Source organism: Streptomyces sp. NPDC029292 (assembly GCF_055569295.1).
In genome coordinates this window covers 121,984-179,254 of the sequence record NZ_JBVHXR010000020.1, presented here as the reverse complement: position 1 = coordinate 179,254, position 57,271 = coordinate 121,984, and the positions used below count along the sequence as shown (strand labels likewise).

Annotated in this window: 51 protein-coding genes and 2 pseudogenes (1 of these 53 cut by a window edge); 40 read left to right on the top strand and 13 right to left on the bottom strand. The window is 69.8% G+C overall.

All coding sequences use genetic code 11. The annotated features are described in order from the left end of the window. Positions 1-22, bottom strand: partial view of a CAP domain-containing protein gene (locus tag ACZ4WS_RS35970; protein WP_467987067.1) — the 5' portion only. The gene continues 929 nt to the left of window position 1, outside the view; only the first 22 of its 951 coding nucleotides appear in the window; its start codon is at positions 20-22; its stop codon lies off the left edge, out of view. 154 nt (positions 23-176) lie between these two features. Between ACZ4WS_RS35970 and ACZ4WS_RS35965 the strand changes: the two genes are divergently transcribed. The 4 genes from ACZ4WS_RS35965 to ACZ4WS_RS35950 all read left to right on the top strand — a co-directional run bounded on the left by ACZ4WS_RS35965 (position 177) and on the right by ACZ4WS_RS35950 (position 6,523). Next, a complete protein-coding gene (locus ACZ4WS_RS35965; RefSeq protein ID WP_467987065.1) occupies positions 177-458 on the top strand; it encodes an acylphosphatase in 282 nt (93 codons plus the stop codon). Between the two features lie 380 nt (positions 459-838). Then, the gene (locus ACZ4WS_RS35960; RefSeq protein WP_389508887.1) at positions 839-1,042 is read left to right on the top strand and encodes a hypothetical protein; all 204 of its coding nucleotides are present in this window, start codon (positions 839-841) and stop codon (positions 1,040-1,042) included. A 209-nt stretch (positions 1,043-1,251) separates the two neighbouring features. Continuing rightward, entirely contained in the window at positions 1,252-4,854 is a 3,603-nt protein-coding gene (gene smc, locus ACZ4WS_RS35955; RefSeq protein ID WP_467987064.1) for a chromosome segregation protein SMC, read from the top strand. A gap of 250 nt (positions 4,855-5,104) precedes the next feature. Then, entirely contained in the window at positions 5,105-6,523 is a 1,419-nt protein-coding gene (locus ACZ4WS_RS35950) for a sugar porter family MFS transporter (protein ID WP_467987063.1), read from the top strand. Positions 6,524-6,617: 94 nt separating this feature from the next. Here ACZ4WS_RS35950 and ACZ4WS_RS35945 read toward each other — a convergent pair whose 3' ends face one another. After that, positions 6,618-7,598, bottom strand: a complete 981-nt coding sequence (locus tag ACZ4WS_RS35945) for an LLM class flavin-dependent oxidoreductase (protein ID WP_467987061.1) — start codon at positions 7,596-7,598, stop codon at positions 6,618-6,620. A 47-nt stretch (positions 7,599-7,645) separates the two neighbouring features. Then, positions 7,646-8,995: pseudogene (locus ACZ4WS_RS35940) on the bottom strand (cytosine permease); the annotation flags it as partial. Between the two features lie 218 nt (positions 8,996-9,213). On the opposite strand from ACZ4WS_RS35940, the gene ftsY reads away from it, so the two are divergent. Then, the gene (gene ftsY, locus ACZ4WS_RS35935) at positions 9,214-10,413 is read left to right on the top strand and encodes a signal recognition particle-docking protein FtsY (protein WP_467987060.1); all 1,200 of its coding nucleotides are present in this window, start codon (positions 9,214-9,216) and stop codon (positions 10,411-10,413) included. 170 nt (positions 10,414-10,583) lie between these two features. On the opposite strand, the gene ACZ4WS_RS35930 is transcribed toward ftsY, so the two are convergent. Continuing rightward, complete coding sequence (locus ACZ4WS_RS35930) at positions 10,584-11,246, bottom strand: bifunctional DNA primase/polymerase (RefSeq protein ID WP_467987059.1); 663 nt, start codon at positions 11,244-11,246, stop codon at positions 10,584-10,586. A 448-nt stretch (positions 11,247-11,694) separates the two neighbouring features. On the opposite strand from ACZ4WS_RS35930, the gene nsdA reads away from it, so the two are divergent. The 6 genes from nsdA (at position 11,695) to ftsH (ending at position 21,496) form a co-directional block, all read left to right on the top strand. Beyond that, positions 11,695-13,170 carry a transcriptional repressor NsdA gene (nsdA, locus tag ACZ4WS_RS35925; protein ID WP_467987058.1) on the top strand — a complete coding sequence of 492 codons (1,476 nt, stop codon included), beginning with the start codon at positions 11,695-11,697 and terminating at the stop codon, positions 13,168-13,170. Between the two features lie 418 nt (positions 13,171-13,588). Beyond that, on the top strand, positions 13,589-14,926 hold the full coding sequence (locus tag ACZ4WS_RS35920; protein ID WP_467987057.1) for an ammonium transporter: 1,338 nt from the start codon (positions 13,589-13,591) through the stop codon (positions 14,924-14,926). Further along, positions 14,923-15,261 carry a P-II family nitrogen regulator gene (locus ACZ4WS_RS35915; RefSeq protein WP_054235369.1) on the top strand — a complete coding sequence of 113 codons (339 nt, stop codon included), beginning with the start codon at positions 14,923-14,925 and terminating at the stop codon, positions 15,259-15,261. The genes ACZ4WS_RS35920 and ACZ4WS_RS35915 overlap by 4 nt, the downstream gene beginning before the upstream one ends. A gap of 41 nt (positions 15,262-15,302) precedes the next feature. Continuing rightward, on the top strand, positions 15,303-17,756 hold the full coding sequence (locus ACZ4WS_RS35910; protein ID WP_467987056.1) for a [protein-PII] uridylyltransferase: 2,454 nt from the start codon (positions 15,303-15,305) through the stop codon (positions 17,754-17,756). Between the two features lie 118 nt (positions 17,757-17,874). Beyond that, positions 17,875-19,425, top strand: a complete 1,551-nt coding sequence (gene ffh, locus ACZ4WS_RS35905; protein WP_467987055.1) for a signal recognition particle protein — start codon at positions 17,875-17,877, stop codon at positions 19,423-19,425. Between the two features lie 142 nt (positions 19,426-19,567). Next, positions 19,568-21,496: an ATP-dependent zinc metalloprotease FtsH gene (gene ftsH / locus ACZ4WS_RS35900; RefSeq protein ID WP_467987054.1), complete on the top strand. Its 1,929-nt coding sequence runs from the start codon at positions 19,568-19,570 to the stop codon at positions 21,494-21,496. Between the two features lie 95 nt (positions 21,497-21,591). Here the strand turns inward: ftsH and ACZ4WS_RS35895 are convergent, their stop codons facing one another. Further along, complete coding sequence (locus ACZ4WS_RS35895; RefSeq protein ID WP_467987053.1) at positions 21,592-22,443, bottom strand: SAM-dependent methyltransferase; 852 nt, start codon at positions 22,441-22,443, stop codon at positions 21,592-21,594. Positions 22,444-22,643: 200 nt separating this feature from the next. Between ACZ4WS_RS35895 and proS the strand changes: the two genes are divergently transcribed. The 18 genes from proS (at position 22,644) to ACZ4WS_RS35805 (ending at position 37,569) form a co-directional block, all read left to right on the top strand. Continuing rightward, complete coding sequence (gene proS, locus ACZ4WS_RS35890; protein ID WP_467987052.1) at positions 22,644-24,059, top strand: proline--tRNA ligase; 1,416 nt, start codon at positions 22,644-22,646, stop codon at positions 24,057-24,059. A gap of 250 nt (positions 24,060-24,309) precedes the next feature. Continuing rightward, positions 24,310-24,906, top strand: a complete 597-nt coding sequence (locus ACZ4WS_RS35885; protein WP_355867905.1) for a hypothetical protein — start codon at positions 24,310-24,312, stop codon at positions 24,904-24,906. 364 nt (positions 24,907-25,270) lie between these two features. Beyond that, positions 25,271-25,690 (top strand): 30S ribosomal protein S16, encoded by a 420-nt coding sequence (gene rpsP, locus ACZ4WS_RS35880; RefSeq protein ID WP_467987051.1) that lies wholly within the window; start codon positions 25,271-25,273, stop codon positions 25,688-25,690. Positions 25,691-25,692: 2 nt separating this feature from the next. Continuing rightward, positions 25,693-25,932 (top strand): RNA-binding protein, encoded by a 240-nt coding sequence (locus tag ACZ4WS_RS35875; RefSeq protein WP_005479813.1) that lies wholly within the window; start codon positions 25,693-25,695, stop codon positions 25,930-25,932. 84 nt (positions 25,933-26,016) lie between these two features. Beyond that, on the top strand, positions 26,017-26,574 hold the full coding sequence (gene rimM, locus ACZ4WS_RS35870; RefSeq protein ID WP_467987050.1) for a ribosome maturation factor RimM: 558 nt from the start codon (positions 26,017-26,019) through the stop codon (positions 26,572-26,574). Next, positions 26,574-27,407 (top strand): tRNA (guanosine(37)-N1)-methyltransferase TrmD, encoded by an 834-nt coding sequence (gene trmD, locus ACZ4WS_RS35865; RefSeq protein WP_467987048.1) that lies wholly within the window; start codon positions 26,574-26,576, stop codon positions 27,405-27,407. The genes rimM and trmD overlap by 1 nt, the downstream gene beginning before the upstream one ends. Before the next feature lie 132 nt (positions 27,408-27,539). Beyond that, a complete protein-coding gene (gene rplS, locus ACZ4WS_RS35860) occupies positions 27,540-27,890 on the top strand; it encodes a 50S ribosomal protein L19 (RefSeq protein WP_467987047.1) in 351 nt (116 codons plus the stop codon). Positions 27,891-27,970: 80 nt separating this feature from the next. Then, positions 27,971-28,687: a signal peptidase I gene (gene lepB / locus ACZ4WS_RS35855; RefSeq protein ID WP_467987045.1), complete on the top strand. Its 717-nt coding sequence runs from the start codon at positions 27,971-27,973 to the stop codon at positions 28,685-28,687. Further along, on the top strand, positions 28,680-29,771 hold the full coding sequence (gene lepB / locus ACZ4WS_RS35850) for a signal peptidase I (RefSeq protein ID WP_467987044.1): 1,092 nt from the start codon (positions 28,680-28,682) through the stop codon (positions 29,769-29,771). Before lepB (ACZ4WS_RS35855) ends, lepB (ACZ4WS_RS35850) begins: the two co-directional genes overlap by 8 nt. After that, positions 29,656-30,594 carry a signal peptidase I gene (gene lepB / locus ACZ4WS_RS35845; RefSeq protein ID WP_467987043.1) on the top strand — a complete coding sequence of 313 codons (939 nt, stop codon included), beginning with the start codon at positions 29,656-29,658 and terminating at the stop codon, positions 30,592-30,594. The genes lepB (ACZ4WS_RS35850) and lepB (ACZ4WS_RS35845) overlap by 116 nt, the downstream gene beginning before the upstream one ends. Positions 30,595-30,775: 181 nt before the next feature. Then, the gene (gene lepB, locus ACZ4WS_RS35840) at positions 30,776-31,549 is read left to right on the top strand and encodes a signal peptidase I (RefSeq protein WP_467987041.1); all 774 of its coding nucleotides are present in this window, start codon (positions 30,776-30,778) and stop codon (positions 31,547-31,549) included. 70 nt (positions 31,550-31,619) lie between these two features. Next, complete coding sequence (locus ACZ4WS_RS35835) at positions 31,620-32,096, top strand: NUDIX hydrolase (protein ID WP_467987114.1); 477 nt, start codon at positions 31,620-31,622, stop codon at positions 32,094-32,096. A 55-nt stretch (positions 32,097-32,151) separates the two neighbouring features. Next, positions 32,152-32,460, top strand: coding sequence for a DUF2469 domain-containing protein (locus tag ACZ4WS_RS35830; RefSeq protein WP_003965949.1), 309 nt, complete (start codon positions 32,152-32,154; stop codon positions 32,458-32,460). Positions 32,461-32,577: 117 nt separating this feature from the next. Next, positions 32,578-32,976 carry a YraN family protein gene (locus ACZ4WS_RS35825; RefSeq protein WP_467987040.1) on the top strand — a complete coding sequence of 133 codons (399 nt, stop codon included), beginning with the start codon at positions 32,578-32,580 and terminating at the stop codon, positions 32,974-32,976. Then, positions 32,976-34,601: a YifB family Mg chelatase-like AAA ATPase gene (locus ACZ4WS_RS35820; RefSeq protein WP_467987039.1), complete on the top strand. Its 1,626-nt coding sequence runs from the start codon at positions 32,976-32,978 to the stop codon at positions 34,599-34,601. The genes ACZ4WS_RS35825 and ACZ4WS_RS35820 overlap by 1 nt, the downstream gene beginning before the upstream one ends. Continuing rightward, complete coding sequence (gene dprA, locus ACZ4WS_RS35815; RefSeq protein ID WP_467987037.1) at positions 34,598-35,743, top strand: DNA-processing protein DprA; 1,146 nt, start codon at positions 34,598-34,600, stop codon at positions 35,741-35,743. The genes ACZ4WS_RS35820 and dprA overlap by 4 nt, the downstream gene beginning before the upstream one ends. A gap of 272 nt (positions 35,744-36,015) precedes the next feature. Next, a complete protein-coding gene (gene whiG, locus ACZ4WS_RS35810; protein WP_467987036.1) occupies positions 36,016-36,858 on the top strand; it encodes an RNA polymerase sigma factor WhiG in 843 nt (280 codons plus the stop codon). Between the two features lie 153 nt (positions 36,859-37,011). Further along, entirely contained in the window at positions 37,012-37,569 is a 558-nt protein-coding gene (locus ACZ4WS_RS35805) for a TetR/AcrR family transcriptional regulator (RefSeq protein WP_467987113.1), read from the top strand. 237 nt (positions 37,570-37,806) lie between these two features. Here the strand turns inward: ACZ4WS_RS35805 and ACZ4WS_RS35800 are convergent, their stop codons facing one another. Beyond that, the gene (locus tag ACZ4WS_RS35800) at positions 37,807-38,481 is read right to left on the bottom strand and encodes a murein hydrolase activator EnvC family protein (RefSeq protein ID WP_467987035.1); all 675 of its coding nucleotides are present in this window, start codon (positions 38,479-38,481) and stop codon (positions 37,807-37,809) included. 263 nt (positions 38,482-38,744) lie between these two features. Between ACZ4WS_RS35800 and rpsB the strand changes: the two genes are divergently transcribed. The 6 genes from rpsB to ACZ4WS_RS35770 all read left to right on the top strand — a co-directional run bounded on the left by rpsB (position 38,745) and on the right by ACZ4WS_RS35770 (position 44,277). Beyond that, positions 38,745-39,680, top strand: coding sequence for a 30S ribosomal protein S2 (gene rpsB, locus ACZ4WS_RS35795; RefSeq protein WP_467987034.1), 936 nt, complete (start codon positions 38,745-38,747; stop codon positions 39,678-39,680). A gap of 96 nt (positions 39,681-39,776) precedes the next feature. Then, positions 39,777-40,613 (top strand): translation elongation factor Ts, encoded by an 837-nt coding sequence (gene tsf, locus ACZ4WS_RS35790; protein ID WP_467987033.1) that lies wholly within the window; start codon positions 39,777-39,779, stop codon positions 40,611-40,613. Positions 40,614-40,793: 180 nt separating this feature from the next. Beyond that, positions 40,794-41,564, top strand: a complete 771-nt coding sequence (gene pyrH, locus ACZ4WS_RS35785) for a UMP kinase (RefSeq protein ID WP_467987032.1) — start codon at positions 40,794-40,796, stop codon at positions 41,562-41,564. A 138-nt stretch (positions 41,565-41,702) separates the two neighbouring features. Continuing rightward, on the top strand, positions 41,703-42,260 hold the full coding sequence (gene frr, locus ACZ4WS_RS35780; RefSeq protein ID WP_467987030.1) for a ribosome recycling factor: 558 nt from the start codon (positions 41,703-41,705) through the stop codon (positions 42,258-42,260). Beyond that, entirely contained in the window at positions 42,260-43,399 is a 1,140-nt protein-coding gene (locus tag ACZ4WS_RS35775; protein ID WP_467987029.1) for a phosphatidate cytidylyltransferase, read from the top strand. The genes frr and ACZ4WS_RS35775 overlap by 1 nt, the downstream gene beginning before the upstream one ends. 590 nt (positions 43,400-43,989) lie before the next feature. Beyond that, positions 43,990-44,277, top strand: coding sequence for a hypothetical protein (locus ACZ4WS_RS35770; protein ID WP_467987028.1), 288 nt, complete (start codon positions 43,990-43,992; stop codon positions 44,275-44,277). Between the two features lie 339 nt (positions 44,278-44,616). On the opposite strand, the gene ACZ4WS_RS35765 is transcribed toward ACZ4WS_RS35770, so the two are convergent. Continuing rightward, positions 44,617-44,856, bottom strand: coding sequence for a hypothetical protein (locus ACZ4WS_RS35765; protein WP_467987026.1), 240 nt, complete (start codon positions 44,854-44,856; stop codon positions 44,617-44,619). 379 nt (positions 44,857-45,235) lie between these two features. On the opposite strand from ACZ4WS_RS35765, the gene rlmN reads away from it, so the two are divergent. From rlmN to ACZ4WS_RS35740, 5 genes and pseudogenes are all read left to right on the top strand, one after another. Further along, entirely contained in the window at positions 45,236-46,342 is a 1,107-nt protein-coding gene (rlmN, locus tag ACZ4WS_RS35760; RefSeq protein ID WP_467987025.1) for a dual-specificity RNA methyltransferase RlmN, read from the top strand. A gap of 230 nt (positions 46,343-46,572) precedes the next feature. Then, positions 46,573-47,694 (top strand): thiamine ABC transporter substrate-binding protein, encoded by a 1,122-nt coding sequence (locus ACZ4WS_RS35755; RefSeq protein ID WP_467987023.1) that lies wholly within the window; start codon positions 46,573-46,575, stop codon positions 47,692-47,694. Positions 47,695-47,702: 8 nt separating this feature from the next. Further along, positions 47,703-49,346: an ABC transporter permease gene (locus ACZ4WS_RS35750; RefSeq protein ID WP_467987022.1), complete on the top strand. Its 1,644-nt coding sequence runs from the start codon at positions 47,703-47,705 to the stop codon at positions 49,344-49,346. Between the two features lie 2 nt (positions 49,347-49,348). Further along, positions 49,349-50,380 (top strand): ABC transporter ATP-binding protein, encoded by a 1,032-nt coding sequence (locus ACZ4WS_RS35745; RefSeq protein ID WP_467987021.1) that lies wholly within the window; start codon positions 49,349-49,351, stop codon positions 50,378-50,380. Positions 50,381-50,390: 10 nt separating this feature from the next. Continuing rightward, a pseudogene (locus tag ACZ4WS_RS35740) lies at positions 50,391-51,238 on the top strand (maleylpyruvate isomerase N-terminal domain-containing protein). Positions 51,239-51,318: 80 nt separating this feature from the next. On the opposite strand, the gene ACZ4WS_RS35735 reads toward ACZ4WS_RS35740, so the two are convergent. From ACZ4WS_RS35735 to ACZ4WS_RS35710, 6 genes are all read right to left on the bottom strand, one after another. Beyond that, entirely contained in the window at positions 51,319-52,002 is a 684-nt protein-coding gene (locus ACZ4WS_RS35735; protein WP_467987020.1) for an LAETG motif-containing sortase-dependent surface protein, read from the bottom strand. A gap of 148 nt (positions 52,003-52,150) precedes the next feature. Then, positions 52,151-53,266: an LOG family protein gene (locus tag ACZ4WS_RS35730; protein ID WP_467987018.1), complete on the bottom strand. Its 1,116-nt coding sequence runs from the start codon at positions 53,264-53,266 to the stop codon at positions 52,151-52,153. Continuing rightward, a complete protein-coding gene (locus ACZ4WS_RS35725; RefSeq protein WP_467987017.1) occupies positions 53,229-54,041 on the bottom strand; it encodes an MFS transporter in 813 nt (270 codons plus the stop codon). Before ACZ4WS_RS35725 ends, ACZ4WS_RS35730 begins: the two co-directional genes overlap by 38 nt. 120 nt (positions 54,042-54,161) lie before the next feature. Then, the gene (locus tag ACZ4WS_RS35720; protein WP_362030450.1) at positions 54,162-54,569 is read right to left on the bottom strand and encodes a VOC family protein; all 408 of its coding nucleotides are present in this window, start codon (positions 54,567-54,569) and stop codon (positions 54,162-54,164) included. Positions 54,570-54,687: 118 nt separating this feature from the next. Further along, positions 54,688-56,373, bottom strand: coding sequence for a hypothetical protein (locus ACZ4WS_RS35715; RefSeq protein ID WP_467987015.1), 1,686 nt, complete (start codon positions 56,371-56,373; stop codon positions 54,688-54,690). Then, positions 56,355-57,092 carry an ABC transporter ATP-binding protein gene (locus tag ACZ4WS_RS35710; protein ID WP_467987013.1) on the bottom strand — a complete coding sequence of 246 codons (738 nt, stop codon included), beginning with the start codon at positions 57,090-57,092 and terminating at the stop codon, positions 56,355-56,357. Before ACZ4WS_RS35710 ends, ACZ4WS_RS35715 begins: the two co-directional genes overlap by 19 nt. Between the last annotated feature and the right edge of the window lie 179 nt (positions 57,093-57,271).

Sequence of the window (57,271 nt, the reverse complement as noted above, 5' to 3'; positions counted from 1 at the left end):
CGGCGCGTCGGTGGCGTCCCATCTCCTGGGCCTTCCTCGATCTCGCGGTCGGCGATTCTCAGTCGAACATCACTCGAAAGAGTGAGTTTCATATGAGACTCATTGGGTCGGGACGGTACCCCATGCCGTAAGGGGAGGAAGTGCTCCGAGAGACATTGTCCGGTTAGCGTGCACCCATGAACGAGGTTGTACGGGTGGTCGTCTGGGTGCGTGGGCGGGTCCAGGGCGTGGGTTTCCGCTGGTTCACGCGGGCCAAGGCATTGGAGATCGGAGGGCTGAGTGGTTTTGCTCTCAATTTGGACGACGGACGGGTCCAGGTGGTCGCGGAGGGCCCTCGGTCCGGATGCCAGACCCTGCTCGACTGGCTCCAGGGGGACGACACACCCGGGCGTGTAGACGGAGTCACTGAGATCTGGGACACGCCTCGCGGGATCTACGACGACTTCGCCATCCGCTGACGGCGACGGCGGCAACGGCCCGGGTGGAAGCGGAATGGCATGCCAATGGCACTTGCCGGAAGCAGAAATGGCCTGGTGGTTGCCAAGAACGGCCAGTCGTGGCAGGCTCGCGAGATAAGGATGATCTCCACGCCCTCAGGGCCCCGCAGGAGTCGCAGCGCCGCCCTCTCAGGGCCGCGCGCCCCCGGGTTGCCTGCCAATACGGGGCGTGATCGTGTTGACCGTCAAACTTTTTGGTGAGACGCTGAAAGCCCCGCGCACCTTAGCTGTTTGGCATGTAGAACGGCAGCAAGAACTTAAGAGTGTCAAGCATTGCGGGTGCGATTCCCTCACGACCCACACCGCTTCGGTCGGTCACTCAGTGTGGAGGACCATCCATCATGGCAAAGGCGCTTCTCGGTTACGTCGGCGGTTCCGACCCGCGACTCATTGCCGAGATGCGACGGCTCCAGCAGCGCGTACAGGACCTCGAATCCGAGCTCGTACGGATTCAGGCCGAGAACGACGCGCTCGCGGCTGCCGCTTCTCACGAATCGCTTCTCGAGAGCATCGACGTACCCCAGGCGGAGCCTGCGCTCACCTGATCACTGCACCGCACTACGACAGCAGTGGTTGGGCTGCCCGTATCAACCGCTAAGTTGTCAGATTTGCAAGGGACGCCTCTCCGGCGTCCCTTCTTTCTTTCCCCCGTGCACTCTTCCACTCTCTTTAACGTCTGGTGTGCCCTGCACGTTCATGGGTGAAACCGCGCGTTCATGGAGTGAGACCGGCCCGAAAGGTAGAGTCCAGCGGCGTGCACCTCAAGGCCCTGACCCTGCGCGGGTTCAAATCGTTCGCCTCGGCGACCACGCTGCGCTTCGAGCCGGGCATCACCTGTGTCGTGGGTCCCAACGGTTCGGGCAAGTCCAATGTCGTGGACGCGCTGAGCTGGGTCATGGGCGAGCAGGGGGCCAAGTCGCTGCGCGGCGGCAAGATGGAGGACGTCATCTTCGCCGGCACCACCGGGCGGCCGCCGCTGGGCCGCGCCGAGGTGTCCCTGACCATCGACAACTCCGACGGGGCGCTGCCCATCGAGTACGCCGAAGTCACCATCACGCGGATCATGTTCCGCAACGGCGGCAGCGAGTACCAGATCAACGGCGATACGTGCCGATTGCTGGATATTCAGGAGTTGTTGTCCGACTCCGGCATCGGCCGTGAGATGCATGTCATCGTCGGCCAGGGCCAGCTCGACTCCGTCCTGCACGCCGATCCGATGGGCCGCCGCGCCTTCATCGAGGAGGCCGCGGGCGTTCTCAAGCACCGCAAGCGCAAGGAGAAGGCGCTGCGGAAGCTGGACGCGATGCAGGCGAACCTGGCCCGCGTCCAGGACCTCACGGACGAACTGCGGCGGCAGTTGAAGCCGCTCGGACGGCAGGCCGCCGTCGCGCGCCGCGCCGCCGTCATCCAGGCCGACCTGCGCGACGCCCGTCTGCGCCTCCTCGCCGACGATCTCGTACGGCTTCGTGGGGCGCTCCAGACCGAGATCGCCGACGAGGCCGCGCTCAAGGAACGCAAGGAGACCGCCGAGGCCGAGCTGAAGAGGGCGCTCCAGCGAGAGGCTCTCCTGGAGGACGAGGTCCGCCGGCTCACCCCCCGGCTTCAGCGCGCCCAGCAGACCTGGTACGAGCTCTCGCAGCTCGCCGAACGGGTGCGCGGCACGGTCTCGCTGGCCGACGCGCGCGTGAAGAGCGCCACCTCGGTGCCCGCCGAGGAACGGCGAGGACGCGAGCCCGAGGACATGGAGCGCGAGGCCGCGCGGATTCGCGAGCAGGAGGCCGAGCTCGAAGCGGCCCTGGAGGCGGCCGAGCACGCCCTTGAGGACACCGTCGCGCACCGCGCCGAGCTGGAGCGCGAGCTCGCCGTCGAGGAGCGCCGGCTCAAGGACGTGGCCCGCGCCATCGCCGACCGCCGCGAGGGCCTGGCCCGGCTCAACGGCCAGGTCAACGCGGCCCGTTCGCGTGCCGCGTCCGCCCAGGCCGAGATCGACCGACTCGCCTCCGCGCGCGACGAGGCGCAGGAGCGGGCGGTCGCGGCCCAGGAGGAGTACGAGGCCCTCAAGGCCGAGGTCGACGGCTTGGACGCCGGAGACGAGGAACTGGGCGAACAGCACGAGGCGGCCAGGCGTGCTCTCGCCGAGGCGGAGGCCGCGCTGACCGCGGCCCGCGAGGCGGCCACCGCGGCGGAGCGCAAGCGCGCCGCCACCCAGGCCCGCCACGAGGCACTCGCTCTCGGGCTGCGCCGCAAGGACGGCACGGGGGCGCTGCTCGGGGCGAAGGACCGGCTGACGGGACTGCTCGGGCCCGCCGCCGAACTGCTGTCGGTCACGCCCGGCTTCGAGGTCCCGCTGGCCGCCGCCTTCGGCGCGGCGGCGGACGCCATCGCCGTGACGACCCCCGCCTCGGCGGCGGACGCGATCCGCCTGCTGCGCAAGCAGGACGCGGGGCGGGCAGCGTTGCTGCTGGCGGGAGCGCCGGAAGAATGGGGAGCGGACGAACCGCCGACCGCCGCCCACCGTGCCTCCGACGTCCTGCCGTCTCAAGCGCGGCACGACGGACCGCCGTACGCCGCCGACCTCGTCCGAGGTCCCGCCGACCTCATGCCCGCCGTACGGCGGCTGCTGCGCGGGATCGTCGTCGTCGGCACCCTGGAGGACGCCGAGGATCTCGTCTACGCGCGGCCGGAGCTGACCGCTGTCACCGCCGAAGGGGACCTGCTGGGCGCCCACTTCGCGCACGGTGGATCCGCCGGAGCGCCGAGTCTGCTCGAAGTGCAGGCGTCGGTCGACGAGGCGGCGGCGGAGCTCGAAGAGCTGGGTGTGCGGTGCGAGGAGCTGGGCGAGGCGCAGCAGGTTGCCGCCGAGCAGAAGAAGGAACGGGCCGCGCTCGTCGAGGAGTTGGGGGAGCGGCGGCGGGCCGCCGAGCGCGAGAAGTCGTCCGTGGCACAGCAGTTGGGGCGGCTGGCCGGGCAGGCGCGAGGGGCAGCCGGGGAGGCCGAGCGGAGTACCGCCGCTGCCGCGCGGGCGCAGGAGGCGCTCGACCGGGCCGTCGAGGAGGCGGAGGAGCTGGCCGAGCGGCTCGCCGTGGCCGAGGAGATGCCCGTCGAGGAGGAGCCCGACACCTCCGTGCGCGACCGGCTCGCCGCCGACGGCGCCAACGCGCGGCAGACCGAGATGGAGGCCCGGCTCCAGGTGCGTACGCACGAGGAGCGGGTCAAGGGGCTCGCCGGGCGGGCCGACGGACTCGACCGGGCCGCGCGGTCCGAACGTGAGGCACGCGCGCGTGCCGAGCAGCGGCGGGCCCGGCTGCGGCACGAAGCGGCGGTCGCCGAGGCCGTCGCCTCCGGCGCGCGGCAGCTGCTCGCGCATGTCGAGGTCTCGCTGGCCAGGGCCGAGGAGGAGCGGGCCGCCGCAGAGAACGCCAAGGCGCACAGGGAGCAGGCCCTCGGCGTCGCGCGCAACGAAGGCCGCGACCTCAAGGCCGAGCTCGACAAACTCACGGACTCGGTGCACCGCGGCGAAGTACTCGGCGCCGAGAAGCGGCTGCGCATCGAGCAGCTGGAGTCGAAGGCGCTGGAAGAGCTGGGTGTGGAACCGGCAGGCCTTGTCGCGGACTACGGGCCCGATCAGCTCGTGCCGCCCTCGCTGCCCGCCGAGGGCGAGGAGCTGCCCGAGGACCCGGAGCACCCGCGCAACCAGCCCCGCCAGTTCCACCGCGCCGAGCAGGAGAAGCGGCTCAGGTCAGCCGAACGGGCGTATCAGCAGCTCGGGAAGGTCAACCCGCTCGCGCTGGAGGAGTTCTCCGCGCTGGAGGAGCGCCACAAGTTCCTCAGTGAGCAGCTGGAGGACCTCAAGAAGACGCGCGCCGACCTCCTTCAGGTGGTGAAGGAGGTCGACGAGCGCGTCGAGCAGGTCTTCACCGAGGCGTACCGGGACACGGCCCGGGAATTCGAGGGGGTCTTCAGCCGGCTGTTCCCGGGTGGTGAGGGGCGGCTGATCCTGACCGATCCCGACAATATGCTCACCACGGGTGTGGATGTCGAGGCGCGGCCCCCCGGCAAGAAGGTCAAGCGGCTGTCCCTGCTCTCCGGCGGCGAGCGGTCGCTGACCGCCGTCGCGCTGCTCGTGTCCATCTTCAAGGCGCGGCCCAGCCCGTTCTATGTGATGGACGAGGTCGAGGCGGCGCTCGACGACACCAACCTGCAGCGGCTGATCCGGATCATGCAGGAGCTGCAGGAGGCCTCGCAGCTGATCGTGATCACGCACCAGAAGCGCACGATGGAGGTCGCCGACGCGTTGTACGGCGTCTCCATGCAGGGCGACGGTGTGTCGAAGGTCATCAGCCAGCGGCTGCGCTAGATGCATGTAGGTCGCACGGGTCTCCACCTGCACTTCCAGGTAGCTTCAACTCTTGAACACAAGCGCGACACTCCTGCGGTCAAAATTCACAGAGAGACGCTATTGACTTCGAAACTTGAAGGCATAGTCTCTGCAACGTTGCTTTTACCTTCAGGTGGTGGGCGGCGTGTAGGTGTGCGCCACTGGAACCATCACTGAAGGGCTTGCCCCCACCCCCCGGCAGCGAGGCCGGTGGCCCGAGGAGTTACACGTGACCAGCACAGCGCAGGCACCTCAATCCGGAGCCCGGGACGCTCATCCCGAGCATCTCGGCCATGTCATCTTCATCGCGGCGGCGGCCGCGATGGGCGGTTTCCTCTTCGGCTACGACAGTGCCGTGATCAACGGCGCCGTCGAAGCCATCCGAAGCCGCTACGACATCGGCTCCGCGACCCTGGCACAGGTCATCGCCATCGCGCTGATCGGCTGTGCCATCGGCGCCGCGACCGCGGGTCGCATAGCCGACCGCATCGGCCGCATCCGCTGCATGCAGATCTCCGCCGTCCTCTTCACGGTCAGCGCCGTCGGTTCGGCACTGCCCTTCGCGCTGTGGGACCTCGCCTTCTGGCGCATCATCGGCGGTTTCGCCATCGGCATGGCCTCCGTCATCGGCCCCGCCTACATCGCCGAGGTCTCCCCGGCCGCGTACCGCGGACGCCTCGGCTCCTTCCAGCAGGCCGCGATCGTCATCGGCATCGCCATCTCGCAGCTGGTCAACTGGGGCATCCTGAACGCCGCCGGCGGCGACCAGCGCGGCAAGCTCCTCGGCCTCGAGGCCTGGCAGGTCATGCTCGGCGTGATGGTCATCCCGGCCATCCTCTACGGTCTGCTCTCGTTCGCGATCCCCGAGTCGCCGCGCTTCCTGATCTCCGTGGGCAAGGACGAGCGGGCCCGTCAGGTGCTCCGGGAGGTCGAGGGAGAGAAGGTCAACCTGGACGCCCGTGTGCTGGAGATCGAGCACGCGATGAAGAGCGAGCACAAGTCGACCTTCAAGGACCTGCTCGGCGGCAGCTTCTTCTTCAAGCCGATCGTCTGGGTCGGTATCGGTCTCTCGGTGTTCCAGCAGTTCGTCGGCATCAACGTCGCGTTCTACTACTCCTCGACGCTGTGGCAGTCGGTCGGTGTCGACCCGACGGACTCGTTCCTCTACTCGTTCACCACGTCGATCATCAACATCATCGGCACAGTGATCGCCATGATCTTCGTCGACCGGATCGGCCGTAAGCCGCTCGCGCTCATCGGTTCCGTGGGCATGGTCATCGGTCTCGGCCTCGAGGCCTGGGCGTTCTCGTTCGACCTCGTCGACGGCAAGCTGCCGGCCGCCCAGGGCTGGACCGCCCTGATCGCCGCGCACGTCTTCGTCCTCTTCTTCGCCCTCTCCTGGGGTGTCGTGGTCTGGGTCTTCCTCGGCGAGATGTTCCCGAACAAGATCCGCGCCGCCGCGCTGGGCGTCGCCGCCTCCGCGCAGTGGATCGCCAACTGGGCCATCACCGCGAGCTTCCCGTCGCTGGCCGACTGGAACCTCTCCGCGACCTACGTGATCTACACGATCTTCGCCGCGCTCTCCATCCCCTTCGTGCTCAAGTTTGTCAAGGAGACGAAGGGCAAGACGCTGGAGGAGATGGGCTAGACCCCCGTAGAAAAGGGTCCCCCGAAACTCGGGGAGAAGGGCCAAGTCCCCGCTGCCCCTCTCCTCGTACTCGTAAGAGACGTACTGCCCCGGCTCAGCCTTCGAGGTCTTCGAGCCGGGGCAGTACGTTTTCGCAGAACAGGTGCAGACTGCGCCAGCCCTCGTCGACGGGCATCCCGCCGGACAGCGGGTGCAGCACGTAGTTGTCCAGGCCCTGCGCCACGCACGCGTCGGGCGTGAGGATCCGGTAGACGCCCTCGGCGCGCAGCTCGTCGACCGTCGTGGCCGCCGACTTCACCGCCGAGCGGATGTCACCGGACTGCCAGGAGGCGTACGTCCGCGCCTCGTGCAGGAAGTGCCCGCCGTACTCGGCCCAGGCCCGGTCCGGGTCCTCGGCGATGTGCAGCAGCGGAGTCTCGGCCGCGGGCATCATGGTCCAGCCCTCGGTGCCGTACTCGATGAGCCGCTCCTTGTAGTACGCCTCCAGCTCCGGCAGATGCGCGCTGGGGAAGAACGGCAGTCCGAGCCGGGCCGCGCGACGGGCCGCGGCCTGGGACGAACCGCCGACCAGCAGCAGGGGGTGCGGATCCGAGAACGGGCGCGGGGTGACCCGTACCGTGCGGCCCCGGTATGCGAACTCCTCGCCGGTCCACGCCTTCAGCACCGTCTCCAGGAGCTCGTCCTGGAGCTTGCCGCGCCGCTTCCAGTCGACGTCGAAGAGGGCGTACTCCTCGGGCCGGTAGCCGATTCCCGCCACGGTCACCAGCCGTCCGCCGCTGAGCAGATCGAGTACGGCGATGTCCTCGGCGAGGCGCAGCGGATCGTGCAGCGGGCCGATCACCGCCGAGACGGTGACCGCGATGCGCCGGGTCGCCCCGAAGACCGCGCCCGCGAAGGCGAACGGCGAGGGCAGCCAGTTGTTGGCGACGCCGTGGTGCTCCTCGGTCTGCACGGTGGTGATCCCGCGGTCGTCGGCGTACGCGGCCATCTCCACCGCCGCCTTGTAGCGGGCACTCAGCGACGCGGGGGTGGCGTCGGGGTCAACGAGGTTGAAGCGTACGACCGTTACGGGCATCGGGAGCCCCCCTTCATGTGTGGAGTGGGACGGTAGCTGACGGTGCGTCAGACGGCCATAGTCGCGGGCTCTTTGAGGGGCTCGGCCTGCTCGGCTTGCTCGGGCGCGACTACCGCGGGCTTCGGCAGGACGACGTACAACACGAAGGAGACCGCGATCGTCGCCACCCAGCCGAGGCCGTACTCGCCGATGGGGTTGCCCGCCGCCAGCGGTCCCGTGAACCAGTCGGACGTCGTGAACAGCAGTCCGCTGCCCAGGCCCGCCGCCCATGCCGCCACCGCGGCCGGGCTGAAACCGCCCCGGTACCAATAGGCGCTGGTGCGCGTGGTGTCGAGCAGGGCCTCGGCGTCGTACTCCGTGCGGCGCAGCATGTCCGCGCCGAAGACGCCCACCCATGCCGAGAAGGCGATGGCGAGCAGCGACAGGAAGGCGATGAACGAGCCCATGAAGGAGGTGGCGACCAGCATCAGGACGCCGCCGAACGCCAGTGAGATCACGGCGTTGACCGAGACCGCCCAGTGGCGCGGCACCTTGAAGCCGAGCGTCTGCGCGGTGAAGCCCGCCGAGTACATCGACATCGAGTTGATCAGCAGCATGCCGACCAGGGCGATGAGCAGGTACGGGACCGCGATCCACAGCGGCAGGATCGCGCCGAGGAAGGAGACCGGGTCAGCGGCCGAGGCGAGGTCCGGCGTGGAGACCGCCATGACCGCGCCCATCATGACCATGGGCAGTACGACGATGCCGGCGCCGCCGACGGAGTTGCGCACGATCGCCGCGGACGACGCCGTACGCGGCAGGTAGCGCGTGAAGTCCGGAGACGACGGCACCCAGCTGATGCCGCCCGCGGCGATCAGTCCGGCGCCCGTGATCATCGAGGACGCCGACCCCGCCGACTGCCCGAAGACCTTGCTCCAGTCCGTGTCCACGATCAGATAGCCGAGGACAAGCACCGAGAAGCCGCCGAAGAGATACGTCGCCCACTTGTTGCACTTCTGGACGGCGTTGATGCCGAGGCCCGAGATCGCGAACGTCGTGATGACGAAGAGCAGCAGCGTCGCGATGATCAGGAACGTGTTGCTTTTGATGCCGAAGAGGATGTTCAGCACGGTGAGCAGCGCGTAGGCGCCGGTCACCGCGTTGATCGTCTCCCAGCCCCAGCGGGCGATCCAGATCAGCGAGCCGGGGAGGAGATTCCCGCGCTGGCCGAAGACCGCGCGGGACAGGGCCATGCCGGGGGCGCCGCCGCGCTTGCCCGCGATGCCTATCAGTCCGACCAGCCCGTACGACACGATCGGCGCCGCGACGCCGACGACCAGGGCCTGCCAGAAGTTGAGTCCGTAGGAGACGGCCAAGGCCGCGCCCATGGTCAGCGAGACGTTGATATTGGCGGCGAGGGCGTGTCACGGTCCACGGTATGGGCCGTGACACGCCCTGGGTACGCTGCGCGCACCCGACGCACCCCTCTGAAGCGATACTGGGGAGCGTTGTGACTCCGCCTTCAAGGCTTCCCGCCGACGCGTGGCCGGGCGGCGGACCAGCCCGGCCCGCGGGGCACGCAGCCCCACACGGACAACGACTGGCCGGGCGCGAGGTCACGCATACTGGACGCGTTATGGAAACCGTCATCCTTGCTGTAGTCATCGCCGTGGTCGTGATCGGCGCGCTCGGCGGGCTCGTCATCGGCAGTCGCAAGCGGAAGCTGCCCCCGCCGCCCCCCGCCGCCCCCGACATCACCGCCCCTCCGGCCGAGCCGCATGTCGGCGACGAGGCCGAGACGCCGCGCGAAGAACCGCGCCGCACGATAGAGGAGGTGGATCTCCCCGAGGGCTCGGCGGCAGCCCCCGTCGCTGTCGAGGAGCCCCCTGCCGCCCCCGAGATCGAGATCCCCGAGCCGACCGCCGGGCGTCTCGTACGCCTGCGCGCCAGGCTCTCCCGCTCACAGAACGCGCTCGGCAAGGGGCTGCTCACGCTGCTCTCGCGCGAGCACCTCGACGAGGACACGTGGGAGGAGATCGAGGACACGCTCCTCACCGCCGACGTGGGCGTGCAGCCCACCCAGGAGCTGGTCGAGCGGCTGCGCGAGCGCGTGAAGGTGCTCGGCACCCGCACCCCGGACGAGCTGCGCACCCTGCTGCGCGAGGAGCTGCTCCAGCTCCTCGTCCCCGAGTTCGACCGTGCGGTCAACACCGACTCGCCTCTCGACACTCCCGGCATCGTGATGGTCGTCGGCGTCAACGGCACCGGCAAGACCACCACCACCGGCAAGCTCGCGCGCGTGCTCGTCGCCGACGGCAAGAACGTGGTGCTCGGTGCCGCCGACACCTTCCGTGCCGCCGCCGCCGACCAGCTGCAGACCTGGGGCGAGCGTGTGGGTGCCCGCACCGTGCGCGGTCCCGAGGGCGGCGACCCCGCCTCGATCGCCTTCGACGCGGTCAAGGAGGGTATCGAGGAGGGCGCCGACGCCGTCCTCATCGACACCGCCGGACGCCTCCACACCAAGACCGGGCTCATGGACGAGCTCGGCAAGGTCAAGCGCGTCGTCGAGAAGCACGCGCCGCTGGACGAGATCCTGCTCGTCCTCGACGCCACGACCGGCCAGAACGGTCTCGTTCAGGCGCGCGTCTTCGCCGAGGTCGTGGACATCACCGGCATCGTGCTGACCAAGCTCGACGGCACCGCCAAGGGCGGCATCGTCATCGCCGTGCAGCGCGAGCTGGGCGTGCCGGTCAAGCTGGTGGGTCTGGGCGAGGGCGCGGACGATCTGGCGCCGTTCGAGCCTGAGGCGTTCGTGGATGCGCTTATCGGCGACTGACGGCTCGTACCGAACGAGCCGTGCGACGCCTGCGTGCCCGAGGGAGAGCGCAAGGAAGAGCGCAAGGAAGAACACGAGGAAGAGCCCCACTCCATGGTGCAGATGGTGTGGGGCTCTTCCGTATCGGAAGGTCTCTGTCGGAAGGTCTCTGCGCGTCCGTATCGGCAGGTCTATGCGCGCGACCTGTGCGCCACGTACGCCAGCGTCCCCAGCAGCAACCGAGCCTGCGGCGGCTTCGTCGCCGAGTCCAGGGCGGGGGAGCGCAGCCAGCGGACCGGGCCGAGGCCGCCGCGATCGGAGGGCGGGGCCGTGATGTACGTACCGGGGCCCAGGCCGTGCAGGTCCAGGGACGCGTCGTCCCAGCCCATGCGGTAGAGCAGCTCGGGGAGCTCGGCCGCGGAGTCGGGAGCCACGAAGAAGTGGGCGCGGGCGTCCGGGGTCGCCGTCACCGGTCCGAGGGGGAGCCCCATGCGTTCGAGGCGGGCGAGTGCGCGGCGCCCGGCGGGCTCGGCCACCTCGATCACGTCGAAGGCGCGGCCCACCGGCAGCATCACCGCGGCACCCGGGAACTCGGCCCAGGCCTCGGTCGCTTCGTCGAGTGTGGCGCCGGCCGGGATCGCCGGAGCGAAGTCCAGCGGATGCGCACCCGGCGCGGGACAGTCGGACCTGCCGCACGAGCACGCCCCCGCGGCGGCCCGGGCGCCGGGGACCACGTCCCAGCCCCACAGCCCGGTGAACTCGGCCACGGCGGTGCACTCCGACGAGCGGCCGCGGCGCCGTGAGCCGGGCCGGATTTCGCGCATCCCCCGACTACTGCCGATCGTGAAGCCCATGCCCCCTCCAACGGGTCCAACGCACCGGTGGTTACGTGAAGGAATCAGAACGTAACCCTGTGTTCCCGACTTCCCCGTGTTGCGCGATCACAGACGGCGCCCTGTAGTGCCCCGGGTGGTGCGCTCGGCTTCGTGCGCCCCCGTGCGCACCGCTCCGCCCACTCCCGGCTGTTCCGTGTCAAGTGAATCGCGCGGAGGTCACCCGCAGTTCATTCGAAGGGGTGGCGAATGGTGGCGTTTCCGGGATCGCCATGGCTGGAGGCGTGATCGTAGGGTTACTTTGAGTACACGAGTCCTGGGGACGTGTGCACTCGTGGGTATGCCAAGGGCAAGTCGGCTTCCCGTTCGAAGGGTGAGAACTGCCGGACGCGCGGCCGTATTTACCGGCATTCTGATAGGGCTTGGGCGCACGCAGCGTGCAAGTGGTCTCAGGGATGGGGGCGTTCCAGTGGGCGGCAACGGCGGAAGCGGGACGAACGCTGACAAGCGCCCCAATGAGCTGTTGGGCTCGTGGTTCGTGCGCAGCGGCTGGTCGAAGGGCGAGCTCGCACGTCAAGTGAACCGCAGGGCCCGCCAGTTGGGGGCCAATCACATCTCCACGGACACCTCGCGGGTGCGCCGCTGGCTGGACGGGGAGAACCCGCGCGAGCCGATCCCGCGGATCCTGTCCGAGCTGTTCTCCGAGCGGTTCGGCTGTGTCGTCGCCGTCGAGGACCTCGGCCTGCGCGCCGCCCATCAGTCACCGTCCGTGTCCGGTGTCGACCTGCCCTGGACGGGCCCGCAGACCGTGGCACTGATCAGCGAGTACTCGCGCAGCGACCTGATGCTGGCCCGGCGCGGCTTCCTCGGCAGCTCGCTGGCCCTCTCCGCGGGCCCCGCCCTCATCGAGCCCATGCAGCGCTGGCTCGTGCCCTCGCCCACGTCGCCCCGCGAGGAGCCCGAGCCCGCTGCCTCCATGCGCCGCGGCGGGCGCCTGTCCAAGCCGGAGCTGGACCTCCTGGAGTCCACCACCGTGATGTTCCGGCAGTGGGACGCCCAGTGCGGTGGCGGCCTGCGCCGCAAGGCGGTCGTCGGCCAGCTGCACGAGGTGACGGACCTGCTCCAGGAGCCCCAGCCCGCGGCGACCAACACACGCCTCTTCAAGGTCGCCGCCGAGCTGGCCGAACTGGCGGGCTGGATGAGCTACGACGTGGGGCTCCAGCCCACCGCGCAGAAGTACTTCGTGCTCGCCCTGCATGCCGCCAAGGAAGCGGGCGACAAGCCGCTCGGCTCGTACGTCCTCTCCAGCATGAGCCGCCAGATGATCCACCTCGGACGGCCCGACGACGCCCTGGAGCTCATCCACCTCGCGCAGTACGGAAGCCGTGACTGCGCGAGCCCGCGCACCCAGTCGATGCTGTATGCGATGGAGGCCCGCGCCTACGCCAGCATGGGCCAGCCCGGAAAGTGCAAGCGGGCCGTCCGGATGGCCGAGGACACCTTCGGGGACGTCCATGAGTGGGACGATCCGGACCCCGACTGGATCCGCTTCTTCTCGAAGGCCGAGCTGTACGCCGAGAACTCGCACTCCTACCGTGACCTCGCCTATGTCGCCGGACGCAGCCCCACGTACGCGTCCATGGCCGAGCCCCTGATGCAGGAGGCCGTCGACCGCTTCGGCAAGGACTCCGAGCATCAGCGTTCGTACGCACTCAACCTCATCGGCATGGCCACCGTGCACCTCCTCCAGCGCGAGCCCGAGCGGAGCGCGGTGCTGGCCAAGGAAGCCATGACGATCGCCAAGAAGGTGCGCTCCGAGCGCGTGAACACTCGTATCCGAAAGACGGTCGACACGGCGGCACGCGACTTCGGGGATCTCGCCGAGGTCATCGACCTCACCGACCAGCTCGCCGTTGACCTGCCCGAGACCGCCTCGGCGGTCTGAACGGGGCCGCGGAAGCGGCCCCGGCCCAGTACCCCGGCCGCGGCCGGTCGTCCCGAACTGCCCGACTCGGCTCCCCCATGCCAGGTCATCGGACGACCAGCCGTGGCCGGTTTACTTGCCCCTTTTTGCGCCTAAACCGGCGCCGCTCTCGCGGACCTGGCTGGTCGCCGTAGGGGTTCCTCAATTGATGGTTGCGGTTGCCATCATCGAAGATTGCGTCACGATAACGATCGACTCGACCGCTATCCGGCAGTTCATCGACGTGTAACACGCAGGGTGCCTTCGTCACTGGCGCGAAACATCGAGGGGCTTCGACCGAAACCGCGCTGCGCCAATGTCATGGCGCATAACCGGCCCGCCCCTCACGCCCACTCAGGCTTCGCCCGCACGGGGCCGTACCAACGACGAGGAGACGCCGATGGCACCAGCCATCACCCTTGCCGCAGAGGCACCCAAGCTGTCTGCCGCCAACACAGGGTTCATGCTCATCTGTTCCGCCCTGGTGCTGATCATGACGCCCGGCCTGGCCTTCTTCTACGGAGGCATGGTCCGCGTCAAGAGCACCCTCAACATGCTGATGATGAGCTTCATCAGCATGGGGATCATCACCATCCTGTGGGTGCTGTACGGCTTCTCCCTCGCCTTCGGCACCGACAAGGGCTCGCTCATCGGCTGGACGTCGGACTGGGTCGGCCTCAGCAACATCGGCCTGACGCAGCTGTGGCCGGGATACACCATCCCGATCTTCGTCTTCATGGTCTTCCAGCTGATGTTCGCGATCATCACGCCCGCGCTGATAAGCGGCGCTCTGGCGGACCGCGTGAAGTTCACGGCGTGGTCGCTGTTCATCGCGCTGTGGGCCACGGTCGTCTACTTCCCGGTCGCCCACTGGGTCTGGGGCACCGGCGGCTGGGCCTTCGACCTGGGCGTGATCGACTTCGCCGGTGGTACGGCGGTTCACATCAACGCGGGTGCCGCGGCGCTCGGCGTGATCCTGGTCATCGGCAAGCGCGTCGGCTTCAAGAAGGACCCGATGCGTCCGCACAGCCTCCCGCTGGTGATGCTCGGCTCCGGTCTGCTGTGGTTCGGCTGGTTCGGATTCAACGCCGGTTCGTGGCTCGGCAACGACGACGGTGTCGGCGCGCTGATGTTCGTCAACACGCAGATCGCCACCGCCGCTGCGATGCTGGCCTGGCTCATCTACGAGAAGATCCGCCACGGCGCGTTCACCACGCTGGGTGCCGCCTCGGGCGCCGTAGCCGGTCTGGTCGCCATCACCCCGTCCGGTGGTGCGGTCTCCCCGCTCGGCGCGATCGCCGTCGGCGTCATCGCCGGTGTGCTGTGCGCCATGGCCGTCGGCCTGAAGTACAAGTTCGGCTACGACGACTCCCTCGACGTCGTCGGCGTCCACATGGTCGGCGGCGTCGTCGGCTCCCTGCTGATCGGCCTCCTGGCCAGCGGCAAGGGCCAGTCCACCGTGGAGGGTCTCTTCTACGGCGGCGGCATGACCCAGTTCTGGAAGCAGTGCGCCGGTGTCTTCGCCGTCCTCGCCTACTCCCTGATCGCCTCCGCGATCCTCGCCTTCCTGATCGACAAGACCATCGGTATGCGGGTCACCGAGGACGAGGAGATCGCGGGCATCGACCAGGCCGAGCACGCCGAGACCGCATACGACTTCAGCGGAGCGGGCGGCGGCGTCGTCGGGGCCGCCGTTTCCGCCCTCGCGGGTACGGAGAGCAAGAAGGTGGACGCATGAAGCTCATCACCGCCGTCGTGAAGCCCCACCGGCTCGACGAGATCAAGGAGGCCCTGCAGGCCTTCGGGGTACACGGTCTGACGGTCACCGAGGCCAGCGGCTACGGTCGGCAGCGGGGACACACTGAGGTCTACCGTGGTGCCGAGTACACGGTCGACCTGGTCCCCAAGATCCGCATCGAGGTGCTGGCCGAGGACGACGACGCCGAACAGCTGATCGACGTCGTCGTGAAGGCGGCCCGCACCGGCAAGATCGGTGACGGCAAGGTCTGGTCCATCCCGGTCGAGACGGCCGTCCGGGTCCGGACCGGCGAGCGCGGCCCGGACGCGCTCTAACCGGCCCCGCTCAACAGAAGAAGAAAGACAGGAGTCGCTGGGTGACGAGTGCGGACATGCGTACGGAAGCAGAGGACTCGGGACCCAGCGGCTACGCGGCGGCCCGGCTGCGCCTCCTCCAGGAGGGGGCGCGGTCCGGGCCGCCGCGCCGTGCTGCCCTCGCCGAACTGACCGACGACTGGCTGACCGGCCTGTTCACCGCCGGTTCCGAAGGGCTGCGCGGCGTCTCGCTCGTCGCGGTCGGCGGCTACGGCCGCGGTGAGCTCTCCCCGCGCAGCGACCTCGACCTGCTGCTTCTGCACGACGGCAGCGACTCCGGCGGGGTCGCCGCCCTCGCCGACCGCATCTGGTACCCCGTCTGGGACCTGGGCCTGGCCCTCGACCACTCGGTCCGGACGCCCGCCGAGGCCCGCAAGACCGCGGGCGAGGACCTCAAGGTGCAGCTGGGCCTGCTGGACGCCCGCCACCTCGCGGGCGACCTCGGCCTCACCGCCGGATTGCGTACGGCCGTCCTCGCCGACTGGCGCAACCAGGCGCCGAAACGTCTCCCCGAACTCCAGGAGCTGTGCGCCGAGCGCGCCGAGCGCCAGGGTGAGCTGCAGTACCTGCTGGAGCCGGACCTGAAGGAGGCGCGCGGCGGGTTGCGCGACGCCACCGCCCTGCGCGCCGTCGCCGCCTCCTGGCTCGCGGACGCGCCCCGCGAGGGCCTCTCCGACGCACGCCGACGACTTCTGGACGTCCGCGACGCGCTGCATCTCACCACCGGGCGCGCCACCGACCGCCTCTCGCTCCAGGAGCAGGACCAGGTCGCCGCCGAGCTCGGCCTGCTGGACGCCGACACGCTGCTGCGCCAGGTGTACGAAGCGGCGCGCGTCGTCTCGTACGCGAGTGATGTGACGTGGCGCGAGGTGGGGCGCGTGTTGCGTTCGCGCGCCGTGCGTCCGCGCCTGCGCGCCATGCTGGGCGGCGGCAAGCCGGTCGCCGAGCGCTCCCCGCTCGCGGAGGGCGTGGTCGAGCAGGACGGCGAGGTAGTGCTCGCGCGCGCCGCGCGCCCCGAGCGTGACCCCGTGCTCCCGTTGCGCGCGGCGGCCGCGGCGGCGCAGTCCGGGCTTCCGCTCTCCCTGCACGCCGTACGGCGCATGGCCGCCGCCGCGCGCCCCCTGCCCGCGCCCTGGCCCGCCGAGGCGCGCGAACAACTCGTCACGCTCCTCGGCTCGGGCCGCCCGACCATCGAGGTCTGGGAGGCGCTGGAGGCCGAGGGCCTGATCACCCGGCTCCTGCCCGACTGGGAGCGGGTGCGCTGCCGCCCGCAGCGCAACGCCGTACACATCTGGACCGTCGACCGCCACCTCATCGAGACGGCCGTCCGCGCCTCCGAACTGACCCGGCGCGTGGGCCGCCCCGACCTGCTCCTCGTCGCTTCCCTGTTGCACGACATCGGCAAGGGCTGGCCCGGCGACCACTCCGTGGCGGGCGAGATCATCGCGCGGGACGTGGCCGCCCGGATCGGCTTCGACCGCGCGGACGTGGTGGTGCTCGCCACCCTCGTACGCCACCACCTGCTGCTCATCGACACGGCGACCCGGCGCGACCTGGAGGACCCGGTCACCGTCCGCTCGGTCGCCGAGGCGGTCGGCTCGCAGGGCACCCTCGAACTGCTGCACGCGCTGACCGAGGCCGACGCGCTGGCCACCGGGCCCGCCGCGTGGTCCTCCTGGCGCGGTTCCCTCGTCGCCGACCTGGTCAAACGGGTCTCGGCCGTGCTCGCCGGGGACGCCCCCGAGGAGCCCGAGGACGCCGCACCCACGGCCGAGCAGGAGCGGCTCGCGATCGAGGCGTTCCGGACGGGCGGACCCGTACTGGCGCTGCGCGCGCAGACGGAACCGGTCGATGCCGACGCGGGCTCCCCGGCGGAGGACCCGGAGCCGCTGGGCGTGGAGCTGCTCATCGCCGTACCCGACCAGCCCCGCGTGCTCCCCGCGGTCGCGGGCGTCCTCGCCATGCACCGGCTGACCGTGCGCACCGCCGAGCTGCGCGCCCTGGACCTGCCCGACGGCGTCGAGGGCTCGGTGCTGCTGCTCAACTGGCGGGTCGCCGCCGAGTACGGCTCCCTGCCGCAGGCCGCCCGCCTGCGCGCCGATCTCGTACGGGCCCTGGACGGCTCCCTCGACATCGCGGCCAGGCTCGCCGAACGCGACGCCGCCTATCCGCGGCGCCGGGGGACGATCGCGCCGCCGCCCCGTGTGACGGTCGCCCCGGCGGCCTCGCGCCACGCCACGGTCATCGAGGTCCGCGCCCACGACGCCCCTGGCCTGCTGCACCGCATCGGCAGGGCCCTGGAGGACGCGAACGTACGGGTGCGGAGCATGCACGTCTCCACGCTCGGCGCGAACGCCGTGGACGCCTTCTACGTGACCGGGAAGAAGGGTGTGCCGCTGCCGGGGGAGGAGGCGGTTTCGGTGGTCCGTTCCCTGGAGGAGACCCTGCGCGAATGAGCTGTGACCGGGAGCACCCCCGGTCTCGTACGTACGCGGTGGAGACCTCACCACACGCGGCCAGATACCCTGGAGGGCGATTCCCATCGCCCCCGACCCCTGAGGACCGACGAGCGCCGTGTTCGATACTCTCTCCGATCGCCTCTCAGCGACGTTCAAGAACCTGCGGGGCAAGGGCCGGCTGTCCGAAGCTGACATCGACGCCACCGCACGCGAGATCCGTATCGCGCTCCTCGAAGCCGACGTGGCCCTGCCGGTCGTGCGGACCTTCATCAAGAACGTCAAGGAGCGCGCGCTCGGTTCGGACGTCTCCAAGGCGCTGAACCCTGCCCAGCAGGTCCTGAAGATCGTGAACGAGGAGCTCGTCACGATCCTGGGCGGCGAGACCCGCCGCCTCCGGTTCGCCAAGAACCCGCCCACCGTGATCATGCTCGCGGGTCTGCAGGGTGCTGGTAAGACCACGCTCGCCGGAAAGCTCGGCAAGCACCTCAAGGACCAGGGCCACTCCCCGCTCCTGGTCGCCGCCGACCTCCAGCGCCCGAACGCCGTCACCCAGCTCAGCGTCGTCGCCGAGCGCGCGGGCATCGCGGTGTACGCGCCCGAGCCGGGCAACGGCGTCGGCGACCCGGTCAAGGTCGCCAAGGACTCCATCGAGTTCGCGAAGACGAAGGTCCACGACATCGTGATCGTGGACACCGCGGGCCGCCTGGGCATCGACCAGGAGATGATGCAGCAGGCCGCGGACATCCGTGACGTGGTCTCGCCCGACGAGATCCTCTTCGTCGTCGACGCGATGATCGGCCAGGACGCGGTCAACACGGCCGAGGCCTTCCGCGACGGCGTCGGCTTCGACGGCGTGGTCCTCTCGAAGCTCGACGGCGACGCCCGAGGCGGCGCGGCCCTCTCCATCGCCTCGGTCACCGGCAAGCCGATCATGTTCGCGTCGAACGGCGAGAAGCTCGACGACTTCGACGCCTTCCACCCGGACCGGATGGCCTCCCGCATCCTCGACCTGGGTGACCTGCTCACCCTGATCGAGCAGGCGGAGAAGACGTTCAGCCAAGAAGAGGCCGAGAAGATGGCCTCCAAGCTGGCGTCCAAGAAGGGCCAGGACTTCACGCTCGACGACTTCCTGTCCCAGATGGAGCAGGTCCGGAAGATGGGCAGCATCAGCAAGCTGCTCGGCATGCTCCCGGGCATGGGTCAGATCAAGGACCAGATCAACAACCTCGACGAGCGCGACGTCGACCGCACGGCCGCGATCATCAAGTCGATGACCCCGGGCGAGCGCCAGGAGCCGACGATCATCAACGGCTCGCGCCGCGCCCGTATCGCCAAGGGCTCCGGCGTCGAGGTCAGCGCGGTCAAGGGCCTGGTCGAGCGGTTCTTCGAGGCCCGCAAGATGATGTCCCGCATGGCCCAGGGCGGTGGCATGCCGGGAATGCCCGGGATGCCGGGCATGGGTGGCGGCCCCGGCCGGACGAAGAAGCAGCCCAAGAAGGCCAAGGGCAAGCAGCGCTCCGGCAACCCGATGAAGCGCAAGCAGCAGGAGCTGGAGGAGGCCGCGCGCCGCGAGGCCGGATCCCAGGGCGACAACGCCTTCGGCCTGCCCCAGCAGGGCGCCCAGGACTTCGAGCTGCCGGACGAGTTCAAGAAGTTCATGGGCTGACGGTTCGTCCGTGGACTGACGGTTCGTTCATGGGCTGACGGTTCTTTTGTGCGTACGTGGCTGGGGGCGCCCTCTTCGGGAGGGCGCCCCCGGCGCGTTCGCTGCGGGTGCTGGCGCCGTTTTCGTGTCGTAACGTCCGAATATGAGCAACCCTGTGCCGCCGCGCAAGGCCCCTGACCAGCCGTGGCGTACCGAGGGCACTCCGCCCGAGCCGACACCGCCGCCCTCCGGCAGGAAGAAGATGCCGGGCGGCTGGTGGAGCCTCGTCCTCGCCGCCCTGGTCGTGTACCTGATCGCGAACCTGGTGCTCTCCTTCTTCAACGAGGGCAACGAGCCGACGATCTCGTACACGGAGTTCAGCAAGCAGGTCAACGACGGCAACGTCACCAAGATCTACTCCAAGGGCGACGCGATCCAGGGCCAGCTCAAGAACGCCCAGGACAACCCGGGGGGCGACGGGAAGTACACCAAGTTCAAGACCCAGCGCCCGTCCTTCGCGGACGACAAGCTCTGGGAGAACCTGGACAAGCACAACGTCACGGTGACCGCCTCGCCGGTGGTCCAGCAGCGCAGCTTCCTCTCCAACCTGCTCCTCTCGCTTGCGCCGATGCTGCTGCTCGTCGTCCTGTGGGTCTTCATCGCCCGGCGGATGAGGGCGGGCATGGGCGGCGCGGGCGGCATGCTCGGCCGCAAGGCGCCTCCGAAGCCGGTCGAACTGCAGCCCGGCGCCCAGCGCACGACGTTCGCGGACGTGGCAGGGATCGACGAGGTCGAGGGCGAACTGAACGACGTCGTGGACTTTCTCAAGAACCCGGACGAGTACCGCAGGATGGGCGCGAAGATGCCACGCGGCGTGCTGCTCGCAGGCCCGCCCGGTACCGGCAAGACGCTGCTCGCGCGAGCGGTGGCGGGGGAGGCGGGCGTCCCGTTCTTCTCGGCCTCCGCGTCGGAGTTCATCGAGATGATCGTGGGCGTGGGCGCGTCCCGGGTCCGCGAACTCTTCGCGGAGGCCCGCAAGGTGGCCCCCTCCATCATCTTCATCGACGAGATCGACACGATCGGACGGGCGCGGGCCGGCGGCTCCGCCATGGGCGGTCACGACGAGCGCGAGCAGACGCTGAACCAGATCCTCACCGAGATGGACGGCTTCTCGGGCTCGGAGGGCGTCATCGTCATCGCGGCGACCAACCGCGCGGACATCCTGGACCCGGCGCTCACCCGCCCCGGCCGCTTCGACCGCGTCGTCAACGTCTCACCCCCCGACCGCGGCGGCCGCGAGGCGATCCTGGAGATCCACACCCGCGAAATTCCCCTGTCCCCGGATGTCGACCTGGCCCAGGTGGCCCGTACGACCCCGGGCATGACCGGTGCGGATCTCGCCAACCTCGCCAACGAGGCGGCCCTGCTCGCGGTCAAGCGCAAGCAGCAGCAGGTGACGCAGACGGACCTCTCCGAGGCGCTGGAAAAGGTGCAGCTGGGTGCCGAGCGACCCTTGGTGATGCCCGAGGAGGAACGCCGCCGCACGGCGTACCACGAAAGCGGCCACGCCCTCCTCGGCATGCTCCAGCCTGGCGCCGACCCGGTCCGCAAGATCACGATCGTCCCGCGCGGCCGGGCGCTGGGCGTCACCCTCTCCACGCCGGAGAGCGACAGGTACGCGTACACGGAGGAATACCTGCGCGGCCGCATCATCGGCGCCCTGGGAGGCATGGCAGCCGAACACGTCGTCTACGGAGTCGTCACGACGGGCTCGGAGAACGACCTGGAGCAGGTCACGAACATCGTGCGGGGCATGGTCGCCCGGTGGGGCATGAGCGAGCGCGTCGGCCGCCTGTCGGCCTTGCCGAACGACGCCCAGCAGGCGTACGGGCTGGCCGCCGCTCCGGCGACCCTCGACTCCATCGACCACGAGATGCGGCGCATCGTCGACGAGTGCTACGAGGAGGCCTGCCAGAAACTCCGCGACCATCGCGGGCAACTGGACGCCCTGGCGGAGGCACTGCTGGCGAACGAGACGCTGGAGGAGGCGGAGGCGTACCGGGTCGCGGGCGTCAAACGCCGGACGGGCTGAAATCAGCCCCCCGGCGTTTGAGGAGCGGGGTCTGGAGCGGAGGCCCCAGGTACGGGACGGGCAGGGGCGGAGGGGGCGAAAAAGAGCCCGCGACCTCACCCCGTACGAGCGATCAGATACCGGAAGACGTTCGGCATCCACACCGTCCCGTCCCGCCGCAGATGAGGCTGTAGCGCCTCGGTGATTTCCTTGTCGACCTGCGCCTGATCGGTGGCAGCGACCGCCGCGTCGAACAGCCCGGTCGACACCAGCCCCCGCACCGCACTGTCCATGTCGGCGTACCCGAAAGGACAGGCAACCCGCCCCGACCCGTCGGGCTTGAGCCCGGCCCGCTGGGCGACCTCCTCGAGGTCGTCCCGGCAGGCGGCCCGCCAACTGGCCCGCGAAGGCTCAGCCAACTCGGTGGCGACCCGCAACACGGAGGACGTGGTGCAACGTTCCGGCGGCCCCCACCCGGCCAGCACCACGGGTGCCCCCCGCTCGGCAAGTGGGGCAGCCGTGTCGAGCAGCGAACCGAGCCCTTCGGAGTCCCCGGCCACACACCCGATCGGCTCGAACGCGGTCACGAGGTTGTACATGGGCGCACCCACGACGGCCACGTCCGCGGGGGAGCCGTCCACCAGCGGGGTGTCCGCACGCGCGCGCGTGCCCCACGCCTCCGGCAGCAACCGCTCCCGCGCAAGAGCCAGCCGCTCGGGCGACGAGGAGTCGACGCCGGTGACCGCGGCGCCCCGGGAGACCGCCATCAGGAGGGCGAGCCCCGAACCGCAGCCGAGGCCGAGGAGCCGCGTTCCGGCGCCCACTTCGAGTCGCTCGTAGACGGCCTCGTAGAGCGGCACCAGCATCCGCTCCTGGATCTCGGCCCAGTCACGCGCGCGTGCACACTGATCCACACGAGGCGCCGCCCCCGTGTGAGGTAGGTGAGCCCGCACGAGCGTAGGTGTCATCGAAAGTGCCCCAATCCGCCGAGAGTTGCCGCTGTTCCCCGTTTCCCTGGCCCCCGTGGAGTACGCCCGCACTCCCCCCGTACGCCAGATAACTCCGCACTCGTCGTGGCGTCCAGGGGTCGCGGAGCCCTGCTTGTGCGCTGCCTGTGCGCGCCGAAAGAATTCACATCCCGGCAACGTGTGCCCGTACCATCGCGCCCATGGCAAAGGCACCCGTTCTCACGCCCCAGGCGGACGATTTCCCGCGCTGGTACCAGGACCTGATCAACAAGGCCGAGCTGGCCGACAACGGGCCGGTGCGCGGCACCATGGTCATCCGGCCGTACGGGTACGGGCTGTGGGAGCGGATGCAGCAGGAGATGGATGCCCGCATCAAGGAGGCGGGTGCCCAGAACGCGTACTTCCCGCTCTTCATCCCGCAGTCGTACCTGACGAAGGAGGCCGAGCACGTCGAGGGCTTCGCCCCCGAACTCGCGGTCGTCACGCACGGCGGCGGCAAGGAGCTGGAGGAGCCGGTCGTCGTCCGCCCCACCTCCGAGACGATCATCAACGCCTCCTTCTCCAAGTGGGTGCAGAGTTACCGCGACCTGCCGCTGCTGATCAACCAGTGGGCGAACGTGGTCCGTTGGGAGATGCGCCCGCGGGTGTTCCTCCGTACGACGGAATTCCTCTGGCAGGAGGGCCACACCGCCCACGCCACGTACGAGGACGCCCGGGACTACGCCGCGTACATCCACGAGAAGGTGTACGCGGACTTCATGGTGAACGTCCTCGGGATCGATGTCGTACTCGGCCGCAAGACGCCCAGCGAGCGGTTCGCCGGCGCCATCAACACCCTCACGCTCGAAGCCATGATGGGCGACGGCAAGGCCCTCCAGATGGGCACCAGCCACGAGCTCGGCCAGAACTTCGCGAAGGCCTTCAACACCCAGTACCTGTCCAAGGACGGCAAGCAGGAGCTCGTCTGGCAGACCTCCTGGGGGTCGTCGACCCGCATGGTGGGTGGCCTGATCATGTCGCACGGTGATGACAATGGGTTGCGGGTGCCGCCGCGGCTCGCCCCCGTACAGGCCGTCGTCCTCGCGATCAAGGGTGATGACGCGGTTCTGGCCAAGGTCCGCGAAATCGGCGATCAGTTGAAGGCGGCGGGCGTACGCGTCCAGGTGGACGACCGTACGGACACCCCCTTCGGGCGCCGCGCCGTCGACTGGGAGCTCAAGGGCGTGCCTGTACGCATCGAGGTCGGCCCCCGTGACCTGGAGAACAGCACCGCGATGCTGGCCCGCCGCATCCCCGGCGGCAAGGAGCCGGTGGCGATCGACACGCTCGTATCTCTGCTCCCCACTGTCCTCGAAGAGGACCAGGCGCTGCTTCTCACGCAGTCGCGCGGGCGTCGTGAGTCCCGTACATCGGACGTGTCGACGATCGAGGAGGCCGTCGAGGCGGCCGTCGCCGGAGGCTGGGCGCGCATCCCGTGGGCCGACCTCGGCGAAGAGGGCGAGGCCAAGCTGGCCGAGCACTCGGTGACCGTACGGTGTCTGGTCGCGGAGGACGGGTCGGTGCCCGACGCCGACGACGCACCCGGTAACGTCGCCGTCGTGGCGCGCGCTTACTGAGTAGCCCTCAGGGCGACCGAAACGCCTCTTGCGCATCTGATGACCACAGGTGCCCCGGCGCGCGGGCACCGTCTACGCGCCGGGGCGTACGTGCCCCTACGTACCGCCTTGGTATGAGCTGTGAGGCTTCTCCGCAGATCAGCGCACCCGCCCTCGTCAGGACGCATCAGCGGCAACTGACGGGTACGTGCAAATTATTTGGGATGGCCCGGAATAGGAACACAGAGGCACCCCGGCTCGTTGTCACGTCGTGAGCACGACACCACCTGTTCTCGCCGCAGAGCTGGCAGGGGCGTGGGCCGACATTCAGCGGCACCACCCCGAGTTGCCGGATCTTGCCGCGCCAGAGTCCCTGATCGGAGAGTCGTCGTCCGCCTGCGGACACGAACTCTCCTTCGAGCGACTGCTTCATGAGGCAGTCCACGGCATCGCCGCCGCCCGCGGAGTCCGCGACACTTCGCGCGCCGGCCGCTACCACAACCGCAGATTCCTCGCGATCGCCGAGGAGCTGGGCCTGGACCACCCCGAGGAGCCGCACCCCAGCAGTGGCTTCTCCCTGGTCACGCTCAACCCCGAGGCGAAGCGTCGCTACCGCCCGACGATCGAGCGGTTGCAGCGCGCGTTGAAGGCCCACACGGCCGCCACCGCCGCCGACACCGCCCGCTCCTTCCGCGGTCCGGCCGCCCGGCACGGCTCCTCCGGAGGAGGCGTGCGCGTAAAGGCGGTGTGCGACTGCGGCCGCAACGTACGGGTCGTCCCGTCGGTGCTGGCGCAGGCGCCGATCGTGTGCGGAGGGTGCGGAAAGCCGTTCCGGATCCCTGAGGTGGTCGGCGCGGCGGCGGGTTGAGAGAGGCGGCTGCTCGTGGCAGCCGTATTCTCAGCCGCCGCCAAAGCTGCGGGCCATCGTGCCTCCCCCACCGCCTTAAGGGCGTGGGGGGGACCCCCAGGCGGCACGGATGGCGCAGCGGCACCCCTGAGCGCCGGGTGGCGTAGCCAACGCCCGGCGCCGGGTGCCGATGAGGCGTGGGCAGGTGCACCCTGACCGGTGAAGGTGCCCCGCCAGGATGTGGCACAATGGCTAGCTGTACTCGACAGCCGCATAGGACCCCTCTCTCCTCCGGCTGACGCGTCCATCGGGCACTCGGGTACCGCAACCCCACGCGGCCATCTCGCCGTGCCCAACCACGTCAAGACCAGGAGACACCACTTCCGTGGCAGTCAAGATCAAGCTGAAGCGTCTGGGCAAGATCCGTTCGCCTCACTACCGCATCGTCGTCGCCGACTCCCGCACCCGCCGTGACGGCCGGGCCATCGAGGAGATCGGTCTGTACCACCCGGTACAGAACCCCTCGCGCATCGAGGTCGACTCGGACCGCGCGCAGTACTGGCTGGGTGTCGGCGCGCAGCCGACCGAGCCCGTTCTCGCGATCCTGAAGCTGACCGGCGACTGGCAGAAGTTCAAGGGCCTGCCCGCCCCGGCTCCGCTGCTCGTGGCCGAGCCGAAGGCCGCGCGCCCGCTGTTCGACGCCCTGGGCGGCGACGACGAGGGCAAGGGTGAGGCCATCACCCAGAAGAAGAAGGCTGAGAAGAAGGACGAGGCTGCGGCCGAGTCCGCGTCGACCGAGGCCTGAGCATGCTCGAGGAGGCTCTCGAGCACCTCGTGAAGGGCATCGTCGACAACCCCGACGATGTGCAGGTCGCCTCGCGCGACCTGCGCCGTGGGCGCGTTCTCGAGGTCCGGGTGCACCCCGACGACCTCGGCAAGGTGATCGGCCGCAACGGCCGCACCGCGCGCGCTCTGCGTACCGTCGTGGGCGCCATCGGCGGCCGCGGTGTCCGCGTCGACCTTGTCGACGTGGACCACGTCCGCTGACGTAAATGCAGCACCGGCTCGGGCCGGGGAGGGCCTCTTGGGCCGTCCCCGGCCCGTAGTCGTACCGACAGGAGATCAAGCACAGTGCAGCTGGTAGTCGCTCGCGTCGGCCGCGCCCATGGCATCAAGGGCGAGGTCACCGTGGAGGTACGTACGGACGAGCCGGAACTCAGGCTCGGGCCCGGCGCCGTCCTGCTCACCGACCCGGCCTCCGCCGGACCGCTGACCATCGAGACGGGCCGCGTACACAGCGGCCGTCTCCTGCTGCGCTTCGAAGGCGTACGTGACCGGAACGCCGCCGAGGCGCTGCGCAACACCCTCCTGATCGCCGAGGTCGACCCGGACGAGACGCCGGAGGACCCGGACGAGTACTACGACCACCAGCTGATGGACCTGGACGTGGTCACCAAGGAGGGTGCGGAGGTCGGACGGATCACGGAGATCTCGCACCTGCCCTCGCAGGACCTGTTCGTGGTCGAGCGGGCGGACGGCACCGAGGTCCTGATCCCGTTCGTCGAGGAGATCGTCATCGAGATCGACCTGGAGGAGCAGCGGGCCGTCATCGACCCCCCGCCGGGCCTGATCGACGACCAGGCCGAGATCGATTCGTCCCGGGACGACGCCTCCGGAGAAGACGCCTGATGCGGCTCGACGTCGTCACGATCTTCCCCGAGTACCTGGAACCCCTGAACGTCTCGCTGGTCGGCAAGGCACGCGCGCGTGGACAGCTGAATGTGCACGTGCATGATCTTCGGGAGTGGACCTACGACCGTCACAACACGGTCGACGACACCCCGTACGGCGGCGGTCCCGGCATGGTCATGAAGACCGACCCATGGGGCGAAGCCCTGGACTCCGTCCTCGCGGACGGCTACGAGACGGGTTCGCACGGCCCCGTACTGGTCGTCCCCACGCCCAGCGGACGCCCGTTCACCCAGGAACTCGCCGTCGAGCTCTCCGAGCGCCCCTGGCTGGTCTTCACACCCGCCCGCTACGAGGGCATCGACCGCCGCGTCATCGACGAGTACGCGACGCGGATGCCCGTCTACGAGGTGTCCATCGGCGACTACGTACTCGCCGGCGGCGAGGCGGCCGTACTCGTCGTCACGGAGGCGGTGGCCCGGCTGCTGCCCGGTGTCCTGGGCAACGCGGAGTCGCACCGGGACGACTCCTTCGCTCCCGGGGCCATGGCCAACCTCCTGGAGGGGCCGGTTTACACCAAGCCCCCGGCGTGGCGCGGCCGCGAGATCCCCGATGTGCTGGTCAGCGGCCACCACGGGAAGATCGCCCGCTGGCGCCGCGACGAGGCCCTGCGCCGTACGACGGCCAACCGGCCCGACCTCATCGAGCGCTGCGATCCTTCCGTCTTCGACAAGAAGGACCGCGAAATGCTCTCGATCCTGGGCTGGGCCCCGGATCCCGAAGGGGTGCCGCACGGTCGATTTTGGCGCAGGCCGGACGCCGTGGAAGAATAGGCCGCTGCTCTACGTCGTCCGGCGTGCGCCCCTGCCACAGGGGGACACGACGCCCGTCCCGGCGCGGCAGCATCATCTTGGAAATCTATCTCCCGTTGATGACCTGTGGCATCAGCGAAGAAAGCAGACGAAATGTCTCACCTGCTCGACTCCGTCGACAGCGCGTCGCTGCGCACCGACATCCCGGCCTTCCGCCCGGGTGACACCGTCAACGTCCACGTCCGCGTCATCGAGGGCAACCGCTCCCGTGTGCAGCAGTTCAAGGGCGTAGTCATCCGTCGCCAGGGCGCCGGTGTCCGCGAGACCTTCACGGTCCGCAAGGTCTCCTTCTCCGTTGGCGTCGAGCGCACCTTCCCGGTGCACACCCCGATCGTCGAGAAGATCGAGCTCGTCACCCGCGGTGACGTGCGTCGCGCCAAGCTGTACTACCTGCGCGACCTGCGCGGCAAGGCCGCGAAGATCAAGGAGAAGCGCGACAGCTGAGCTCGCGCCGCCGCGGCGAGCCGTAGGCGATCGAGCCAGTAGGAAGGTGTCAAAGCCAGGCCGGATAGCATCTGGCCGCGATGGACACCGAAGCACAGCATGTGGAGCGCGACCGCTCCTCCCGCCCTTCCGAATCCGAGGAGATCTCGGACACAGAGGGGCAGGAGGGCCGGTCGCGTTTCGCGTTGGTGGACCGGGCCGCCGACTGGCTCCCGGGTGGGCGGATCACCCTGACCGTGCTGGTCTGCCTGGTTTTTCTGCTCCTCGTCAGCAGGTTCGTGATGCAGCCGTTCCAAATTCCCAGCGGCTCGATGGAGCCGGGATTGAGGATCGGGGACCGCGTTCTCGTAAATAAGTTGGCGTACCGTTTTGGTGCTGAGCCGCAGCGGGGCGACGTCGTCGTGTTCGACGGCACTGGCTATTTCGGGGACGCCGACTACATCAAGCGCGTTGTCGGTGTGGGGGGAGACCACGTGGTCTGCTGCGACAAGGACGGGAGGCTCGAAGTGAACGGCCGGTCGGTCGACGAGTCGACGTTTCTGTATCCGGGGAACAGCCCGTCCGACGTCCCCTTCGACGTCGTCGTGCCCGACGGCACCCTCTTCGTCCTCGGCGACCACCGCGGCGACTCCAGCGACTCCCGCGACCACCTGGGCTCGCCGGGCGGCGGCATGATCCCCGTCGGCGACGTGATCGGCCGAGCCGACTGGATCGCCTGGCCCGCGGGCCACTGGACCCAGCTGACCCGCCCCGACGGCTACGCGCGCGTGCCCGCTGCGGACGGTGCCCATGGGTAACCGCGGCAAACCGCGCGGCGTCTCCACCAGCGCCGCCGACAACCTGCTGCCCACCGGTACCCGGCGCGCCTCCGGGGGCGCGGTCCGGCCCAGCCGCGTCGAGCGGCGCAAGCTCGCCCGCAAGATCAAGCGGCGCAGGCGGCGCTCGGCGGTCAAGGAGATACCGCTCCTCGTCGGTGTCGCCGTGCTGATAGCCCTGGTCCTCAAGACCTTCCTCGTCCAGGCCTTCGTGATCCCGTCGGGTTCCATGGAGAACACGATCCAGATCGGTGACCGTGTCCTGGTCGACAAGCTCACCCCTTGGTTCGGCTCCAAGCCGCAGCGCGGCGACGTCGTCGTCTTCAAGGACCCCGGGGGCTGGCTCACCGCCGAGGAAACCACGAAGAAGAACGACCCCGTCGTCGTCAAGCAGGTCAAGGAAGGACTGACCTTCATCGGCCTGCTGCCGTCCGACAACGAGAAGGACCTCATCAAGCGGGTCGTCGGCGTCGGAGGCGACACGGTCAAGTGCTGCGACACCCAAGGCCGGGTGACCGTCAACGGCACGCCGCTGACCGAGCCCTACATCTACGCCGGCGACAAGCCGTCGGACTTCGCCTTCGAGGTGAAGGTGCCCCAGGGCCGGCTGTTCGTGCTGGGCGACCACCGGGGCAACTCCGCCGACTCCCGCTACCACCGCACCGACAAGTTCAGCGGTACCGTCTCCGAGAAGTCGGTCGTCGGCCGCGCCATGGTCATCGCCTGGCCTCTCGGGCACTGGATCCGTCTGAAGGAGCCGGGCACGTTCGCCACCGTGGCCGACGCGCCTGCAGGGTCGACCTCCGCTCTCGCGCAGTCGCATAGGGTGGCCCCTGCGGATCCAGACGGATTGATCCCGCTCCCGACCCCTGCGGAACTCCCGCTCGTTATGGGAGTGGTGGGCCTGCGCCGAACACGACGCGGGCGGCGGCACGGAGTGAGGAGTGGATGTGGGGGATGTGGCGGTCGGCGCACGGTCCGGACACGAAGGTCCCGAAGGCAAGCCGGAGCAGCCCGACGATTCGGCTTCCCCGGCCGTAGAGGACGCCTCCGGCTCCGGGAGTGACTCCACGGACGGCAGCGCTACGACCGAGCGCGCCGAGCAGGATCCTTTGAGGCCGAAGAAGCAGCGCTCCTTCTGGAAGGAGCTGCCGATCCTGATCGGCATCGCCCTGGTGCTCGCGCTGCTCATCAAGACCTTCCTGGTGCAGGCGTTCTCGATCCCCTCGGACTCGATGCAGAACACCCTCCAGCAGGGGGACCGTGTCCTGGTCGACAAGCTGACCCCGTGGTTCGGCTCCGAGCCGGAGCGCGGCGAGGTGGTCGTCTTCCACGACCCCGACGGCTGGCTCCGGGGCGAGCCCACGGCCAACCCGAACGCCCTGCAGACGGTCCTCAGCTGGATCGGCCTGATGCCGTCCGCCGAGGAGAAGGACCTCATCAAGCGGGTCATCGGAGTCGGCGGCGACACCATCCAGTGCAAGGGCAACGGCCCGCTGACCGTCAACGGCAAGGCGCTGAACGAGGAGTCTTACGTGTACGCGGGGAACACCCCGTGCAGCGTCGACGAGGACGGTGGTCAGTTCAAGGTCACCGTTCCCAAGGGCAAGATCTGGGTGATGGGTGACCACCGCCAGGATTCGCGGGACTCGCGCTACAACCAGATGGACAAGAACCACGGCATGGTCCCCGTGGACAAGGTTGTCGGGCGCGCCATCGTCAAGGCCTGGCCCATCAACCGCTGGGGCACCCTCCCGGTCCCGGACACCTTCGGCCAGGACGGCTTGAGCAACCAGGCGGCGGCCGCGGTCTCCTCACCGGGTGCCCTGGCGCTCGTGGGCGCCGTGCCGCTGGTGCTGGTGCGGCGTCGCCGGAAGGCGTCCAAGTAGCGCTCCGTAGCGTCCCCTTGGGGCCGGTCGGCTCGGATACGTCCGGGCTGACCGGCCCTTCGCTTGTAGGGGAGCCTGGCGATGCGGCGGGGCATCCTCGGCCCGGTCTGTCCCGGGGCCGGTGTCCGTGATCCAGTCCATGGGCTGACTAGGCCCGTACCCCCGGGTAGGGTGCGGACCCATGGGTGGCGAGAGCACGACACGTACGGCCGCGCGCGGCGGCACACGCAACACCCCGGCGGGCGGCCGGACCGGACAGGTGCTGTCCGGGATCGCCGTCGCGCTGGGCATTGTGCTGTTCCTCGGAGGGTTCGCCTGGGGGGCGGTGGTCTACCGGCCGTACACCGTGCCCACCAGCTCGATGGCGCCGACGATCAACGTGGGCGACCGGGTGCTGGCTCAGCGCATCGACGGCAGCGAGGTACGCCGCGGCGACGTAGTCGTCTTCCACGACAAGACCTGGGTCACCAACGCGGCCGTGGTCAAGCGCGTGGTCGCCGTCGGCGGCGACACGGTCTCCTGCTGCACCAACGGCAAGCTGACCGTCAACGGCAAGCAGATCGACGAACCGTATCTGCCCAAGGGCAGCCTGGCCGAGATCACGAACTTCCCGACCGTGAAGGTTCCCGCGGGACGCCTGTTCCTGCTCGGGGACGAACGCCAGGGCTCCCTGGACTCCACCGCCCACATCACGGACGCGGCCAGCGGAACGGTGTCGCGCAATGCCGTGACCGCAAGAGTCGACGCCGTCGCCTGGCCCATGAACGGCATGCTCCAGCGGCCGACCGGCTTCGAGACGCTGGGCAGCGTCTCCGAGCCGGGGCCGCTGCGGCTGATCGTCGGCGCGGTGATCGCGGGTGCGGTACTCGTCCTGGGCGGAGCGGCGTACGGCCCGATCGCCAAGCGCGCGGGCCGGCGCGGCCGGGCCCGGACGGAGCTCGCCGGTGCCCGCTGAGGTGTCCTACGGCGGGACCCCGCACGACGGCGCGACCGGCACCCCGGACGAGCACGAGTACCAGGGCGGGCTGCGGAAGGTCGCCCGCGTGGTGCTGCTCGACCCCGAGGAGCGCATTCTGCTGCTGCACGGGCATGAGCCGGACGATCGCGCAGACGACTGGTGGTTCACGCCCGGTGGCGGCCTGGAGGGCGACGAGACGCGCGAGGAGGCCGCGCTGCGGGAACTCGCGGAGGAGACCGGGATCACCGAGGTCGAGCTGGGCCCGGTGCTGTGGCGGCGGATGTGTTCCTTCCCGTTCGCGGGACGCCGCTGGGACCAGGACGAGTGGTACTACCTGGCCCGTACGACCCAGACGGCCACGGTGGCCGCGGGGCTGACGGACCTTGAACGGCGCAGTGTCGCCGGAGCGCGATGGTGGACGTGCCAGGAACTGACCGAGGCACATGAGACGGTGTATCCGACCAGACTTGCCGAGCTGCTGCGCAGGGTGCTCGACGAGGGTCCCCCGGCCACACCCGAGGTCCTGGACACCGAAATCGTCTAGGGGCTCGCGTGGCTGGCGCACAATAGGGGGACGCACGGCTGAAGGGGAACATGCCATGAGCGCCGAGGACCTCGAGAAGTACGAGACCGAGATGGAGCTGAAGCTCTATCGGGAGTACCGCGATGTCGTCGGTCTGTTCAAATATGTGATTGAGACCGAACGGCGCTTCTACCTCACCAATGACTACGAGATGCAGGTGCACTCGGTCCAGGGCGAGGTGTTTTTCGAGGTGTCCATGGCGGACGCCTGGGTGTGGGACATGTACCGGCCTGCTCGCTTCGTGAAGCAGGTGCGCGTCCTCACGTTCAAGGACGTGAACATCGAGGAGCTGAACAAGAGCGATCTGGAGCTGCCGGGCGGGTGATGCCGCACGGCGAACGCTCGTGGGGGTGACGCAGTTGTCCACAACCACTTGCCTGTCCACCAAGATCCAATAGCAAGCTGAAATGGCCGCAATGTTGGCGCCGGAGGTGGTGCCGACATGAACACACGCAATGCAGGTAATGCAGGCAATGCGAGCAATGCGCGCAGTGCACTCGGCAAGTACGGCGAGGATCTGGCCGCGCGGCGGCTGACCGAGACAGGGATGACGGTCCTGGCGCGCAACTGGCGCTGCGGCAGGACCGGCGAGATCGACATCGTCGCCCGCGACGGCGACGCGCTGGTCATCTGCGAGGTCAAGACCCGCAAGGCGGGGGCCTTCGAACACCCGATGGCGGCCGTCACACCGGTCAAGGCCCAACGCCTGCGCGGCCTGGCCGAACGCTGGCTCCAGGAACACGGCGGAGCGCCACCCGGCGGCGTCCGCATCGACCTCATCGGAGTCGTCCTCCCCGACCGCGGCGCCCCCGTGGTCGAGCACGCGCGGGGGGTGGCCTGATGGGATTCGCCCGTACGTGCTCCGTGGCCCTGGTCGGCGTCGAGGGCGTTGTGGTCGAGGTCCAGGCGGATCTGGAGCCGGGGGTCGCGGCCTTCACGCTGGTGGGGCTTCCGGACAAGAGTTTGACGGAGAGCCGGGATCGGGTTCGGGCGGCGGTGGTCAATTCCGGTGCCGAGTGGCCACAGAAGAAGCTGACCGTTGGCTTGAGTCCGGCTTCCGTCCCGAAGGGCGGGTCGGGTTTCGACCTCGCCGTCGCCTGCGCCGTGCTCGGTGCTTCCGAACGGATCGATCCACGCGTGCTCTCCGACATCGTGATGATCGGCGAGCTGGGTCTGGACGGCCGGGTACGGCCGGTACGGGGTGTCCTGCCGGCGGTCCTGGCCGCGGCGGACGCGGGATACGAGCAGGTGGTGGTGCCGGAGTGCGCGGTGGCCGAGGCCTCGCTGGTACCGGGGGTCTCGGTGCTCGGGGTCCGCAGTCTGCGTCAGCTGATCGCGGTACTCACGGACGAACCGGTACCCGAGGAAGATCCGGACGAGCAGGGCCGCCCGGATCCACTGCTGGCCGGCCTGCGCGTGCCCGGTACGGGGGAGGCCACCGGTCTGTGCGGCATCGCCGTGCCGGAACACGACCAGGGGCACGACCTCGCCGATGTGGTCGGCCAGATGTCGGCGCGCACCGCGATCGAGGTCGCGGCGGCAGGTGGGCACCACCTCTTTCTGCAAGGGCCACCCGGGGCGGGCAAGACGATGCTCGCCGAGCGGATGCCGTCGATCCTGCCGCGCCTCACCCGGCAGGAATCCCTGGAGGTGACGGCGATCCACTCCGTCGCGGGCCTGCTGCCGCCGGGCAAGCCGATGGTGGAGGTCCCGCCCTACTGCGCACCGCACCACTCGGCGACCATGCAGTCGCTTGTCGGCGGTGGCAAGGGGCTCGCGCGGCCTGGTGCGGTGTCGTTGTCGCATCGCGGCGTGCTCTTTCTCGACGAGGCGCCGGAGTTCAGCGGCTTCGTGCTCGATGCTCTGAGGCAGCCCCTGGAGGCAGGGCATGTCGTGATCGCGCGCAGTGCCGGTGTCGTGCGATTCCCGGCGAAGTTCCTGATGCTCCTCGCGGCCAACCCCTGTCCGTGCGGGCGCTTCAGCGTGGCGAACGACTACTGCGAGTGCCCGCCCTCCTCCATCCGCCGCTACCAGGGCAGGCTTTCCGGGCCGCTGCTCGACCGGGTCGATCTGCGGGTGGAGATCGAGCCGGTCACCCGGTCCGAACTGACGGCGCGTGGTGCCCAGGGCGAGTCGACACGGACGGTGGCCGACCGGGTGAGCGTCGCCCGTGAGCGGTCCGCCGCGCGGCTGACCGGGACTCCATGGCACACCAACAGTGAGGTTCCGGGCCGCGAACTGCGCAGCCGCTGGCAGGCACGGCCGGGAGCGATGGACGAGGCGGAGCGCGGTCTGGAGCGGGGTGTGCTGACCGCACGCGGCCTGGACCGGGTGCTCCGGGTGGCCTGGACCATCGCGGACCTGTCGGGACACGACCGGCCCGACGCCGGGGACGTCGCCCTGGCTCTGCAACTCCGCACCGGAGTCCCGCGAGGGGTGCCGATGATGATCGGCTCGCCGACATGAGGGATGACGAGCGCGTGGCCCGCGTCGCCCTCGCACGGGTCATCGAACCGGGGGACGAGCTCGGCGGGCGGTGGTTGCGGGAGTTCGGTGCCGTGGAGGTGGCGCGGCGCTTGGTGGAGGGAGGGGAGCCGTTGCCGGGGGCGTCGCCGACCCGGTGGGAGGGGCTGCGGGGGCGGGCCGTCCGGGCGCGGGCGGAGCAGGACCTGGCTCAGGCGCGGGACGCCGGGGTGCGGTTCATCTGTCCCGGCGACCCCGAGTGGCCCGCCCAGCTCGACGACCTGGGGGACGCGCGGCCCACCGGGCTGTGGGTGCGGGGGCGGCCCAGCCTGCGGATGTGGGCGCTGCGCTCTGTGGCGGTCGTCGGGGCGCGGGCCTGCACCGAGTACGGCGCACACATGGCGGCCACGCTGGGCACCGGGCTCGCGGAGCGGGGCTGGGTGGTGGTGTCCGGCGGCGCGTACGGCGTGGACGGCGCGGCGCACCGGGGCGCCCTCGGCGCGGGCGGCGCCACCGTCGCCGTGCTGGCCTGCGGTGTCGACCGACCCTATCCGCGCGGGCACACCGAGTTGATCAACAGGATCGCCGAACAGGGACTGGTCGTGGGGGAGTTGCCGCCCGGCGACCATCCGACACCGAGCAGATTCATCCTCAGGAACAGGGTCATTGCGGCGCTCACCCGGGGCACCGTGGTCGTCGAGGCCGCGTACCGCAGTGGCGCGCTGGTCACGGCGCGTGCGGCGCAGCGCCTCGGGCGGTTCACGATAGGAGTGCCGGGCCCCGCCACCAGCGGGCTGTCGGCGGGGGTCCACGAGCTGCTGCGCGGGGACGCGGTCCTGGTCTCCGACGCCGCGGAAGTGGCCGAGCTGGTGGGTGGCATGGGCGAGCTGGCCCCCGACCGGCGTGGCCCCGTGCTGCCGCGCGACCTGCTGGACCCGGGCGCCGGACGCGTGCTGGCCGCGCTCCCGGCGCGCGGCCTGGCGGGGGCGGAGGAGATCGCCCGCGGCGCGGGGACCACGACGGACGACGCGGTCGGGAGACTGTACGAACTCCGAGCACTTGGTTTCGTCGAACGACACGGCGACGGCTGGAAGTTGACACGCCAGGCGATGATCTCCGTCCGCGGTGATCGGAGAGGGTGCTGACCGAGCGTGTTCGGCCGTCCGGGCGAACACCGACACCCTTGGCAATTCCCGCAGTTGGTGTCTCCTGACGGTCACGCAGGGCGACGATCGCGACTCCGGGGGACACCCCGTGGGACGTCTCTGCGCGGGGGTGATCCCTCGCCCTTCGCGCACTGCGACACCCCAGTCACGCTACGCTCACGTGGATTCCGGCGCAGACCGGCATCTCGACATCAGACCGACAGCTCACCCAGGCACCCCCAGTTCACGGCAGAAACGGCACAAGGCGACGAATGCCCCAGCACACCTCCGGGTCCGACCGGGCGGCGATCCCGCCAGCCGCCCGCGAAGGCGGCAGCGTGCGCCCGCCCGCTCCCTCGACGCTCGACGAGCTGTGGCGGTCGTACAAGGCGACGGGCGACGAGCGGCTGCGGGAGCAGTTGATCCTGCACTACTCGCCGTTGGTGAAGTACGTCGCGGGGCGGGTGAGTGTCGGTCTGCCGGCCAATGTCGAGCAGGCGGACTTCGTCTCGTCGGGGGTGTTCGGGCTGATCGACGCGATCGAGAAGTTCGACATCGAGCGGGAGATCAAGTTCGAGACGTACGCGATCACGCGGATCCGGGGCGCGATGATCGACGAACTGCGGGCGCTCGACTGGATTCCGCGGTCGGTGCGGCAGAAGGCGCGCAATGTGGAGCGGGCCTACGCCACGCTGGAGGCGCGGCTGCGGCGTACTCCGTCGGAGGGTGAGGTGGCCTCCGAGATGGGGATCGCGGTGGACGAACTCCATGCGGTCTTCAGCCAGTTGTCGCTGGCGAATGTGGTGGCTCTGGAGGAGTTGCTGCATGTCGGTGGAGAGGGCGGCGACCGGCTGAGTCTGATGGACACCCTTGAGGACACCGCGGCCGACAATCCGGTCGAGGTGGCCGAGGACCGGGAGCTGCGGAGGTTTCTGGCGCGGGCGATCAACACGCTGCCCGACCGGGAGAAGACCGTGGTCACGCTGTACTACTACGAGGGACTCACGCTCGCGGAGATCGGCAACGTGCTGGGTGTGACCGAGAGCCGGGTGAGTCAGATCCACACGAAGTCGGTGCTTCAGCTGCGGGCGAAGCTGGCGAGTTTTGGTCGCTGAGCGCGGCGGTGGACCGGGGCGATGAATCGTCCCTGCCCGGCGCTTGCCCGGCTCTTCTGCGCTCTTGCGCGTCAGGCCGGGTGTCGGAATGACTGCCGTACACGGCGGTCCGTCCGTAAAGTGGAGGGCGTGCCAAGGATTCGAGCGGCCTCCGTGGCCGAGCACCGGTCGATGCAGCGAGCCGCCCTGTTGGACGCGGCGCGGTCCCTGCTATCCGAGGGCGGGACGGAGGCGCTGACCTTCCCCGCTCTCGCCGAGCGCACGGGGCTCGCGCGGTCTTCCGTGTACGAGTACTTCCGGTCGCGGGCGGCTGTCGTCCAAGAGCTCTGTGAGGTCGACTTTCCCGTCTGGGCCGCGGAGGTTTCGGCGGCGATGGAGCAAGCGGGCACTTCGGAGGCCAAGGTCGAGGCCTACGTCCGGCAGCAGCTCGCCCTGGTCGGGGACCGGAGGCACCGGGCCGTGGTCGCCATCTCCGCGAGCGAGCTCGACGGCGGGGCCCGTGAGAAGATCCGCGCCGCCCACGGCGGTCTCGTCACGATGATCGTCGAGGCGCTCGCGGAGATGGGGCACGCGGAGCCGCGGTTGGCCGCGATGCTGCTCCAGGGCGTGGTGGATGCCGCGGTGCGCCGCATTGAACTGGGCGCGGCCGAGGATCCCGTCGACATCACCGACGCGGCGGTCTCCATGGCGCTGCGGGGCGTTCGGGGCTGAGCGTTATCCGGCGCACTCGGGGTCGGCGGTGAGCTCGGGGCTGAGCCGCCTGATCGGCGGGCGGGGGCCGCTGTGGGCTCGGGGCTGAGCCGCGTGATCCGGCACCCGGGTTCGGCCGTGAGCTCGGGGCAGTCCGGCGCTTAAAGGGTGCCGCGGTGCCCACCCGTGCCGCCCCTCGTGGCACGCATGCCCACAGCTGCGACGGCTTCGCAGGCGCCCGGCGCTGCCCGCGCCCACCTAGCGCACCCCGATCACCGGCAGCAAGCGCGACGGGCCCCTCTGCAGCAGCCACGGCGGGAGCAGGGACAGCGGGTCCAGGTAGGTTCTGCCTCTCCGCAGGCCCCAGTGCAGGCAGGACGTCGGGCAGTGCGAACCTCCAGGCTCCACGGTGCCCAGCACGTCACCCGCCGTCACCTCGTCCCCCTTGCGCACCGTTGCCCGCATGGGTCCGTACGTCGTACGGAGCGGCGGCGTGCCCGTGCCCGTCAGTTCCACCGAGACGACTCCGCGACCCGCGACCCGCCCCGCGAACGACACGCGGCCCGGTGCGACGGCCCGTACCGGAGTTCCGGGGGCCGCCGCGAGGTCCACGCCGCGGTGACCCCGGCCGTACGCCGTCGCCGGAGGCTCCCAGCCCCGTACGACCGAGGGACGTACCCCCACGGGCCACAGGCGGGCGACAGCCGGGACCGTCACGTCAGGTCCCGGAGGTCCCGGAGGTCCCGGAGGTCCCGGAGGTCCCGGAGGTCCCGGAGGTCCCGGAGGCCCCGCGGGGCCCGGCGGTGCGGGGCCGTTCGGACGGGCCAGGGCGGACGGGGCCAGCGGCCACACCACGGTGGCCGTCAATCCCAGCAGCAACCCCAGCCACGTACGCAGACATCGTTTCGCTCGCATGCGAGAACCGTCCCGCATCGGGCGGATCATGGCCGGGATCTGTGGAGTACCGGCCGGTTGTGGACAGCGGCGTCACCCGGTGCCTCTCGGGTCCCGTACACTTCTGGTGGCGATCCGGGTCACCGGGTCGACTTCGCACGCCCCGACATCAGCCCCTCCGTCGAGAGACGAAAGCCGGTGTCAGCGCCCCTCGGTCCCTAGTGGCAAGGCGCATAGCGGGCGTCAGGCGCGAGTGCCGTCCGGCACACGCGGCACAACCGAGAACACCAAGGAGAACGGCCATGGCCGTCGTCACGATGCGGGAGCTGCTGGAAAGCGGCGTCCACTTCGGTCACCAGACCCGTCGCTGGAACCCGAAGATGAAGCGCTTCATCTTCACCGAGCGCAACGGCATCTACATCATCGACCTGCTCCAGTCGCTGTCGTACATCGACCGCGCCTACGAGTTCGTCAAGGAGACCGTCGCCCACGGCGGCACGGTCATGTTCGTCGGCACGAAGAAGCAGGCGCAGGAGGCCATCGCGGAGCAGGCCACCCGCGTCGGCATGCCCTACGTCAACCAGCGCTGGCTGGGCGGCATGCTCACCAACTTCTCGACCGTCTACAAGCGTCTGCAGCGCCTCAAGGAGCTCGAGCAGATCGACTTCGAGGACGTCGCCGCTTCCGGTCTGACCAAGAAGGAGCTTCTCGTGCTCTCGCGCGAGAAGGCCAAGCTGGAGAAGACCCTCGGTGGTATCCGCGAGATGCAGAAGGTGCCCAGCGCCGTCTGGATCGTGGACACCAAGAAGGAGCACATCGCGGTCGGCGAGGCCCGGAAGCTCAACATCCCGGTCGTCGCCATCCTCGACACCAACTGTGACCCCGACGAGGTCGACTACAAGATCCCGGGCAACGACGACGCGATCCGCTCCGTCACCCTGCTCACCCGCGTGATCGCCGACGCCGTCGCCGAGGGCCTCATCGCCCGCTCCGGCGCCGGCAAGGCCGAGGGTGACAAGGCTGCGGGCGAGCCGCTCGCCGCGTGGGAGCGCGACCTGCTCGAGGGCGAGAAGAAGGCCGACGAGGCCGAGGCTCCGGCCGCCGCTGAGGCTCCGGCCGAGGCCGCCGCTGAGGCCCCTGTCGCCGAGGCCCCGGCTGCTGAGGCCCCTGTCGCTGAGGCCCCCGCTGCTGAGGCCCCCGCCGCCGAGGCCCCGGCCGCGGACGCCGAGCAGGCCTGACCCCTCACCCCTTCGGGTTTGCGAACGGCGGGGGCCCACGAAGCCCCCGCCGTTCGGCCCGTAGATCTTCAGACTTCGAGAGAGATTCCAGGAATCATGGCGAACTACACCGCCGCCGACGTCAAGAAGCTCCGTGAGCTCACCGGCGCCGGCATGATGGACTGCAAGAAGGCGCTGGACGAGGCCGACGGCAACGTCGACAAGGCCGTCGAGGCGCTGCGCATCAAGGGCCAGAAGGGCGTCGCCAAGCGCGAGGGCCGCTCCGCCGAGAACGGCGCCGTGGTCTCCATCATCGCTGACGACAACACCTCCGGTGTCCTGGTCGAGCTGAAGTGCGAGACGGACTTCGTCGCCAAGGGCGAGAAGTTCCAGGCCGTCGCCAACCAGATCGCCGAGCACGTCGCCAAGACCGCTCCGGCCGACCTCGAGGCGCTGCTCGGCTCCGAGATCGAGGCCGGCAAGACGGTTCAGGCGTTCGTCGACGAGGCCAACGCCAACCTGGGCGAGAAGATCGTCCTGGACCGCTTCGCCCAGTTCTCCGGCGCGTACGTCACCTCGTACATGCACCGCACCATGCCCGACCTGCCCCCGCAGATCGGTGTTCTGGTCGAGCTGGACAAGGCCGACGCCGACCTCGCCAAGGGCATCGCGCAGCACATCGCCGCCTTCGCGCCGAAGTACCTCTCCCGTGAGGACGTCCCGGCCGAGGTCGTCGAGTCCGAGCGTCGCGTCGCCGAGGAGACCACGCGCGCCGAGGGCAAGCCCGAGGCCGCGCTCCCGAAGATCGTCGAGGGTCGCGTCAACGGCTTCTTCAAGGAGGCCACCCTCCTCGGCCAGCCGTACGCGCTCGACAACAAGAAGTCCGTTCAGAAGGTCCTGGACGAGGCCGGTGTCACCCTGAAGCGCTTCACGCGCATCAAGGTCGGCATCTGAGTCCGTACCACGATCGACGCGCGACCCCTATAGGGTCGACAGCAGTCGTCCGCGTACGTGACGCACGCGCGCGTGCGTGACGGACGACAGCAGATCTGACGAGGAGGCCATTGCCGCGCATGGGAGCCAACACCCCACCGGCAATGGCCTTCTTCGTATGTGCACCATGAGGAGATCTCCATGACCACCACCCAGGCCGACAAGGGCGAGAAGACCGACGACGGCAAAGGCGCGGGACGCTTTCTGCTGAAGCTTTCCGGCGAGGCGTTCGCCGGCGGCGGCGGACTGGGCGTCGACCCCGACGTGGTGCACAAGATCGCCCGCGAGATCGCGGCCGTCGTGCGCGGCGGTGCCCAGATCGCCGTCGTCATCGGCGGCGGCAACTTCTTCCGCGGCGCCGAACTCCAGCAGCGCGGCATGGACCGGGCGCGCTCCGACTACATGGGCATGCTCGGCACGGTCATGAACTGCCTCGCCCTCCAGGACTTCCTGGAGAAGGAGGGCATCGACTCGCGCGTCCAGACCGCCATCACCATGGGGCAGGTCGCCGAGCCGTACATCCCGCTGCGCGCCGTACGGCACCTGGAGAAGGGCCGTGTGGTCATCTTCGGCGCCGGTATGGGCATGCCGTACTTCTCCACCGACACCACCGCCGCCCAGCGCGCCCTGGAGATCGACGCCGAGGCCCTGCTGATGGGCAAGAACGGCGTGGACGGGGTCTACGACTCCGACCCGAAGACCAACCCCGAGGCGGTCAAGTTCGACTCGCTCAGCTACGGCGAGGTCATCACCCGCGACCTCAAGGTCGCCGACATGACCGCGATCACGCTGTGCCGGGACAACAAGCTGCCCATCCTGGTCTTCGAGCTCCTGGCGGAGGGCAATATCGCACGGGCCGTCAAGGGTGAGAAGATCGGCACACTCGTGGGTGACCCGAGCAGCCGGGCCTGACCGGGGACCGACCCTGACCGGGGGATGGACAATGTCCTGCCGGTCCGGAACCGTGCAGGAATAAGACGCGACGCAGCCGGCCGCCGACCCGACGAGGAAACAGCTGCCGGGCCTACTCAAGACACGCAGGAGCAAGTGGTGATCGAAGAGACCCTCCTCGAGGCCGAGGAGAAGATGGAGAAGGCCGTCGTGGTCGCCAAGGAGGACTTCGCCGCGATCCGCACCGGCCGTGCGCACCCGGCGATGTTCAACAAGATCGTGGCCGACTACTACGGCGCGCTGACGCCGATCAACCAGCTGGCCTCGTTCGCGGTGCCCGAGCCGCGCATGGCGGTGGTGACCCCGTTCGACAAGAGCGCGCTGCGCAACATCGAGCAGGCGATCCGCGACTCCGACCTGGGTGTCAACCCGAGCAATGACGGCAACATCATCCGGGTGGTGTTCCCCGAGCTGACCCAGGAGCGCCGCAAGGAGTTCATCAAGGTCGCCAAGACCAAGGGTGAGGACGCCAAGATCTCGATCCGCTCCGTCCGCCGCAAGGCGAAGGAGACCATCGACAAGCTGATCAAGGACGGCGAGGTCGGCGAGGACGAGGGCCGCCGTGCGGAGAAGGAACTCGACGACACCACGGCGAAGTACGCCGCCCAGGTGGACGAGCTCCTGAAGCACAAGGAAGCGGAGCTGCTCGAGGTCTGATGAACGACTCTTCCTGGGGGGCGCCGCCACAAGCCGGGTACTGGGGGCCGTCCGAGCAGGGGCCTGGCCAGGGCGCGGCCCCGGCGGGTCCCACGTACGATGCGCATGACGCGCAGCACACTCGGCCCATGCCCATCGTGCCCGACGTACCCGCACATGGCGGAGACCAGGATGACGACCGGGGGGCCGCTCGGCTGAGCGGCCCCTTGTTCCGCGACGACACACCGCCGGCGGCGCCCTACGGGGATCCGTCGCACAATCTGCAGAGCCCGCAGGAGCCCATGCCCAGCGCCGCCCCACAGCCCACCCCCGCACCGCAGAAGAAGAGTGCGGGACGCGACCTGGGCGCGGCCATAGGTGTCGGCGTCGGGCTTGGTGCGGTGATCGTCGCGTCGTTGTTCATCGTCAAGGCCGTCTTCGTCGGCGTGATAGCGGTCGCCGTGGTGGTGGGCCTGTGGGAGCTCACGTCACGGCTCGAGGAGCGCAAGGGCATCAAGGCGCCCCTTGTGCCGCTGGCGCTCGGCGGCGCCGCGATGGTCGTCGCCGGCTACGTCCGGGGCGCCGAGGGCGCGTGGGTGGCCATGGCACTCACCGCGCTGGCCGTCCTGGTCTGGCGGATGACGGAACCGCCCGAGGGCTACCTCAAGGACGTCACGGCGGGGGTCTTCGCGGCCTTCTACGTGCCGTTCCTGGCCACGTTCGTGGCGATGATGCTCACCGCCGACGACGGGCCGCGCCGCGTCCTGACGTTCCTGCTCCTGACGGTCGTCAGCGACACGGGTGCGTACGCGGTCGGCTGGCGCTTCGGCAAGCACAAGCTGGCGCCGCGCATCAGCCCCGGCAAGACCCGCGAGGGCCTGGTCGGAGCGGTCACCTTCGCGATGGTGGCGGGTGCGCTGTGCATGCAGTTCCTGATCGACGACGGCAGCTGGTGGCAGGGCCTGATCCTCGGCCTCGCGGTCGCGGCCAGCGCCACGCTCGGTGACCTCGGCGAGTCCATGATCAAGCGGGACCTGGGCATCAAGGACATGGGCACGCTGCTGCCGGGGCACGGCGGCATCATGGACCGGCTGGACTCGCTGCTGCCGACGGCTCCGGTGGTGTGGCTGCTGCTGGTGATCTTCGTGGGATCCGGCTGATCAGCAGTCCGAGATCTGCCTGTACGTCGTTGACCTGCTGGTTTGTACGTGAGGAGCTCGTTGTCCACAGGGCGGCGAGCTCCTCTACGTATGTCCGCGACACTGCCATGGCCATACCTGAGCCCGGAGAACCGGCACACGGTTGGCCTTGGCATGCCTGCTACCTGCGTGTTTGAGGCGAGATGGAGACCCTCACAAGGGGCGGACCGATCCGTCGATGCGCCCCATGTGCTCATCCATCAGCTTCGGCGGGGTACGGAACCCCTCCATGCGTGTCTTGGCCGTGTGGCGCAGCCCGTGAGGTGTGAGCCCCTTCGCGGACTTCCCGCCGACGCACCAATCCAAAAGGGCGCCGTCAACGTACTGAAAGGAGAGCCGCAACCCGGGGATACGCCCCGGTCGCTGGTTCCCGTCGGCGGGGATCTTGGCTGCAAGGCGTGCTCCTCGTATGTGCGAGGCGACGCCTGCGGCCGCGCCGCTCCTCCCCTTCGGCTGCGGCTGTTCATCTCGTGCCGCTGAGAGTTGCGCGAGACGATGGAGGAGGAGGTGCATCCATCATGCGAGCACAACGCGCGAGGCGTCTCGCAGCGGTGTCCGCGACCGGCATTCTGATGGCCAGCGGCGCTGCGATCGGCGCAGCAGGCACGGCCGCAGCAGCAGCCCCTGCCGTGCACACTCAGGTGACCAACAACTGGTGCGGCGACCGCGATAACTGGGGCGGAAGCTGCTCCGACCACCACGGGTTCCGGTTCGACAACCGCTTCGACAACCGCTTTGACAACCGCTTCGACAACCGCTTCGACAACCGCTTCGACAACCGCTTCGATCACCACCGCTTCTTCTTCGACCACGGAGGTGTCGTGATCATCGTGCTCTAGTACTCCCTTGGACATGGCGTCGAGTCGGTGCGCGCCGCAATGTCGCGATCGGTTCGCCGGGTGTCCGTTCCACGGCTGGCGCCCCGGGGGAGGCGCTGGGAGAAATCAGGGAGAGGATCTTCTCTCAACGCCTCCAGGGCGCCCAGCCAGGCCATCTCATACCAATGACCTGACCTGGATGAACACGACCGGGGCCAGGTTGGGATTGCCCTGACCTTCACGTCATTCGCGCATATATTCGAATTCAGCGGGATGTGTGGGTACGAGACCCCATAAGGGTGATGGCAGCACGACGGGGGCCCCGCCTCAACCGCGAGACGGGGGCCTGTACCCGCCCGACTAATCCGCCGGGTCCTCCTCTGTCCGCCGTACAGCCTTCTTCACGGCCCGCTCGACCTCGTAGCGGTCCTGCTCGGCCGCCTGCGCGTATTTCGTGATGGCCGCCTGCGCCACCTCGGAAGCCTCGCGCCACCGGCGGCACTGCGCCTCGTACTCGTCGCCGGCGAGGCCCGCGCACTTCGCGCGTTCCTCTTCGACGTAATGTTCCAGCTTGATCAATTCGTCGGGGATGTCTGCCACGATTCGGATCCTAAGCTCATGTGCTCAGCGCACCGACTGTGCGACTTACCGCCCGCACGAATGAGGGTGCGGTGGAATCCGGGGGCGAGCCGGCCGCCCCCGATGCGGGGATCACGAACTGTTCGCGATCTTCGAAGGGATGCGGCTTGTGCTGCACCCGCCGTGCCCGCGACGCGCACCTCATGGACTGGCGGCCGTCTCACACCCTCCTAGCTTCATCGGGGCCGCAACCTGCGCATACGCCTTCGCGAGGCGGGACGGGACGGGCCGTCGGAGGAGGGCCAACGGCGACCGGCGACGACCGACGACGACCAGTGACGACCCCCTCGCCGGCTTGGGCCCCAGGTCACACAAATCGATCTGCGACACTGGTACAGCTATGCCTAAGCCCGGAGAACTCACTTTCGTCGCCCCGCGCGGAGCCAAGAAGCCGCCGCGGCACCTCGCCGATCTCACGCCCGCCGAGCGTAAAGAGGCTGTTGCCGCGATCGGTGAGAAGCCGTTTCGCGCCAAGCAGCTCTCGCAGCACTACTTCGCGCGGTACGCGCACGACCCCGCGGAATGGACGGACATCCCGGCCGCCGCGCGCGGGAAGCTCCAGGAAGCGCTGCTCCCCGAACTGATGACGGTCGTGCGGCATCTGTCGACCGACCAGGACACCACCCGCAAGACCCTGTGGCGGCTCTTCGACGGCACGCTCGTCGAGTCCGTGCTGATGCGCTACCCGGACCGGGTGACCATGTGCATCAGCTCGCAGGCCGGGTGCGGGATGAACTGCCCGTTCTGCGCCACCGGACAGGCCGGGCTCGACCGGAACCTCTCCACCGGCGAGATCGTGCACCAGATCGTGGATGGGATGCGCGCCCTCCGGGACGGCGAGATTCCCGGCGGTCCGGCGCGACTCAGCAACATCGTTTTCATGGGCATGGGTGAGCCGCTCGCCAACTACAAGCGCGTGGTCGGTGCCATTCGGGCGCTCACCGACCCCGAGCCCGACGGGCTCGGGCTCTCGCAGCGCGGTATCACCGTGTCGACGGTCGGGCTGGTGCCCGCCATCCACCGGTTCTCCGACGAGGGCTTCAAGTGCCGCCTCGCCATCTCCCTGCACGCGCCGGACGACGAGCTGCGCGACACCCTCGTGCCCGTGAACACGCGGTGGAAGGTGCGCGAGGTGCTCGACGCGGGCTGGGAGTACGCGGCCAAGTCGGGGCGTCGGCTCTCCATCGAGTACGCCCTCATCCGGGACATCAACGACCAGGCGTGGCGCGGTGACCGGCTCGGGCGGCTGCTCAAGGGCAAGCCGGTGCATGTCAACCTCATCCCGCTGAACCCGACCCCGGGTTCGAAGTGGACCGCCTCCCGTCCGGAGGACGAGAAGGCGTTCGTCGAGGCGATTGCGGCCCACGGGGTGCCGGTGACCGTCCGGGACACCCGCGGCCAGGAGATCGACGGGGCCTGCGGTCAGCTGGCGGCCACCGAGCGCTAGGCGCGGACAGGTCAAGCGGTACGCTGAGCGTCGTACGTACATCTTCATATTCCGACAGGGGAGCGCCACAGCGCTGAGAGTGCGGGAGAGACCGCAGACCCTCTGAACCTTGCCCAGGTCATTCTGGGTAGGAAGTTCGGTCATTACTCAAGCTGTTGCGCCCTGCCCGGGAACTTTCAGAGGTTCCCGGGCAGGGCCGCGTCTCTTCCTGGTCAGCCAGGAGGAATTCAGTGAGCACCACCAAGAAGTTCGCGGCCGCGGCCGTCGGCCTGGGCCTGGTCACGCTGCCAGTACTGACTGCGTGCGGGTCTTCCGACAGCAACAGCGCCGGGGACTCCAAGACCGTGACGCTCGTCAGCCACGACTCATGGGCCGTGTCGAAGAGCGTGCTCAAGGACTTCGAGAAGCAGTCCGGCTACACGGTCAAGGTCCTGAAGGACGGCGACGCCGGTCAGGCCGTCAACAAGGCGATCCTCACCAAGGACAACCCGCAGGGCGACGTCTTCTTCGGTGTCGACAACACCCTGCTGTCCCGCGCGCTCGACAACGGGCTCTTCCAGTCGTACGAGGCCAAGGGCTCGGACCTGGTCCTCCCGGAGTACCGGGTCGACCAGGACAAGCACCGGGTCACGCCCATCGACTCGGGCGACATCTGCGTCAACTACGACAAGGCCTACTTCAGCGAGCACAAGCTGACGCCGCCGCAGTCCTTCGACGACCTGATCAAGCCCGAGTACAAGAACCTCCTCGTCACCGAGAACGCCTCCACGTCCTCGCCCGGCCTCGGCTTCCTGCTCGGGACCGCCGCGAAGTACGGGGATGGGGGCACCTCCCGCTCGAGCGAAGCCGAGAGTGGGGGAGGCTGGCAGGACTACTGGAAGAAGCTCAAGGCCAACGGCGTGAAGGTCGTCGACGGCTGGGAGCAGGCCTACAACGAGGAGTTCTCCGGGTCGGCAGGCGGCAAGAAGGCCAAGGCCGACCGGCCGCTCGTCGTCTCGTACGCCTCCTCCCCGCCCGCCGAGGTCATCTACGCCGACCCGAAGCCGACCACCGCGCCCACCGGTGTCGCGACCGGCACCTGCTTCCGGCAGGTCGAGTACGCGGGGCTGCTGAGCAACGCGAAGAACACCAAGGGCGGCAAGGCGCTCCTCGACTTCCTGCTCACCAAGGAGTTCCAGGACGACATGCCGCTGAACATGTTCGTCTACCCGGTGCGGGAGGGCGCGCAGGTGCCGCCGGAGTTCACGAAGTACGGCCCCCAGACCAAGGACCCCGAGACCCTGGCCCCCGCCAAGATCGCCGAAAACCGTGACCAGTGGGTCAAGTCGTGGACCTCGCTCGTACTGAAGTAGCACCCAGGATGAAGCAGCGCGGGAGCGCGGCGCGGCTCGGGCTCATGGCCCTGCCCGTCGCGTTCTTCGCGGTGTTCTTCGCCTACCCCGTCGCCGCGATCGTGGCCCGTGGCCTCAAGGTCGACGGGGTCTGGCAGTTCGGGCGGATCGGCGATGTGCTCGCGCAGTCCGACATCCGGCATGTGCTGTGGTTCACCACCTGGCAGGCGTTCGCCTCGACGGCGCTCACGCTGCTGATCGCGCTCCCCGGCGCGTATGTCTTCGCGCGCTTCGATTTCAGGGGCAAGCAAGTGCTGCGGGCGGTGGTGACCGTCCCGTTCGTGCTGCCGACCGTCGTGGTCGGAACCGCGTTCCTGGCCCTCGTCGGCCGGGGCGGACTCCTGGACCAGCTGTGGGGCGTACGGCTGGACACCACCGTGTGGGCGATCCTGCTCGCGCACGTCTTCTTCAACTACGCGGTCGTCGTACGGACGGTGGGCGGGCTGTGGTCGCAGCTCGACCCGCGTCAGGAGGAGGCCGCGCGGATGCTCGGCGCTTCGCGGTTCGCCGCCTGGCGCAGGGTGACGCTTCCGGCGCTCGCCCCCGCGGTCGCGGCCGCCGCGCTCATGGTCTTCCTCTTCACCTTCACCTCCTTCGGTGTGGTGCAGATCCTCGGCGGCCCCACCTTCTCGACCCTCGAGGTCGAGATCTACCGGCAGACCTCGGAGATCTTCGACCTCGCGACGGCGGCGGTGCTGACGATCATCCAGTTCGTGGCGGTGGGCGCGATCCTCGCCGTGCACGCCCGGACCGTACGCCGCCGGGAGACCGTCCTGCGCCTGGTCGCCCCGGAAGCGACCGCGCGCCGGCCGCGCGGGGCCGGGCAGTGGGCGCTGCTCGCCGGGGTCCTGGCGAGCATCGGCGTGCTGCTCGTGCTGCCGCTCGGTGTCCTGGTCCAGCGGTCCTTCGACGCCCCAGGCGGCTATGGATTCGGGTACTACAAGGCCCTGACCTCCGCCGACAGCGGCATCTTCCTCGTCGCGCCGATCGAGGCGATCGGCAACTCGCTGGAGTACGCGCTCGCCGCGACCGCCATCGCCGTGGTGATCGGCGGTCTGGCGGCCGCGGCCCTCACCCGACGGGCCGGTCGCGTCGTACGAGGCTTCGACGCGCTGCTGATGCTGCCGCTCGGCGTCTCCGCGGTGACCGTCGGCTTCGGCTTCCTGATCGCGCTGGACAAGCCCCCGCTGGATCTGCGGTCGTCCTGGATCCTGGTGCCGCTCGCGCAGGCGCTGGTGGGCGTCCCCTTCGTCGTACGGACGATGCTGCCCGTGCTGCGGGCGGTGGACGGGCGGTTGCGCGAGGCGGCCGCCGTGCTCGGGGCGTCGCCGTGGCGGGTGTGGCGTGAGGTCGATCTGCCGATGGTGCGGCGGGCGCTGCTGATCGCGGCCGGGTTCGCCTTCGCCGTGTCGCTGGGCGAGTTCGGCGCCACCGTCTTCATCGCACGGCCCGACAACCCGACGCTCCCGGTCGCCGTGGCCCGGCTGCTCGGACGCGCCGGTGACCTCAACTACGGCCAGGCGATGGCCCTTTCGACGATCTTGATGGTGGTGTGTGCGGTGGCGCTGCTGCTGTTGGAGCGGGTGCGGACCGACCGGACGGGGGAGTTCTGACCATGCTCAAGCTCGATGGAGCGACCGTACGCTTCGGTGCGCGGGCCGCGCTCGACGCCGTCGACCTCGATGTCGCGGAGCACGAGATCGTGTGCGTGCTCGGGCCGAGCGGGAGCGGCAAGTCGACGCTGCTGCGGGTGGTCGCGGGGCTGCAACCGCTGGACGCCGGGCGGGTGTTCCTGGACGGGCGTGACCTCGGCGGTGTGCCCGCGCACAAGCGTGGGGTCGGCCTGATGTTCCAGGACCATCAGCTGTTCCCGCAGCGGGACGTGGGCGGCAACGTCGCGTTCGGACTGCGGATGCACGGCGCGGGGAAGGGGGAACAGGCCGCACAGGTACGGGAGTTGCTGAAGCTCGTCGGCTTGCCGGGCGCCGCACAGCGGGCCGTCGCCACCCTCTCCGGCGGCGAACAGCAGCGGGTCGCGCTGGCCCGCGCGCTCGCCCCGAGTCCCCGCCTGCTGATGCTCGACGAACCGCTCGGCCAGCTCGACCGCTCACTGCGCGAACGGCTCGTCGTCGAACTCCGGGAGCTCTTCAGTGAGTTGGGCACGACCGTGCTCGCCGTCACGCACGACCAGGGTGAGGCCTTCGCGCTCGCCGACCGGGTCGTGGTCATGCGCGACGGCCGGATCGCCCAGTCCGGTACGCCACTTGAGGTCTGGCAGCATCCCGCGGACGAGTTCGTGGCCCGCTTCCTCGGCTTCGACAACGTGGTCACGGCGACGGTGAGCGGAGAGGCCGCGGACACCCCGTGGGGCAAGGTTCCGGTGCCGGAGGGCGCCCCGCAGGGGCCGGGCACGCTCCTCGTGCGGCCCGCCGGCGTACGGCTCGTGGACGCGTCGGACGGGCTGCGCTGCACCGTGGCCGCCCGCACCTTCCGGGGCACCCACGTCGCCGTACATCTGCAACCGCAGGACGCGCCCCGGCTCGAAGCGGCGTGCGCGCTGCGGGACGCGCCGGAGCCCGGCGACGAGGTCGGCGTGGAGTTCGACGCAGCTGAAATCGTCGTACTCGGGGAGCTTTCTGCCGCATGAGGTGCGGGGCATGACGCCACTCGGACATGAGCGCTACTGCGATGCGATCGAGCTGCAGGTACGGCAGTTGAGGGATGTGCTGACCTCGGACGGTGCCACGCTGTCCGCCACCGTGCCGACCTGCCCGGACTGGTCGCTGGAACAGCTCGTGCGGCACACGGGCGGAGCGCTGCCCTGGGTCGAGCAGCTCGTCCGTACCCGGGCGCAGGAGCACATCCCCGAAGAGGAGACTCCCCTCGCCGGGGGTCCCGAGGCCGAGGGGGACCCCGCGGCCCTGGACGCCTGGCTCGCCGAGACCGGCGAGATGCTCGTCGGCACGCTGCGGGAGGCGGGGCCCGACACGCATGTGTGGGGGTGGGCCGGGGTCCTCAACTCCGGGTTCTGGGCGCGCCGGATGACGCACGAGCCGGCGATCCACCGCGCCGACGCGAGGCTGGCCGCCGAGCCGCCGGGCTGCCGTACGAGGTCGACGCCGACCTGGCGGCGGACGCGATCGACGAGTGGACGGGGATCATCGAGTTCGTGCAGCGGACGCAGCCGCACGACGAGGCGAGCGAACTGGTCGGCCCGGGGCGCAGCATCCACCTCCACGCCACCGACACCACTCCCGGACTGAACGCCGAGCGAAGCGAGATGGGGGTCACCCCGCCCGAAGGGTGGGGGAGGGTCATCGAGCTCACCGAGAAAGGCGTCGCCTGGCGCCGGGGCCATGAGAAGGCGACCGTGGCGCTGCGCGGCCCGCTCACGGACGTACTGCTGAGCTTCTACCGCCGACTGCCCCTGGACGGCGGGCAGTTGGAGGTGCTGGGGGAGCGGGAGCTGCTGGAGTTCTGGCTGGAGCGCGCGACCTTCGGTTAGGCGCGATTACCGCATACGCGGGTGGCCCGCCCCCTCGTCGAGGGGACGGGCCACCCGTTCGTACGGTGTGTGCCTGCGGGTCAGCCGGCCTTCGAGGCGCTACGGCGGCGCATACCGAAGAACACCGCTCCGCCACCGACCACGACGAGCGCGCCGGCGATACCGGCGATCATGCCGGTGTTGGAGTTGGCACCGGTCTCGGCGAGGTTGGAGTCACCGGCCGCGGGGGACGGGGAGTTGTCGCCCGTCGTCGCGGGGGCGGTGCTGCTGCTCTCCTTCTCCGACGGGGTCGCGGAAGGAGTCTCCGACGCGGAAGGCGTCTCCGACGGCTTCGGGGTCTCCGAAGGCGAAGGCGTCTCGGTGGACTTGCACGCCGAGGACGGCGCGGTCAGGTCCGGGGAGATGTCCTCGTCGACGATGCCCCCGGCCTTGATGTGGACGCGGTACTGGGCGTTCGCGGCCCAGTCCTCGGAGAAGGTGACGGTGGCGCCCTCGCGGGTGCCCGTGACCGTCTGGGTGCCGACGAGCTTCTCGTCGGCGCCGTTCGACTCGAGGTAGACCGAGACAGTGGCCTCCTTGCCCGAGGAGTCCGTGTCGGTGACGGTGATGATGCCCTTCCCGTTGTCGTCGCAGGAGGCGACGGCCGAGAAGTCACGAATGTTGCAGGCCATTGCGTTGCCCGCGACGCCGAGCGCGAGCGCGGCTGTGGCGGAGGCAACACCGAGGATGCGCACGGAACGTGCGGTACGGCGAGATATGGACACGATTGCCCTTCACGGGATGCGCAACTGCGGGGGGTGAAAGGGGGCTCTGACGTGGCAACAGGACCCCCAGGAGCCTCACAGGTTTATAAGTGCCGCCCAAGGGCTGTCAATGCATATGCCCTGCCCGGGCATTGGCTTTGCCTTGTCATTAACCACCGAGGCGTTTGAGCGCCCCCGGAGCGTCCTCGATCCGGTCGACCAGCGCGATTCGGGACTCCATCGAGCGCTCCCGGGCCAGCGACTGGAGGAGGGGCCAGGTGGGGTGCTTCTCGGTCCAGTGCGCGCGGTTCACGAGGACCATGGGGGTGGGTTCGCCACGGGATTCGTAGTAGTTCGGGGTCGCGTTGTCGAAGATCTCCTGTACGGTCCCGGCGGCGCCCGGCAGGAAGACAACGCCCGCGTTCGAGCGGGCCAGCAGGCCGTCCTCGCGGGTCGCGTTGGCGAAGTACTTGGCGATGTGCGAGGCGAAGGCGTTCGGCGGCTCGTGGCCGTAGAACCAGGTGGGAATGCCGACCGAGGTGCCACCGGAGGGCCAGCGCTCCCGGACGTCGAAGGCGGCGCGCGCCCAGTCGGTCACCGAGGGGACGAACGACGGAACCTTGGCGAGGAGTTGGAGAGCTTCGGCGAGCGTCTCGTCCTCGAAGGACGCCGCGTACGCGCCCAGGTTCGCCGCCTCCATCGCGCCCGGTCCGCCGCCGGTGGCGACCGTGAAACCGGCGCGCGCCAGCTCACGACCGAGCCGCGCCGCCCCCTCGTACGCCTCCGTGCCGCGCCCCATCGCGTGGCCGCCCATCACACCCACCACCCGTGCGCCGACGAGGAGTTCGTCGAGCGCTTCCGAGACGGAGTCGTCGTGGATCGCGCGCAGCATCGACGCGAAGACGTCCCCGTCGGCCTTGGTCTGCTGGAACCAGGCGTACGCGCGGGCGTCGGGTGTCGCCTCGTAGCCCGCGTCGAGCGACTCGAAGAGCTCGTCGGGGGAGTAGAGCAGGCCCCGGTACGGGTCGAAGGGCAGTCCGGGCACGGGCGGGAAGACCAGCGCGCCCGCGGCCCGCACCTTCGCCGCCGCCTCGGGGTCCATCGGGCAGCCCAGGAAGACGGCGCCCGCGGTGTCCACGGACAGCAGAGCCGCCGTGCGGTCCGTCAGATCGACTGCCTGAACACGGAATTGGGTGAGCGAGCCGCCCGCCGAGACGACCTCGTCGAACTCGGCGAGGGACTCGATCTCACGGTCGCGGGAGGCGTGGAGGGGTGTCGGCTGCACGCGGCCATGCTAGGGCCTGCGGGTGTACGGGCCTGGTTCCGGACCGGGACCGGGGGCGGGAGCGAGACCGGGGGCGGGGCCCTGACCGTGCGACGGGACCAGACGGCGCGGGCCTCGAGGCGAACTCCCTGCGGATGCCCGCGAATCCGGTGGCCGTGGCCCTCGTACGCTCCTGCGGCCGGGTGCGGACCGCGCGTACCGCGGCGAACGAGGCCGCGAACGACAGGGCGTTCAGCAGCAGGGCCCAGCGGATGCCCGCGGTCAGCAGCAGCGGCGCGGCCAGCGGCGGGCCCGAGATGGTGGCGATCGCCTGGGTCGCCTGGCCGATGCCCGCCGCGCGGCCCCGCTCCCTGAGCTCCACCACGTCGCCGAGCAGCGCGAACCTGGCCGGATTGAAGAACTGTGCCGCACAGGTCGCCAGCAGCACCGTCACATAGACGAGAACCAGGACGGCCGTGGACGACAGCGTCCCGTCCGGCAGAAACGCGACGACGGTGAGCGCGCCGATCAGCCCCGCCCGCACCAGGTCCGCTCCGAGCATGGTCCGCCGGCAGTCCCAGCGGTCCACGAACACACCGGCGACCGGGCCGGCCAGCAGCGTGCCCACGGAGACCATCGCGATCAGCGCGGAGACCGCGGCGGGTGCGTAGGCACGCCCCTGAAGGAGGATGGCGCCGACCCAGAGGGACAGTGTGGTGCTGAAGACGAAGTCACCGACCTGGGACACGAGTTGACCGGCCCAGAGGAAGGTGAAGTCGCGATTGATCAGCCGCATCCGCGGGACTCTGTCAACACCGGCGGCAATCCGGAAGGGACTGCCGGAGGCGGCGGATCGGCAGGGAGCGCCGGAGGTGGCGGATCGGCAGGGAGCGCCGGAGGTGGCGGGCCGCTGACCTCAGCCCTGCACCGCCGCCGGGTCCATCCACATGACCTCCCAGGTGTGGCCGTCCGGGTCGTCGAAGGCGCGGCCGTACATGAAGCCGTGGTCCTGGGTCTCGCCGGTCGCCGTGCCGCCCGCCGCGATCGCGCCGTCGACCAGTTCGTCGACCTTCTCGCGGCTCTCGGCGCTCAGACACAGCAGCACCTCGCTGGTCTTCGTCGAGTCCGCGATCTGCTTCTTCGTGAAGTCCGCGTAGCGCTGCTTGCTCAGCATCATCGCGATGATCGTGTCGCTGATCACCACGCAGGCGCAGTCGTCCGTCGTGAACTGCGGGTTGATTGTGTAGCCGAGCTCGGTGAAGAACTTCTTCGAGGTGTCGACGTCGGCCACGGGCAGGTTCACGAAGATCATCTGCTGGTACATGAGGAGTCTCCCGTCGGTGGTGTGCCGTTCGGATGGGTAGACCGGAGGCCCGCCCGGAACTCATCGCTCGACGCGGACCTTTTTCCGTACGGGGTTCATCGATCGCTTCGTACGGGGATCAGTGGACCAGAGGCAGCGCGGCCAGCTCGGCGACCGCCCAGGTCAGCGGGGCGAACAGGGCGAGCAGCGCGCCGACGCGCAGGGCCGCGGCGCCGCGGAGCATCGTGGCGGGCGCCCCCAGCCGCAGCAGCGCCGCCGTGGTGTCCGCGCGCGCCTGCTTGGCCTCGACGGCGGCCGTCGCCAGCGTCAGCAGGGTGCACCCCGCGACCAGCAGCGCGCCGAGGGTGGTCAGCGGACCGAAGTCCGGGCGCGCGCCGGTGTACAGCGCCGCCATGGCGTACCCGCCCGACGCCACCGCGCAGACCACGCCGAGCGGTTGCCCGATGCGCCGTGACTCCGTCTGCAGCACGCGGCCGGCGAGCAGCCGCAGCGCCCCGGGCCGTACGGCCTGGAGCAGCCCCCCGCACAGGTACGTGATCGCGGGCCCGGCCAGCGCCAGGCCGACCGCGGTCAGCACCCAGCCGACCAGCACTCCGACCGGGCCGCCCGCGAAACCGCCGGGCAGTGCGAGACCGGGGGCCGGGCCCGGACGGCTCCCGTACATCTCCACGGCCAGGCCTGCCGCGAGTGCGGCGGCGCCCCAGGGGAGACCGCTGGGAGTGGACTCCAGGGGTGGGAATTGGCGCGGGTCCAGCTCGGGCCTCGGGCGGCGACCGGGGCGGTCGGCGGAGCGCTCCGGTGTGCCGGATTCGCCATACGGGGCTGGGTCGCCGAGGGCGCCGGGGTGGTCGTCGGCGGCTGCGTGCCGGTCGGTGCCGGGGTGGTCAAGGACCACGGGGTCCGCGTGCGTGCCCAGGTTCTGCTGGGCCTCTCCACCGGCAAACGCCTCGGCGGTCCAGTGGAAGTCGGAGCTGTCGAGGGCGGCCGCGTCCAGATCGCCGTGGTCGTGCGCGCTCGGGGTCCCGTAGGCATCTCCGCCGGCGTGCGCTGCCGCGGCCCCGTCCCCGTCGGCGCCGGAGCCGTCGCGGGCGCCCGGGTCACCGAGGGCGGCTGTGCCGCCGTACGCACCCGTGTGTTCGTACCCGTCGGCGCCGGGGAGACCGGACGCGCCGCGACCGCCCCCCGCGTGCCGACCGCCGCCCCGGGCCCCGCGTCCGGGGGCGTTCCGCGTCGCGCTCTGCCGTGCCGCGGTCCATGTGCGGCCGTACGACCACACGGCTCCCTGCGGCTGCCCGCCTCGCGGCCGCAGGACCAGTGCCACCGCCGCGGAGGCCGCGATCGGCAGCAGGGCCAGCAGCGTGAGGGCCGCGGGCAGCGGGAGGGGCTTGTCGGCGGCGAGGAACTCGGCCGCCGCGCCGTCGAACGGCATGCCCGTCAGGTCGCCGCGCAGGTGCAGGAAGAAGAGCAGGGCGAGCATCGAGCCGAGGGTGGTGGACAGGGCCGTGGTGACGGTGGAGACGGCCATCAGGCGGCCCGTTCCGAGGCCGATGGCCGCGAGGCCGGGGCGCGGGCGGGTGCCGGGGTCGGTGCGGGCGACCGCGACCGCGAAGTACACCGTGGCGGCGAGCGGGGCGACGCACCAGGCCAGGCGCAGCACGCTGGCGGCCGAGGCGTCCGGATGCGACATCGCGTACCCCAGCGTGCACAGCAGCAGGAAACCGGTGCCCGCCGAGGCCGCGGCGACCAGGAGCCGGCGGAGCTGGACCAGGGGATGTGCCCCGCGGGCTAGACGGAGAGCGAGCACGCGGCCCGGCCTTCCGTCTCGGCGACCGGGGGCAGGTGGACGGTGTTCACGCGCCGTCCGTCGAGCAGCGACACCGTGCGGTCGGCGAGCGCCGCGGTCTCCGCTTCGTGGGTGGCCAGGACGACGGTGATGCCGTGCGTGCGGGCCGCCGAGGTGAGCGTGCGCAGTACGTGGGCGCGGTCGGCGCGGTACAGCGGGGCGGTCGGTTCGTCGGCGAAGAGCACGGTCGGGGAGGGGACCAGCGCGCGGGCGATGGCGACGCGCTGCCGCTCGGCCTGGAGCAGGGCGTGCGGGCGTTTGCGGGCGCAGCCGCCGATGTCGAGGCGCTCCAGCCATTCCAGGGCGGCGGTCTTGGCGGCCCGGCGTGCGCAGCCGCGCAGCATCAGGGGCAGCGCTGCGTTCTCCCAGGCGTTCAGCTCGGGGAGCAGGACGGGCGCCGGGTCGATCCAGCCGAAGCGGTCGCGGCGCAGCCGTTCGCGGGTGAGCGGGCCCATGGTGTGCACGGGCGTGCTGTTGAACCAGACCTCGCCCTGCTGGGGCAGCAGCTGGCCCGACAGGCACTGGAGGAGGGTCGTCTTGCCGCTGCCGCGCGGGCCGCCGACGGCGAGGATCTCGCCCTCGCGGATGTGGAGCGAGACACCGCTGAGCGCGGGCGAGCCGTTGTGCTTGACGTGCAGGGAGCGTGCCCAGAGCACGTCGTTGTCCGGCGGGGCCACCATCGCGTACACCTCGTTCAGATCTGATTTGCGCTGCTGAGTCCCCCGGTCGGGGGAACGAAGGCAGGGCCGATCGGTCACTGGGCACGCTAGGGATTCGGCGGCGGGCGGCCGGACAGCACGCGGCCCCGGGCCGCCGTTTCTCACTCGAACGGACGGCACCGGGGCCGATGTTGATCAGC

What these genes read in the sequence shown, in the direction of transcription:
- rplS (WP_467987047.1), top strand. Translation starts at nt 27,540, where the DNA reads ATGTCTCACCTGCTCGACTCCGTCGACAGCGCGTCGCTGCGCACCGAC.
- rlmN (WP_467987025.1), top strand. Translation starts at nt 45,236, where the DNA reads ATGCCTAAGCCCGGAGAACTCACTTTCGTCGCCCCGCGCGGAGCCAAG.
- tsf (WP_467987033.1), top strand. Translation starts at nt 39,777, where the DNA reads ATGGCGAACTACACCGCCGCCGACGTCAAGAAGCTCCGTGAGCTCACC.
- rpsB (WP_467987034.1), top strand. Translation starts at nt 38,745, where the DNA reads ATGGCCGTCGTCACGATGCGGGAGCTGCTGGAAAGCGGCGTCCACTTC.
- ACZ4WS_RS35710 (WP_467987013.1), bottom strand. Translation starts at nt 57,092, where the DNA reads ATGGTGGCCCCGCCGGACAACGACGTGCTCTGGGCACGCTCCCTGCAC.
- lepB (WP_467987044.1), top strand. Translation starts at nt 28,680, where the DNA reads ATGGGTAACCGCGGCAAACCGCGCGGCGTCTCCACCAGCGCCGCCGAC.
- ACZ4WS_RS35915 (WP_054235369.1), top strand. Translation starts at nt 14,923, where the DNA reads ATGAAGCTCATCACCGCCGTCGTGAAGCCCCACCGGCTCGACGAGATC.
- whiG (WP_467987036.1), top strand. Translation starts at nt 36,016, where the DNA reads ATGCCCCAGCACACCTCCGGGTCCGACCGGGCGGCGATCCCGCCAGCC.
- lepB (WP_467987041.1), top strand. Translation starts at nt 30,776, where the DNA reads ATGGGTGGCGAGAGCACGACACGTACGGCCGCGCGCGGCGGCACACGC.
- ACZ4WS_RS35830 (WP_003965949.1), top strand. Translation starts at nt 32,152, where the DNA reads ATGAGCGCCGAGGACCTCGAGAAGTACGAGACCGAGATGGAGCTGAAG.
- ACZ4WS_RS35930 (WP_467987059.1), bottom strand. Translation starts at nt 11,246, where the DNA reads ATGGGCTTCACGATCGGCAGTAGTCGGGGGATGCGCGAAATCCGGCCC.
- ACZ4WS_RS35920 (WP_467987057.1), top strand. Translation starts at nt 13,589, where the DNA reads ATGGCACCAGCCATCACCCTTGCCGCAGAGGCACCCAAGCTGTCTGCC.
- ftsY (WP_467987060.1), top strand. Translation starts at nt 9,214, where the DNA reads ATGGAAACCGTCATCCTTGCTGTAGTCATCGCCGTGGTCGTGATCGGC.
- ACZ4WS_RS35895 (WP_467987053.1), bottom strand. Translation starts at nt 22,443, where the DNA reads ATGACACCTACGCTCGTGCGGGCTCACCTACCTCACACGGGGGCGGCG.
- ACZ4WS_RS35960 (WP_389508887.1), top strand. Translation starts at nt 839, where the DNA reads ATGGCAAAGGCGCTTCTCGGTTACGTCGGCGGTTCCGACCCGCGACTC.
- ftsH (WP_467987054.1), top strand. Translation starts at nt 19,568, where the DNA reads ATGAGCAACCCTGTGCCGCCGCGCAAGGCCCCTGACCAGCCGTGGCGT.
- ACZ4WS_RS35800 (WP_467987035.1), bottom strand. Translation starts at nt 38,481, where the DNA reads ATGCGGGACGGTTCTCGCATGCGAGCGAAACGATGTCTGCGTACGTGG.
- ACZ4WS_RS35775 (WP_467987029.1), top strand. Translation starts at nt 42,260, where the DNA reads ATGAACGACTCTTCCTGGGGGGCGCCGCCACAAGCCGGGTACTGGGGG.
- pyrH (WP_467987032.1), top strand. Translation starts at nt 40,794, where the DNA reads ATGACCACCACCCAGGCCGACAAGGGCGAGAAGACCGACGACGGCAAA.
- proS (WP_467987052.1), top strand. Translation starts at nt 22,644, where the DNA reads ATGGCAAAGGCACCCGTTCTCACGCCCCAGGCGGACGATTTCCCGCGC.
- ACZ4WS_RS35945 (WP_467987061.1), bottom strand. Translation starts at nt 7,598, where the DNA reads ATGCCCGTAACGGTCGTACGCTTCAACCTCGTTGACCCCGACGCCACC.
- trmD (WP_467987048.1), top strand. Translation starts at nt 26,574, where the DNA reads ATGCGGCTCGACGTCGTCACGATCTTCCCCGAGTACCTGGAACCCCTG.
- ACZ4WS_RS35820 (WP_467987039.1), top strand. Translation starts at nt 32,976, where the DNA reads ATGGGATTCGCCCGTACGTGCTCCGTGGCCCTGGTCGGCGTCGAGGGC.
- ACZ4WS_RS35720 (WP_362030450.1), bottom strand. Translation starts at nt 54,569, where the DNA reads ATGTACCAGCAGATGATCTTCGTGAACCTGCCCGTGGCCGACGTCGAC.
- dprA (WP_467987037.1), top strand. Translation starts at nt 34,598, where the DNA reads ATGAGGGATGACGAGCGCGTGGCCCGCGTCGCCCTCGCACGGGTCATC.
- ACZ4WS_RS35825 (WP_467987040.1), top strand. Translation starts at nt 32,578, where the DNA reads ATGAACACACGCAATGCAGGTAATGCAGGCAATGCGAGCAATGCGCGC.
- ACZ4WS_RS35965 (WP_467987065.1), top strand. Translation starts at nt 177, where the DNA reads ATGAACGAGGTTGTACGGGTGGTCGTCTGGGTGCGTGGGCGGGTCCAG.
- ACZ4WS_RS35875 (WP_005479813.1), top strand. Translation starts at nt 25,693, where the DNA reads ATGCTCGAGGAGGCTCTCGAGCACCTCGTGAAGGGCATCGTCGACAAC.
- ACZ4WS_RS35725 (WP_467987017.1), bottom strand. Translation starts at nt 54,041, where the DNA reads ATGCGGCTGATCAATCGCGACTTCACCTTCCTCTGGGCCGGTCAACTC.
- ACZ4WS_RS35750 (WP_467987022.1), top strand. Translation starts at nt 47,703, where the DNA reads ATGAAGCAGCGCGGGAGCGCGGCGCGGCTCGGGCTCATGGCCCTGCCC.
- lepB (WP_467987045.1), top strand. Translation starts at nt 27,971, where the DNA reads ATGGACACCGAAGCACAGCATGTGGAGCGCGACCGCTCCTCCCGCCCT.
- ACZ4WS_RS35745 (WP_467987021.1), top strand. Translation starts at nt 49,349, where the DNA reads ATGCTCAAGCTCGATGGAGCGACCGTACGCTTCGGTGCGCGGGCCGCG.